The sequence below is a fragment of the Flavitalea antarctica genome, from assembly GCF_054461535.1.
In genome coordinates this window covers 1-57,671 of record NZ_JBTLQG010000017.1, presented here as the reverse complement: position 1 = coordinate 57,671, position 57,671 = coordinate 1, and the positions used below count along the sequence as shown (strand labels likewise).

Annotated in this window: 44 protein-coding genes and 1 tRNA gene (1 of these 45 running past the window's edge); 24 read left to right on the top strand and 21 right to left on the bottom strand. The window is 44.5% G+C overall.

All coding sequences use genetic code 11. From position 1 onward, the window contains the following. The 3 genes from ACX0G7_RS15830 to ACX0G7_RS15820 form a co-directional block, all read right to left on the bottom strand. A protein-coding gene (locus tag ACX0G7_RS15830) for an efflux RND transporter permease subunit (RefSeq protein ID WP_458924475.1) crosses the window boundary here: on the bottom strand, positions 1-1,789 show its 5' portion. Its footprint begins 1,301 nt before the window's first position; only the first 1,789 of its 3,090 coding nucleotides appear in the window; its start codon is at positions 1,787-1,789; its stop codon lies off the left edge, out of view. Between the two features lie 6 nt (positions 1,790-1,795). After that, entirely contained in the window at positions 1,796-2,854 is a 1,059-nt protein-coding gene (locus tag ACX0G7_RS15825; RefSeq protein ID WP_458924474.1) for an efflux RND transporter periplasmic adaptor subunit, read from the bottom strand. An 85-nt stretch (positions 2,855-2,939) separates the two neighbouring features. Further along, positions 2,940-4,061, bottom strand: a complete 1,122-nt coding sequence (locus tag ACX0G7_RS15820; protein WP_458924473.1) for a 5-(carboxyamino)imidazole ribonucleotide synthase — start codon at positions 4,059-4,061, stop codon at positions 2,940-2,942. Positions 4,062-4,280: 219 nt separating this feature from the next. On the opposite strand from ACX0G7_RS15820, the gene ACX0G7_RS15815 reads away from it, so the two are divergent. After that, on the top strand, positions 4,281-5,441 hold the full coding sequence (locus ACX0G7_RS15815; protein WP_458924472.1) for a L,D-transpeptidase family protein: 1,161 nt from the start codon (positions 4,281-4,283) through the stop codon (positions 5,439-5,441). A 73-nt stretch (positions 5,442-5,514) separates the two neighbouring features. Here ACX0G7_RS15815 and ACX0G7_RS15810 read toward each other — a convergent pair whose 3' ends face one another. Continuing rightward, positions 5,515-5,670, bottom strand: coding sequence for a hypothetical protein (locus ACX0G7_RS15810; RefSeq protein ID WP_458924471.1), 156 nt, complete (start codon positions 5,668-5,670; stop codon positions 5,515-5,517). Between the two features lie 217 nt (positions 5,671-5,887). Between ACX0G7_RS15810 and ACX0G7_RS15805 the strand changes: the two genes are divergently transcribed. From ACX0G7_RS15805 to ACX0G7_RS15795, 3 genes are read left to right on the top strand one after another with little or no spacing between them, the layout of a single operon-like run. After that, positions 5,888-8,578 carry a 4-alpha-glucanotransferase gene (locus ACX0G7_RS15805; RefSeq protein ID WP_458924470.1) on the top strand — a complete coding sequence of 897 codons (2,691 nt, stop codon included), beginning with the start codon at positions 5,888-5,890 and terminating at the stop codon, positions 8,576-8,578. 14 nt (positions 8,579-8,592) lie between these two features. Then, entirely contained in the window at positions 8,593-9,609 is a 1,017-nt protein-coding gene (locus tag ACX0G7_RS15800) for a dipeptide epimerase (protein ID WP_458924469.1), read from the top strand. 38 nt (positions 9,610-9,647) lie between these two features. After that, positions 9,648-10,982, top strand: a complete 1,335-nt coding sequence (locus ACX0G7_RS15795; protein ID WP_458924468.1) for an MATE family efflux transporter — start codon at positions 9,648-9,650, stop codon at positions 10,980-10,982. A gap of 196 nt (positions 10,983-11,178) precedes the next feature. Here the strand turns inward: ACX0G7_RS15795 and ACX0G7_RS15790 are convergent, their stop codons facing one another. The 4 genes from ACX0G7_RS15790 to ACX0G7_RS15775 all read right to left on the bottom strand — a co-directional run bounded on the left by ACX0G7_RS15790 (position 11,179) and on the right by ACX0G7_RS15775 (position 14,717). Further along, positions 11,179-11,871 carry a porin family protein gene (locus ACX0G7_RS15790; protein ID WP_458924467.1) on the bottom strand — a complete coding sequence of 231 codons (693 nt, stop codon included), beginning with the start codon at positions 11,869-11,871 and terminating at the stop codon, positions 11,179-11,181. Positions 11,872-12,096: 225 nt separating this feature from the next. Beyond that, positions 12,097-13,128 carry a 2Fe-2S iron-sulfur cluster-binding protein gene (locus ACX0G7_RS15785; protein WP_458924466.1) on the bottom strand — a complete coding sequence of 344 codons (1,032 nt, stop codon included), beginning with the start codon at positions 13,126-13,128 and terminating at the stop codon, positions 12,097-12,099. Between the two features lie 10 nt (positions 13,129-13,138). After that, positions 13,139-14,131: a YhdH/YhfP family quinone oxidoreductase gene (locus ACX0G7_RS15780; RefSeq protein ID WP_458924465.1), complete on the bottom strand. Its 993-nt coding sequence runs from the start codon at positions 14,129-14,131 to the stop codon at positions 13,139-13,141. 67 nt (positions 14,132-14,198) lie between these two features. Further along, on the bottom strand, positions 14,199-14,717 hold the full coding sequence (locus tag ACX0G7_RS15775; protein WP_458924464.1) for a methylated-DNA--[protein]-cysteine S-methyltransferase: 519 nt from the start codon (positions 14,715-14,717) through the stop codon (positions 14,199-14,201). Positions 14,718-14,927: 210 nt separating this feature from the next. Here ACX0G7_RS15775 and ACX0G7_RS15770 point away from each other — a divergent pair, with 210 nt between their 5' ends. The 3 genes from ACX0G7_RS15770 (at position 14,928) to ACX0G7_RS15760 (ending at position 18,392) form a co-directional block, all read left to right on the top strand. Further along, on the top strand, positions 14,928-15,338 hold the full coding sequence (locus tag ACX0G7_RS15770) for an OsmC family protein (RefSeq protein ID WP_458924463.1): 411 nt from the start codon (positions 14,928-14,930) through the stop codon (positions 15,336-15,338). Between the two features lie 33 nt (positions 15,339-15,371). After that, positions 15,372-16,796, top strand: coding sequence for a Gfo/Idh/MocA family protein (locus ACX0G7_RS15765; protein ID WP_458924462.1), 1,425 nt, complete (start codon positions 15,372-15,374; stop codon positions 16,794-16,796). 156 nt (positions 16,797-16,952) lie between these two features. Next, positions 16,953-18,392, top strand: a complete 1,440-nt coding sequence (locus ACX0G7_RS15760) for a Gfo/Idh/MocA family protein (RefSeq protein ID WP_458924461.1) — start codon at positions 16,953-16,955, stop codon at positions 18,390-18,392. A 92-nt stretch (positions 18,393-18,484) separates the two neighbouring features. On the opposite strand, the gene ACX0G7_RS15755 is transcribed toward ACX0G7_RS15760, so the two are convergent. From ACX0G7_RS15755 to topA, 3 genes are all read right to left on the bottom strand, one after another. Beyond that, a complete protein-coding gene (locus ACX0G7_RS15755) occupies positions 18,485-19,381 on the bottom strand; it encodes a transglutaminase family protein (RefSeq protein ID WP_458924460.1) in 897 nt (298 codons plus the stop codon). Positions 19,382-19,553: 172 nt separating this feature from the next. Continuing rightward, entirely contained in the window at positions 19,554-20,093 is a 540-nt protein-coding gene (locus tag ACX0G7_RS15750) for a YcxB family protein (protein WP_458924459.1), read from the bottom strand. A 74-nt stretch (positions 20,094-20,167) separates the two neighbouring features. Next, positions 20,168-22,513 (bottom strand): type I DNA topoisomerase, encoded by a 2,346-nt coding sequence (gene topA / locus ACX0G7_RS15745; protein ID WP_458924458.1) that lies wholly within the window; start codon positions 22,511-22,513, stop codon positions 20,168-20,170. 346 nt (positions 22,514-22,859) lie between these two features. Between topA and ACX0G7_RS15740 the strand changes: the two genes are divergently transcribed. Next, positions 22,860-24,119, top strand: a complete 1,260-nt coding sequence (locus ACX0G7_RS15740) for a DUF4407 domain-containing protein (RefSeq protein ID WP_458924457.1) — start codon at positions 22,860-22,862, stop codon at positions 24,117-24,119. A 42-nt stretch (positions 24,120-24,161) separates the two neighbouring features. Here the strand turns inward: ACX0G7_RS15740 and ACX0G7_RS15735 are convergent, their stop codons facing one another. The 4 genes from ACX0G7_RS15735 to ACX0G7_RS15720 form a co-directional block, all read right to left on the bottom strand. Further along, positions 24,162-24,719, bottom strand: a complete 558-nt coding sequence (locus ACX0G7_RS15735; protein WP_458924456.1) for a hypothetical protein — start codon at positions 24,717-24,719, stop codon at positions 24,162-24,164. Between the two features lie 181 nt (positions 24,720-24,900). Then, entirely contained in the window at positions 24,901-25,584 is a 684-nt protein-coding gene (locus ACX0G7_RS15730) for an SGNH/GDSL hydrolase family protein (RefSeq protein ID WP_458924455.1), read from the bottom strand. Positions 25,585-25,696: 112 nt separating this feature from the next. After that, positions 25,697-28,360, bottom strand: coding sequence for a TonB-dependent receptor (locus ACX0G7_RS15725; RefSeq protein WP_458924454.1), 2,664 nt, complete (start codon positions 28,358-28,360; stop codon positions 25,697-25,699). Positions 28,361-28,636: 276 nt separating this feature from the next. Next, complete coding sequence (locus ACX0G7_RS15720; protein ID WP_458924453.1) at positions 28,637-29,197, bottom strand: hypothetical protein; 561 nt, start codon at positions 29,195-29,197, stop codon at positions 28,637-28,639. A gap of 153 nt (positions 29,198-29,350) precedes the next feature. Here ACX0G7_RS15720 and ACX0G7_RS15715 point away from each other — a divergent pair. The 7 genes from ACX0G7_RS15715 (at position 29,351) to ACX0G7_RS15685 (ending at position 35,768) form a co-directional block, all read left to right on the top strand. Beyond that, positions 29,351-29,424, top strand: a tRNA-His gene (locus tag ACX0G7_RS15715). A gap of 281 nt (positions 29,425-29,705) precedes the next feature. Then, a complete protein-coding gene (locus tag ACX0G7_RS15710; protein WP_458924452.1) occupies positions 29,706-31,847 on the top strand; it encodes a carboxy terminal-processing peptidase in 2,142 nt (713 codons plus the stop codon). Positions 31,848-31,950: 103 nt separating this feature from the next. After that, entirely contained in the window at positions 31,951-32,274 is a 324-nt protein-coding gene (locus ACX0G7_RS15705) for a 2Fe-2S iron-sulfur cluster-binding protein (protein ID WP_458924451.1), read from the top strand. A gap of 11 nt (positions 32,275-32,285) precedes the next feature. Then, a complete protein-coding gene (locus ACX0G7_RS15700) occupies positions 32,286-32,807 on the top strand; it encodes a KdsC family phosphatase (protein ID WP_458924450.1) in 522 nt (173 codons plus the stop codon). 30 nt (positions 32,808-32,837) lie between these two features. Then, the gene (locus tag ACX0G7_RS15695; protein WP_458924449.1) at positions 32,838-33,785 is read left to right on the top strand and encodes a geranylgeranylglycerol-phosphate geranylgeranyltransferase; all 948 of its coding nucleotides are present in this window, start codon (positions 32,838-32,840) and stop codon (positions 33,783-33,785) included. Between the two features lie 3 nt (positions 33,786-33,788). Beyond that, complete coding sequence (locus ACX0G7_RS15690; RefSeq protein ID WP_458924448.1) at positions 33,789-34,415, top strand: Maf family nucleotide pyrophosphatase; 627 nt, start codon at positions 33,789-33,791, stop codon at positions 34,413-34,415. A 57-nt stretch (positions 34,416-34,472) separates the two neighbouring features. Continuing rightward, positions 34,473-35,768, top strand: a complete 1,296-nt coding sequence (locus ACX0G7_RS15685; protein ID WP_458924447.1) for a DUF2851 family protein — start codon at positions 34,473-34,475, stop codon at positions 35,766-35,768. Here the strand turns inward: ACX0G7_RS15685 and ACX0G7_RS15680 are convergent. Continuing rightward, positions 35,752-36,189, bottom strand: coding sequence for an OsmC family protein (locus ACX0G7_RS15680; RefSeq protein WP_458924446.1), 438 nt, complete (start codon positions 36,187-36,189; stop codon positions 35,752-35,754). The genes ACX0G7_RS15685 and ACX0G7_RS15680 overlap by 17 nt on opposite strands. 47 nt (positions 36,190-36,236) lie before the next feature. Here ACX0G7_RS15680 and ACX0G7_RS15675 point away from each other — a divergent pair, with 47 nt between their 5' ends. From ACX0G7_RS15675 to ACX0G7_RS15665, 3 genes are read left to right on the top strand one after another with little or no spacing between them, the layout of a single operon-like run. Beyond that, a complete protein-coding gene (locus ACX0G7_RS15675) occupies positions 36,237-37,040 on the top strand; it encodes a hypothetical protein (protein ID WP_458924445.1) in 804 nt (267 codons plus the stop codon). A 3-nt stretch (positions 37,041-37,043) separates the two neighbouring features. Next, entirely contained in the window at positions 37,044-38,066 is a 1,023-nt protein-coding gene (gene lipA / locus ACX0G7_RS15670; protein WP_458924533.1) for a lipoyl synthase, read from the top strand. 12 nt (positions 38,067-38,078) lie between these two features. After that, a complete protein-coding gene (locus ACX0G7_RS15665; protein ID WP_458924444.1) occupies positions 38,079-39,023 on the top strand; it encodes a phosphodiester glycosidase family protein in 945 nt (314 codons plus the stop codon). 279 nt (positions 39,024-39,302) lie between these two features. Here the strand turns inward: ACX0G7_RS15665 and ACX0G7_RS15660 are convergent, their stop codons facing one another. Together ACX0G7_RS15660 and ACX0G7_RS15655 are read right to left on the bottom strand one after the other, a co-directional pair. Further along, entirely contained in the window at positions 39,303-40,280 is a 978-nt protein-coding gene (locus tag ACX0G7_RS15660) for an ROK family protein (protein WP_458924443.1), read from the bottom strand. Between the two features lie 120 nt (positions 40,281-40,400). Continuing rightward, entirely contained in the window at positions 40,401-42,056 is a 1,656-nt protein-coding gene (locus tag ACX0G7_RS15655) for an MFS transporter (RefSeq protein WP_458924442.1), read from the bottom strand. A 143-nt stretch (positions 42,057-42,199) separates the two neighbouring features. On the opposite strand from ACX0G7_RS15655, the gene ACX0G7_RS15650 reads away from it, so the two are divergent. From ACX0G7_RS15650 to ACX0G7_RS15635, 4 genes are all read left to right on the top strand, one after another. Then, entirely contained in the window at positions 42,200-43,615 is a 1,416-nt protein-coding gene (locus ACX0G7_RS15650; RefSeq protein WP_458924441.1) for a glycogen synthase, read from the top strand. A 46-nt stretch (positions 43,616-43,661) separates the two neighbouring features. Beyond that, on the top strand, positions 43,662-44,936 hold the full coding sequence (locus ACX0G7_RS15645) for a glucose-1-phosphate adenylyltransferase (RefSeq protein WP_458924440.1): 1,275 nt from the start codon (positions 43,662-43,664) through the stop codon (positions 44,934-44,936). A gap of 155 nt (positions 44,937-45,091) precedes the next feature. Beyond that, positions 45,092-46,495, top strand: coding sequence for an MFS transporter (locus ACX0G7_RS15640; protein WP_458924439.1), 1,404 nt, complete (start codon positions 45,092-45,094; stop codon positions 46,493-46,495). Next, complete coding sequence (locus ACX0G7_RS15635) at positions 46,492-48,345, top strand: glycoside hydrolase family 13 protein (protein ID WP_458924438.1); 1,854 nt, start codon at positions 46,492-46,494, stop codon at positions 48,343-48,345. The genes ACX0G7_RS15640 and ACX0G7_RS15635 overlap by 4 nt, the downstream gene beginning before the upstream one ends. A 62-nt stretch (positions 48,346-48,407) precedes the next feature. On the opposite strand, the gene ACX0G7_RS15630 is transcribed toward ACX0G7_RS15635, so the two are convergent. Together ACX0G7_RS15630 and ACX0G7_RS15625 are read right to left on the bottom strand one after the other, a co-directional pair. Then, positions 48,408-49,142 (bottom strand): GLPGLI family protein, encoded by a 735-nt coding sequence (locus tag ACX0G7_RS15630; RefSeq protein ID WP_458924437.1) that lies wholly within the window; start codon positions 49,140-49,142, stop codon positions 48,408-48,410. An 11-nt stretch (positions 49,143-49,153) separates the two neighbouring features. After that, a complete protein-coding gene (locus tag ACX0G7_RS15625) occupies positions 49,154-51,937 on the bottom strand; it encodes an outer membrane beta-barrel protein (protein WP_458924436.1) in 2,784 nt (927 codons plus the stop codon). A gap of 599 nt (positions 51,938-52,536) precedes the next feature. Here ACX0G7_RS15625 and glgB point away from each other — a divergent pair. Both glgB and ACX0G7_RS15615 read left to right on the top strand, forming a co-directional pair. Further along, positions 52,537-54,699 (top strand): 1,4-alpha-glucan branching protein GlgB, encoded by a 2,163-nt coding sequence (gene glgB, locus ACX0G7_RS15620; protein WP_458924435.1) that lies wholly within the window; start codon positions 52,537-52,539, stop codon positions 54,697-54,699. Positions 54,700-54,837: 138 nt separating this feature from the next. Then, the gene (locus tag ACX0G7_RS15615) at positions 54,838-55,860 is read left to right on the top strand and encodes a tetratricopeptide repeat protein (protein WP_458924434.1); all 1,023 of its coding nucleotides are present in this window, start codon (positions 54,838-54,840) and stop codon (positions 55,858-55,860) included. Positions 55,861-55,865: 5 nt separating this feature from the next. Here ACX0G7_RS15615 and argS read toward each other — a convergent pair. Continuing rightward, positions 55,866-57,671: arginine--tRNA ligase (argS, locus tag ACX0G7_RS15610; protein ID WP_458924433.1), on the bottom strand; the 1,806-nt coding region annotated here is incomplete at its 5' end.

Here is a 57,671-nt window from a genome sequence, read left to right as displayed (position 1 = left end):
AGAGAACTGTGCGACGGCCTTCGATCGAATCGATCATCAATTGCGATAATTTATCGACATAGGCATCCATATAATCGAAAGAGGTGCCCTCCGGAGCAGTAACCTGCAGCCTGAACTGGCTCCGGTCTTCCATCGGGGCAAGTTCTGAAGGGATGTCTTTGCCGATAAAATAGATAATTCCAAAACAGCCGAGCACTATCACGATTGCCACCCATCTTCCTTTCATAAATACCTTCAATGAATTATGGTAGCCATTTTCCATCCCTTTAAAGAATGGTTCAGTAACGCGATAAAACCAGCCATGTTTGTGTGTTTTACCTGTAAGTTTAACGTTCAGGACAGGGGTGAGGGTTAATGAAACGAAGGCTGAGATCAATACAGCGCCCGCCACCACTATGCCAAATTCGCGGAACAGACGTCCCACGAAGCCTTCCAGGAAAATGATCGGGAGAAATATTACTGCCAGGGTAATCGAGGTTGCAATGACCGCAAAATAGATCTCTTTAGAGCCCTCCCGCGCCGCTTCCCATTTATTCATTCCCTCTTCCATCTTTTTGTAGATGTTTTCTGTCACAACGATACCATCATCCACCACCAGGCCGGTTGCCAGTACAATACCGAGCAGGGAAAGCACATTAATGGTGAATCCGCTTATATACATAATAAAGAAGGCCCCCACAAGTGCGACCGGGATATCGATCAAAGGCCTCACGGCAATGAGCCAGTCGCGAAAGAACAGGTAGATGATCAGTACCACCAATATGATCGAAATCAGGAGCGTTTCTTCAACTTCGGATATGGCGCGCTTGATAAATTTGGTCTGGTCAAGCGCAATGTTGAGCTTTATATCTTCCGGAATATCTTTTTTCAATTGCTCGAGACGGCGGTAAAACTCGTCCGAGATGGCAACGTAGTTTGAACCGGGTTGAGGTACCAGCGCCATACCTATCATAGGTATCTGGCTTTCCTTAAGCATCGTTTCTTCATTCTCAGGACCCAGGACCACGCTCGCAATATTCTTCAACCTGATGTCACTGCCATTCAGGGTTTTGATTATTATCTCTGCAAATTCCTCCTCAGTGCTCAGTCTTCCAAATGTGCGGACAGTGAGTTCAGTGGCGTTTCCGGCTATTTTACCGGAAGGAAGCTCTACGTTTTCGCGCTGCAATGCGTCTGCAACATCGTTCATCGTTAACTGGTATGCGCTGAGCCGGGATGGATCGAACCAGATACGCATTGCGTACCGTTTTTCCCCCCAGATCTGGATGCTACTTACACCGGGGATAGTTTGCAATCTTTCTACCAAAACATTATTAGCATATTCGGTGATCTGCAATTGGTTGCGGGTGTTGCTCTGTACAGTCATTGAAATAATGGCATCGGAGCTGGCATCCGCTTTAGAAATGACCGGCGGGGCATCCAGGTCATCAGGTAAGCTTCTTACAGCTTGAGATACTTTATCCCGCACATCATTTGCAGCTGCTTCAAGGTCGATGCTAAGATCAAATTCGACATTGATATTACTGTTGCCCTGGCTGCTGGATGACGTGATGTTCTTAATACCGGCAATACCATTGATTGCTTTTTCCAGGGGTTCCGTTATCTGTGATTCAATAATATCAGCGTTTGCGCCGGCATAAGATGTCCTCACATTCACATTCGGAGGATCAATAGCGGGGTAATCCCGCACCCCGAGGAATGTGAAACCGATGATACCGAACAACACAATGGCAATGTTCAACACGGTGGCGAGCACGGGCCGCCTCAAACTCAGTTCAGATATATTCATGATCGGTTATTGAACTTTGGTTAACGTGATTTTGCTATTTGGTCTGATGGCAAGTAAACCTGTGGTAATGACTGTATCTCCTGCCTGTAACCCTTCGACTATCTGCACATAACTAGAGTCGCGGATCCCGGTGACAACCGGTACGAATTTAGCGGTACCGCCGTTGAAGAGCACGGCGTTTTTATTTCTTGCCTGTGGAATAATGGCCTGTGTGGGTACAATCAGCGCGCGATCATTTTTACCCATCTGCAAAGATATTTTCGCAAAGTTACCAGGTACCAGTCCGGGATTGTTTCCTTTGACCAATGCTCTCACCCTCAAAGTCCGCGTCGTTGCTTCAATGCTGGTCTCAGTGGCAATTACCGTTGATGAGAATTTACCGCTTGCACCTGAAACAGTAAAATAAACCACCTGGCCTTTCTGCATATTGTCCGAATACTTTTCAGGAATAGTAAATTCAAGTTTCAATTCCTTTACCTGGCGTATGCTGGTGATAATGTCAGCAGGTGTGATATATGCTCCGAGGCTTATATTCTTCAGACCAATTCTTCCATCATAAGGTGCGCGGATTTCTGTTTTTGCGATATTTACACGGATCAGTTCGATATCCGCTTTAAGATTGCTGACCTCCAGTTCGCTCAGATCATATTCCTGTTGGCTGATACCATTTATGGTCAATAACTCCTTCTGGCGTTCGGCGGTCTTCGTTGTAATTTCCAGTTGCACCTGTAATTTTCTCAGCTGTGCCTGCAAATCGCCGTCGAAAAGTTTAGCAAGCAGGAATCCTTTCTTAACAGCATTTCCTTCCGGAATGTTTAGTTGTACGAGTCTTCCGGATATCTCTGACCGGATCTGAGTTTCTTCAAAAGGTAACAGGTTACCCGGAACCTCTATATTTTCACTTAAAGACCTTTCTTTAACAATAAATCCCTGGGCCTGGATCACTGGATTTCCCCTGGGTCCCCCCGGTCCTGCGGCAGGTTTCTCGGATTTTTCTTCTTTACATGATATCAGGGCTACGGACAAAACAAAAACATAAAAACATCGAAACGACTTATATAACATTGGAGCTATTTGAACGGGCGGTAAATGTAATATATTATGACGCTTACTATTGCAAAAGCTCGCGGGCATGATCAGTATAAATGTTTCAGGATTTGATTTTTAATGCCGTTTTAATTCTGTTCGCTTTGTGAATAAGTTCCTGTTTTTCACGACTCAGGATGGTAACATGGCCCATTTTTCTGCCTGGCCTGGTTTCGGGTTTCCCATAAATATGAACGAATACATTGTCCATTTGAAGTACTTCATCCAAACCTTCATACACGGCCGGACCGCTGTGTGATTCTTCACCAAGGAGGTTCACTATCGCCGCCGGCAGGATGTGTGCGGTATTGCCGAGTGGATAACCGAGGATAACCCGCCATAACATGTCGAACTGCGAGCTGTAATTTGCTTCAATCGTATGATGCCCGCTATTATGTACCCTTGGTGCAGTTTCATTGACAAACACATCGCCAGACTTATCAATAAATAATTCCACGGCAAAGATGCCGGGACTATTCAGGCCCTTAACCACCGCCAGGGCGATTGCCTCGATTCTCCATAGAGTTTGTTTTGGAATATCTGCGGGACTTATCTGGTAATCCAGGAGGTTTAGTCTTTGATTGAAAACCATATCAACGGCGGGATACAATGCAGTCTGGCCCTTCTCATTGATGGCAATTATCTGGGCGATCTCCTGCTGAATGTTCACCATCTTCTCGAGCACGCCGGGTTGATCAAATCCAAGGTCGGCTTCGCTGTTGGTGCGGATCACCTGTACGCCGCGGCCGTCATAACCACCTTGTCCAACTTTATGAACCGCGGGAAAAAGATGCTGGTGATGACGGATTTCGTCCTTGTTCTGGGTTACTGCAAAAGCCGCAGTGGGAATCTGGTTATCGCGATAGAATTCTTTCTGAACAATTTTGTTTGTGATGATCCTCAGTGCCGCGGGTTTCGGAAATATCCTGACCCCTTCTGCTTCCAACTTTTCGAGGGCGTCGATGTTGACTGATTCTATTTCAATGGTAAGGGCATCAACCTTCTTACCAAAAGCATAAACGTCTTCAAAATTTTTGATATCCCCCTGTACGAAATGGTGACAAAGATGTGCAGCCGGCGCTCCCGGGTCATTCTCCATGAGATAGGTCTCTACGGGATAATTTGCCGCTGCCTGCAATAACATTCGTCCGAGCTGACCTCCACCTAAAATTCCGACTTTTTGCATGGCGCAAATATATATTGCCGATTTTTGATTTTCAACGTTAATTGCGTTGCAACAATGGTTGGAAATTAACATTTCTACAGGGATGTTAATAAATCCATGACCTTTGCCATTGAATCTTTGCCTTAATTTTGAAGCGGTTACGATTTTCTTCTCCCACAGGGGGAAAAATCAACAATTATCAACAAACTATAACGTTCTATTCCGGTGCATAACAGACCAATGCGAATTCTTGTTTTCATACTAATCATTGCCGGTTCCGTGGCAACCGTTAAGGGCCAGACATCTGTGGCCAGTTTTGCATTTATTGATTACCAGAAATCATTTCCGAGAATCAGCGACGCGTTAAAGCGGAAACAGGACACCCTGATGAAGCAGTTCCGCGAGAAAGGTTTGGAATGGCCCGCAAAGTATCTTTATATCAGGTCCTTTAAGTATGATTCTAATCTTGAAGTCTGGGTGAAGTCAGAGAAAAACGAGCAGTACAAATTATTTAAGAACTACCGCGTTTGTGCATTGGCGGGAACACTTGGTCCCAAGCGCCTGAAGGGTGATTACCAGGTGCCTGAAGGGTTTTATTATATCAACGAGTTTAAACCAAACAGTAACTATCATCTGGCCCTTGGCTTAAACTATCCTAACTTTTCCGACCGATTGCTTAGTGATTCAATTGAACCCGGTGGTGATATCTATATACATGGCAGTTGTGTAACCACTGGTTGTATCCCGGTTACCAATCCACAGATAGAGGAGTTGTACATACTTGCTGCCTGGGCCAAAAGCCAGGGGCAGGATTTCATTCCTGTTCATGTATTCCCGATAAACTTCACTAATCAGCGCAGTAGCACCTACCTCGCCAAATACCTGAAAGATTTTCCTGAATATGCGCCGATGGTGGAGGAACTGCGCCATGCACATGCCTATTTCGATGCCACAAAAAAGTTGCCTTTGATCATGGTTGATGGTAAAGGTGGTTATGTTGTGGAGGGAGAGATACCCAAGGTTGAAAAACCCGAGATCAAGAAAAAGATCATCAAGGAGAGAAAGATGTTCAACGAGGAACTTTTGCCAAAGTTGGTGGATCGGTTACCGATCTATCCCGGCGGAAATGAGAAGTTTCAGTCTTTCATTGAAAATGTCAGCAAAGAATTATCATCTTACCTGTTAAATGATCAGCAGCGTGCTTATATTATGCTTGAGTTTGTAATAGATGAGAACGGAAAACCCGGTTACTCGAGGGTGATAAAGGGCGGCAATGATGACCTGAATGAAAAGCTGGAAGAGTTATTCGATAAAATGTCTGATTGGGATCCCGCCATACGCCTTGACAAGAGGGTGCCGGTCAAGCTCAAACAATCGATAGTAGTCGAGAAGAAACCATGAGTCCATATCTTATGATTCCTGTACCAAAAACTCATAACTTACTCATCACCCATCACTCATCAATCATAACTCCTTAAACGATATCCATCGCTTTCACGAAGAAGGTAAGCTGGAAAGGTAAAATCATGGTAAGCCATTCCCAACCTGTTGCAATGGCGAAAATGAGAGCTACAGTCGAAACAATAAATCCTATCCAGTAAATCCCCTTAGATTTTTTAGCAGTAGTCATCTTAATAAATAAGTTTCGGCAAAAATAGCCGGAAAGATGAATAATTCACAAAATTCAGCCGACTTTCTCTGGTAACCCGGATATTTATTCGGTGTTAAACCTAATCCAGGTAACGGCGACCTGCATTCGGGCTCATCTGATTTGTCACTTCCTGCCGCAGGATAGGTTCATTAAGGAGAATTGTGATATTTTCGCGGCAATCAAAGAATATGACGGCATGAAGATTCATTTTTTTCTACGGTTTCATACGAGACCGGGACAACGACTTTCTATTTCGGGCAATATTGAAGAGCTGGGCGCTGATGTAGCGGAAAATGCCGTTCAGATGGAATATCTCAACAGCGAATACTGGCATCTGATTCTTGAAGCGGATATACTTATTTCTTCGAAGCTCCAATACAGGTATATATTAACCAACGAGGATGGATTCCGGATCATGGAAGCCAACGATCAGAAAGGGGTAGAGATCACGCGGGCAGATGTAGAAGAAATTGAACTTCATGACACATGGAATCATGCCGGTGAATTCGAAAATGTCTTCCTGCTGGACCCTTATCAAAAAGTGTTGCTTAAACGGGGAGACAATAACGGGAAATTCAAACCCGTAAAGAACTTCACACATATCTTCAGGGTAAAAGCTCCCTTACTCGCAAAAAATGAGGTGGTCTGCATACTGGGCAGTGATGTGTCCATGGCAAACTGGAACACGTCTGCACCGGTTCTGCTTAATCGCGGTGACTGCTGGTGGAGCGTACAGTTGAACCTTCCACGCGAGGCCTTTTATATCACTTATAAATATGCTGTTTACAATACAAAGGATAAAACCTTCGTAAGGTTCGAAGAAGGAACAGGCAGAACATTGCTTGGAGACGGCAATCCAAACAAGCTTACTGTTTGTCATGACGGCTTCATACGCCTGCCGAATACTACCTGGAAAGGAGCAGGTGTTTCAATTCCGGTGTTTGGTCTCCGTAGTAAAGATTCATTCGGGATAGGGGAGTTCAATGATCTGAAGTTGCTGGCAGACTGGGCCAGGAAAACAAATCTTAAAGTGATCCAGATCCTTCCCATCAATGATACCACGGCCACGCACAGCTGGCTGGATACTTATCCTTACGCAGCCATATCGGCCTTCGCTTTACATCCCATTTACATCAATCTTGCTGATGTTGCCGGAAAGGAGCATGCAGCGCTCCTGGATACGTTGAAGAAAAAACAAAAGCACCTGAATGAACTGGTTGAACTTGATTATGATGAAGTAATAAAAATAAAAACAGCCATGTTGAACGTGCTTTACGAAGCAAGGAAACATGAGCTTGCCCATGACGCCGCATATAATAAGTTTTTTGAGACCAATAAACATTGGCTGGTTCCCTATGCTGCATTTTGTTATCTCCGCGACCGCAATGGTACTTCGGATTTTAACAAGTGGAAGCTCTATAGTAAGTATGACAAGGACGCAATTGAAAAGTACGTCTCCCGGAAAGCCAGGCACTATGATCAGATAGCTGTACATTATTTTATCCAGTATCATCTGCATCTGCAATTAAAAGCCGCTGCTGAATATGCGCATCGCCAGGGTGTAATACTTAAGGGTGATATAGCTATCGGTGTGTACAGGTATGGATGCGATGCATGGATGGAACCCGGTCAATATCATATCGACATGCAGGCCGGTGCGCCGCCGGATGGATTTGCTGTGAAAGGTCAGAACTGGGGTTTCCCAACCTATAACTGGGAAGTGATGGCCGCAAACAATTTTGAATGGTGGCACAAAAGATTTGTGCAGATGAGTGAATATTTCGATGCGTTCAGGATCGATCATATTCTTGGGTTCTTCAGGATCTGGAGCATTCCCATGCATTCTGTTGAAGGGATCATGGGCAGGTTTGTAGAAGCTATACCAGTTTACAAAATTGAGTTCAGTGAAAAAAACATCTGGTTTGATTTTGACCGGTACACAAGGCCATATATCACCGATGCCGTGCTTTGGGATATGTTTGGGCCCAATCGCGAGAAATTTAAACCCTTTGTTAATCCGCGACATGACGGCACTTATGACCTCCGTGATGGATTCAAAACGCAGCGAGACGTTGAAACACATTTCGCCGGCATAGAAGCTACAAATGACAACCTACACATCAGGCAGGGCTTATTCGATCTGATCTCCAATGTGATCTTTTTCGAGCAACCAGGATCAGGTGGCGAACAATTCCATTTCCGGTTCGGGATGGAAAACACCCATTCATTCAGACATCTTGAGTGGAACACACAACAACAACTGAAGGCACTTTATATCAATTATTTCTTTGAAAGGCAGGATGACTTCTGGATGAAGGAAGCAATGAAGAAACTGCCGGCATTGAAACGTGCCACCAACATGCTCATTTGTGGCGAGGACCTCGGCCTGGTTCCACATTCCGTAGCAACCGTTATGAGTCAGCTCGGCATCCTTAGCCTGGAGATCCAAAGAATGCCCAAGGATATCAACAGGGAATTTTTTCATCCTTCAGACGCTCCATATCTCTCGGTGGTCACCCCTTCCACTCATGATATGAGTACCGTTCGCGGCTGGTGGGAAGAGGACCGTGCAAAAACGCAACGATTCTATAACAACGAACTGGGGCAGTGGGGTGATGCGCCTTACTTTTGCGAACCATGGATAAACAAGGCAATATTGTTGCAGCACCTTTATTCGCCCGCAATGTGGTCGATATTCCAGTTGCAGGATATACTTGGGATCAGTCCTTCCATTCGCCGTGATGATCCACATGCAGAACGAATCAACATTCCCGCGGTACCAAGGCACTACTGGAATTACCGTATGCACATTTCTCTTGAACAATTATTGAAAGAAAAAGACTTCAACGAAGAACTTGCCGGTTATGTACAGGCCAGTGGTCGCTGATCCCTTTAACCATTATGAAATCAACTTATCATCCGTTCAATCTGCCATTCGAGTATCCGTTCACCATATCCAGCGGTACCAAAACACATCAGCCGACCCTGATTGTTTCATTGGAACACATGGGCAAGGTGGGTTATGGTGAAGCGCCCGCCATCGCTTATTATAATATACCGGTGGAAAAAATGATCGGGGATTTTGAACGTAAAAGGCAGATGATCGAGAAGTTTGCGTACACTTCTCCTGAGCGATACTGGCATTATCTTCATCATTTGTTCCCGATGAATAATTTCCTGGTATGTGCCCTGGACATCGCTTCATGGGATCTTTATGGTAAGATCTCCGGTAAACCGTTATACCAGCTATGGGACCTTGATCCGGAGAAGTCTCCATTAACAGATTATACGATTGGTATTGATACCATTGAAAAGATGGTGGAAAAAATGAAAGCCAGGCCCTGGCCGATCTACAAGATAAAACTCGGCAGGCCCGAAGATATTGAGATTGTGAAGGCCTTACGCAAACATACAGATGCTTTGTTGCGTGTAGATGCGAACTCCGGTTGGACGCTTGAGGAAGCATTAATAAAAATACCACAGTTGAAGGACCTCGGGGTTGAACTAATTGAGCAACCGTTGCATAAAGACAATTGGGAAGGAATGAAGGTGTTATTCCGCCAGTCGCCATTACCACTTATTGCTGATGAATCATGCGTAGTCGAATCGGACGTTGAGAAGTGCCGTAATCATTTTCATGGTATCAATATAAAACTAACCAAATGCAGCGGCATTACCCCCGCAATGCGGATGATCGAAGACGCGAGGTCATTCGGCATGAAGGTGATGATAGGTTGCATGAATGAAAGCACAGTAGGTTCGGCTGCAATCGCTCACCTGGCACCTCTTGCTGACCTGATTGATATGGATGGCCCCTTATTACTTGCTGAGGATGTTGCGGATGGCCTTAATATAATAAATGGAAAGATTGAATTGTCAGGCTATCCGGGCCTCGGAATCAATTTAAGAGATATGTGATCGCGAATTTGATGGGACAAGCATTATGAACTGGAACTATGCGTGACGAAGCTTTCAAGACCTTAAAACTTGCTTTTCCCATAATTATTGGTGAGCTGGCACAAATGGCCCTGCACATCATTGATACGGCGATGGTAGGTGCAATCAGTTACAAACAACTCGCGGCAGCCGCCCTGGTGGTAAATGCGATGAATATCCCATTTGTTCTGGGAATAGGAATGACTATCTCTGTTTCTCAAATGGTTTCTCTTGCCCATGGAAGACAGGACAATAAACAGGTTTCGCACTATTTCTTTAATGGCTTCTGGCTATGTGCATTTACTGCGCTGATGATCTCCATGACCCTGGTGTTCGGTAAAAACATCTTATATCACCTTGGGCAGGATCCCGAAGTGGTTGAACTGGCTATACCTTTTTTGCAATTGATGGGCGTATCTATCATACCGATGTTATTGTTCATGACATTGAAGCAATTTACAGACGGGTTACAATTCACCCGGACCGCTATGATCTTGTCACTGGCAGGCATGCCCGTGAATATATTCCTGAACTGGTTACTGATATACGGTAACCTTGGTTTTCCCAGGCTGGAACTGGTAGGAGCGGGATGGGCAACATTAATTACAAGATCCCTTATGTTTTTGGTATTGGGATTCGTTGTTTTGAAACACAATACATTCACACCTTACATAACTGACCGGAAAACACAGTGGAAATTCAGGGGCAAAACGATGCGCGAATTACTCTATATCGGTGTGCCCAGCAGTCTGCAGATCGGGATGGAAGCGGGGGCATTTGCGGTTTCAGGGATCATCATCGGAACCATAGGTGCTGTTGCCCAGGCGTCACACCAGATAGCCCTTAGTTGTGCATCATTCACCTTTATGGTTTCTATGGGCCTGGCCCAGGCTTCATCGATAAGAGTAAGCAATGCATTCGGGTCCCTGAACTGGCCCAAAATAGGCCTGATTGGGAAAAGCACACTGTGGACGGCCCTGATTTACGGCGTACTATGTGCAGTTGGTTTTTCGCTGTTCCGGCACCAGTTGCCCAGGCTGTTTAATAATAACGAAATGGTGCTTGAAATGGCAGCATTACTTCTTCTGTTTGCGGCCATATTCCAGATCTCTGACAGTACACAGGCGATAGGTGCCGGGTTACTTCGTGGAATCAAAGACGTTAGGGTGCCGACGATACTTATCGGTATAGCTTATTGGGTGGTTGGGTTGCCAATAGGCTATATCCTGGCTTTTAATTTTGACCTCGGTGCCAGTGGCATCTGGCTTGGATTGATAACGGGCCTTACTTTGACTTCTTTATTCCTGCTTTGGCGTTTTCTGAAAATCACAAAACGAAACTCCCGGGTTTCTTAGTTGAATAACGGAAGTTTCTTAGTTGAACAACAGAGATTCCTGGGTTGAATAAGAAATTTCTGGGTTGAACAACAGAATGTCAAAGTTCAGTTTTTCAAAAAGGAATGAAAATGAATTTAATTTTTACATAACGATGCCGTGCATCCCAATGAAAGACTCATGGAATGCACGGCATGATAGTATTTTTTGAGAACAATTATTTCTGCCTGTTCCTGTGTTTTTCCATATGCGCTTTCATCTTTTCGTAATCAGGGCTCATCAACAGCCCGAGAGTGAATCCAAGACCACGGTGTTGCATTTTTTGAGAAGTAAGGTCATTGGCATTTGTGAGGCCATGATAGTAAGCACCTTCCGCATTTAACCAGACACTTTCTTTAAGACGTACATTCACCCCGGCGGCTCCTGTCAGTCCAAAATCCCAGGTCTTAAAAATGTTTTTGGATTTAACATCCGGCATACTTTCAGTACCACCATCTTTCAGCATTGATTTACCACCAGCAAAGAGTCCGACAGATGGACCAAGGCTTATTTTTGGCCTTACCCTGTTACCCCTCTCTCCAAAAAAGTAAACGCCCTGCAGTGAGTGCCTCAGAAAATTCACGCGGAAAACGCGCCTTGCGTCTGAGTCATCCCTGCCAAAGGCTCCACCTTCGGAAGAAAATTTAAGGTCTGACATAATACCCCAGTTCGGGTGAAAACTTGCAACCATTCTCATACCCAGTCCGTAGGATACATGCATTTCTTTGTTATCATAGCCCGGAGCAAAATTCTCACCATTGCTTAACCAGCTGTTGCCGATCGACGCCGTATGGCCAAACGTAACAGTTTTCTGAGCATTCCCTGCAAAGGTCATCGCCAATGGCAGCAGAAGCATTCCTAATTTTTTCATCTTCGTCAGTTTTTTATCTTTCGCTTTTAAAAAATCATGCCACCCGCATGATGACGTGTTGCTTGCACGGGCGGGATCCACAATGGTGACCGCTTCCGGTAATTCATCAATATTGCCGGTTTGCATGAAGCAGGTGGATGTATACTACATTGACCTAACGCATTGCCATCAGGAATGTTCAAAAAAGTTTAGTTATTGATTGCTTTAAGCATGCCGGATGATCGGTCAGAGATCGATAGTTATGTCAGAAACTGCATAACCGACACAGGAGAGAATAAGTCCGCCGGCGACTTCCTGGTCGGTGAGAACATCATTGTGTTTCATCTTAACTTCTCCCGCAGTGCAGAGGATGGCGCAACTGCCGCAAATGCCCGCTTTACAGCTATATGGGATGTTTATGTTCTGAGCCAGGACAGCTTCGAGAATGGTCTGCGGATACCGTACGGGGATCATCCTGTTTGGCTTCTGCCTGGCTAAAACTATCGAACGGGGAGCAGGATCTATATTAAATGGCGGGGGTGGCAAACGGGGAGCATCGAATATCTCTTTTTTTATTTGTTCAGGAGAAAATCCCATTTGGCGGATGGTGAACTCTGCCATTCTCATAAAAGGCAGCGGGCCACAGATATAAAAAAGCGCATAATCACGGTTGAAATGTAATTCATCCGCGATAAGCTCTTCGAGTATCTCGTTGTTCAATCTTCGTGAGGGCTTATGAGTGTCTATTGGCTGGCTCAGGTAATTAATGAACCGGAAATTGTCTTCATATTCCAGCTCAAGCCGGTGAAGTGAGTCATGAAAGATGACTGCCTGTTCATTCCTGTTCTGAAGGATCAGCCTGATCGAATTTTCCGAAGTGGTTTTGAGTATCTGCTTAAGCAGGGAATAGACGGGTGTCACACCGCTGCCGGCAGCGATCATAAATATGTCACGCGGTATAGATGGCTCTTTTTTAAACGTAAACCGCCCGGCAGGTTCCATCGCAATCAAAGTTGATCCCGGCGCAAGTGTGCGGAACAGGTGTCTCGAGACTTCTCCATTAGGAACCTGTTTAACGGTAAAGGCATAATATTCGTCGTATGCCGGAGAAGTGCATAGTGAATAGGACCGGCGCAATTCCCGGGAATTGCGGTTGATGGTGATCGTTATAAACTGACCTGCCTTGTAGGAAAACGTAGTTTCCCCGGATGGTTCAAAAATATATGTTCTTGTATCCGGCGTTTCTTCAATAACCTGTTTGATAGTCAATACAATCATAGACCATCTATCATATTTTCACGAGGATTCTTCCCATATTTTTTCCATCAAGCATTGTTTCGATATGATTGACGGCGAGATCTTCGAGTTTGATTTCCTTAACTATTGCCGGGAATTTATCTCTTACATTCCAGTCTTCTTCAAGATATTTCCAGATTTTTAACCTGGTCACCATATCCATTCCTGCAGACCCAACACCCACAAGATTTACCCCGTTCAGGATAAATGGATAAAGTGTTGTAGTGAGAGCATGCGATTGAACCATGCCAGTACTGACGACGGTTCCTTCTGCCTTGCAGGCTTTAAGCAACATTGCCAGGGTGTTACCGCCAACAGTGTCTATAGCTCCCGCCCATCTTGGTTTAAGTAATGCCTTACCACTATGATCTTCCAAAAACTCCCGGTTTTGAACCTGGGCCGCGCCAAGGTGTTTCAAATATTCTTCCGCATTGGTTTTGCCTGTTACCGCGATTACTTCATAACCCACTTTTGCAAGTATTGACACGGCCAAACTGCCGACACCACCTGTAGCCCCGGTAACAACAATAGGGCCCATCGCCGGAATCTGCTGAAGTGCCAGCATTTTGTAAAGCGCCACACCGGCAGTGAAACCAGCAGTTCCCAGGCTCATGCATTCCTTCAATGTCAGGGTCCTTGGCCTTGGGACTACCCAGTCGGCCGGTACTCTTATATATTCAGCAAAACCACCGTCGGTATTCATTCCCAGGTCGTAGCCGGTTATAATCACCTCGTCATCTGCTGCGAAAGCGGAGTTTTTACTCATTTCTACTATGCCACCGGCATCTATTCCCGGAGTGTGTGGATATTGTTTTGTGATGCCCTTATGACCATTGGCGGACATTGCATCCTTATAGTTCAAAGAAGAATATTCCACTTTAACCAGCACTTCGCCGGCAGGCAGGTCGTCCAATTCCCGTTGAACAATCGACCTTTCGATTTTACCATCTTTATTTTCGGTGATCCGAAGCGCTTTGAACGGCATATTCAGTTGAATGATTAGGTGAGTTGTTAAGTTGTTAAGGATTTATATACTTCAATAACGGGTATTTTCAGAATAAGGTACGAACACCGTGTGCGAATTTTTTTTCATGTTCGATCAACCAGTGTTTTCTCCAGAGCCCACCTGCATATCCTACCAGGTCGCCGGAACTGCCAATCACCCGGTGACATGGGACGATAATAGCGATACAGTTCCTTCCATTAGCTGCAGCAGCAGCCCTTATTACTTTCTGATCACCCAACTGCTTCGCAAGTGAGAGATAGTTTATAGTCTCACCGTAATGTATAACCGCTAGTTGTTTCCAGACTCTTTTTTGAAATGCTGTTCCGCCCTGATCAAGTTTAAGATCGAACTGTTGTAAATTTCCCTTGAAGTATTCAACCAATTGTCTCCTGCATTCAACAATCAAATCGGATGCCGCGTTGGCGGCATCTGGCAATGGCTCCGGGTCGGGGTTATTAAGAAAATGCACTTCAGTTATAGCCTGCCCGGTTCCACTGATACGTATCTGGCCCAGGGGAGAATCAAGGTATACAGAGGAAACTGGCAGAACAGATCCGGGGGGCATAAAAAATTTATTTTTCACGAATGCGCAAAGGCTGGAGCTTTCCCTGCTAAGATATTACTCTACCCGAACAACCGCGTCATGCAGATTTTTTTACTTGGAGATTTTGCGTAACTTCAACATCCTCCGAGCCTTAATATCAGATATCATTCATTGATATGAACATTTTTGTATTATCATTCACTCAAATCAATTTTTAAAAATAAGCGTTTTATGAAAAGAACAGCAACAGCCGTTTGGAATGGTTCCGGAAAAGAAGGAAAAGGACATCTTACAACACAAAGCACTACTTTGAATCAAACCCAGTATTCGTTCAAGTCAAGGTTTGAAGAAGGGGTGGGAACAAATCCTGAGGAATTGATCGGAGCGGCGCATGCCGGATGTTTTACCATGAAGCTAAGTTTCGTTTTGGGCGAGGCAGGATTTACGCCAGACTCCATAGAAACAACATCAACCATCACCCTTGATAATGGCGTCATCACTGCATCGGACCTGGTCGTGAAGGCTAAGGTGCCAGGGATCTCTGCTGAACAATTTCAGACAGCTGCGGATGACGCAAAAGCAAACTGCCCGGTCAGCAAAGTACTTAACGCAGCTATTTCCATGAAAGCTGACCTGATCTGATCATTCCGCTTTCTCATTTAATAATCATATCCGATGTATTCTCCCAGAAGAAAATTCATCCGGAATGCCGCGATTGCCGCTGCCGGTTTTTATATTGTTCCCCGCCATGTACTTGGAAGGGGACATATCGCTCCGAGCGATAAACTGAATATTGCAGGTATAGGTGCCGGAGGAAAAGCAGAAGTAAATCTCCCGTTTGCCTTTAACAATGGCAGCGATAATATCGTGGCACTTTGCGATGTGGATGACCGGCAATCGGTTAAGGCCAGGCAAAGATGGCCCAAGGCTCCCTATTACAAGGATTTCAGGGAAATGCTGGACAAGGAGCAAAAAAATATTGATGCGGTGATCATCACCACACCGGATCATATGCATTTTGTGCAGGCTATGGCCGCGATGCAGCTCCGGAAACATGTTTACCTGGAGAAGCCGCTTACTCATGATATTTACGAAGCGCGCCAGCTCACGAAAGCGGCCGCCCAGTACAAACTGGTTACTCAAATGGGCAACCAGGGGAGTAGCGGCGATGACACCCGGAACATCGAGACATGGATTCAGGCCGGAGTAATCGGAGAGGTTAAAAAAGTGCATGTATGGACCAACCGCCCAACCTGGCCGCAGGGCGTTAATGTGCCCGCGGGTAAGTTCGCGCCACCGCCGGAACTGGACTGGAACCTGTGGCTCGGCACTGCGCCCGAAAGGGAATATAACCCGGCTTTTTTACCGGCAATATGGAGAGGCTGGACCGACTATGGCACCGGTTCACTCGGCGATATGGGTTGTCATTTTATTGATGTTCCATATCGTGCATTGAAACTTGGTTACCCTGTTTCAGTTGAGTGTAACGTTGGTAGCGTGTATACCGGGTACTTTCAGCCATTTATCTCCCTGGACAGCTATCCTCCGTCATCAGTTACCTATATTGACTTTCCGGCCCGGGGTGAGATGCCACCGGTTCAGATGGTCTGGTACGATGGAGGAATGAAGCCTCCAAGGCCGGTTGAACTTGGCCCGGAAGAAAAGATGGGCGAGGAGGATGGTGGGATCATTTTCGAGGGATCAAAAGGCAAGCTCATGGCCGGACTTTTTGGACGCAAACCTACGTTGCTACCTCTATCGAAAATGGCAGAGACTACATTACCCAAATCTGCTTTCGAATTTGTGGAAAAAGGTGTGGACGGCCACCAGCAACAATGGGTCAAAGCATGCAAAAAAGGCTATGGCGCCTATACCAGTTCTTCGTTCGACAAAAGTGGCCCGCTCACTGAAACGGTTCTTATGGGCAATCTTGCGGTAAGAAGCTATCATTACGCTGAAAACGGTACTAATGGGAACAAGTTTTATCCCGGCAGGAAAAAGTTGTTATGGGATGGAGAAAAAATGAGAATTACCAACTTCGACCCCGCCAACCAGTTTGTACAGAGAAATTACCGGGGTGACTGGAAAGCGGGATTCTGATTAAAATTTCATTTTACACGCAACCAAAACATTGATTTCTGCACCTGTACATTAATTTTCAAAATAAATTTTCTTATCGTAAATTGGCGCGTGCTAAAACGATTTTTCACGTTTAAATGACCTTCAGGGTTCTCATCAAAAAATTAGATTGTTAATATGAAAAAGAAGCAGACGACCGGAGCCAGCCGCAGAAAGTTCATCCAAAGTTCTTCTCTTGCAGCCGCCGGTTTTTTTATTGTGCCAAGACATGTACTGGGCCGCGGCCATGTGGCACCTAGTGATAAATTGAATATCGCGGGTATCGGCGTCGGTGGTAAAGGATGGAGCGATCTTTCCGAGTTTGCAAAGAGTCCGAGTGTAAATATTGTTGCCCTGGCAGACGTGGATGATCGCCAGGCAGAAAAAGCCAGGAAGAAATGGCCCAATGCAAAATACTACAAGGACTACCGTGAAATGCTGGCAAAAGAGAACAAAAACTTTGATGCCTGTTCGATTTCAACTCCCGATAACGTGCATGCGGTGGCAACTACAGCCGCCATGTCACTTGGTAAACACGTTTACACCCAGAAGCCATTAACGCATGATATATATGAAGCGAGAATGGTTACAGAAGCCGCAAAAAAATACAAGGTTGTAACCCAGATGGGCAACCAGGGTGGTAGTGGTGATGGTGTACGTCTCACAAAAGAAATGATTGATGCCGGACTTATCGGTGATGTATTTAAAGTGGAAACCTGGACCAACAGGCCGGTTTGGCCGCAGGGCAACCCTACACCAACAGGCGAGTTTGCTGTGCCGAATGAATTGAACTGGGATCTCTGGCAGGGACCTGCAAAAGCAATTCCTTTCAATCCAAATTATCTGCCGTTCAACTGGCGCGGATGGTGGGCATATGGTACAGGTGCACTGGGAGATATGGCTTGTCATATCATGGACCCCGTGTTCCGTTGTTTGCCTATTGACTATCCCACTTCCGTGGAAGCCAGTGTCGCAACCATCTGGAGAGAAATGTGGAATGATTCCGTGAACCAGGATAGCTGTCCCGCTTCTTCTATGATCCACCTTACTTACCCAAGAAAAGATGGTAAGGGCGATGTAAAGGTCACCTGGATGGATGGTGGATTACTTCCACAACGTCCTGATGAAATGTTGCCAGACGAAAAGATGGGCAACTGGGATGGAGGTGTAATCTTCCATGGTACCAAAGGAAAGCTGATGGCCGATTGTTATGGTGCAAATCCAAGGCTTCTGCCAACTGCAAAGATGAAAGAGATCACCATGCCGAAACAAACCATCAAACGAGTTCCTGAAGGCCATTATCTCCAGTGGGTAAACGCTTGTATCGCAGGTTACGGAAAGGGTGAAACAAGTTCTCCTTTCGAATATGCGGGACCTTTTACGGAATCTATCCTGATTGGTAACCTGGCTATACGGAGCTTCTTCCTCAAGAATCCAAATGGTAAAGGTTGGGACGATAAGTATCTTGGAAGAAAGAAATTACTCTGGGATGCAAAAAATATGAAGATCACCAACTTTGATGAAGCAAATGCTTTTGTAAAGAGAGATTACCGAGAAGGCTGGAAAATGACGCTTTGATGAATCTATAAATAGCTAAAAAAACAGGCTGTCTCAACTACATCTGAGGCAGCCTGTTTTTTTGCCCGGCCGGTTTGCAGTGAGAAACTGGTCTAATCAGGTTCGATGTCTTCTTCTGTTTCGATAATAAGGTTTGCAAGCGCTATAAGTTCCTGTTTTTTATAGGCGTTTTTCTCATCGTCAAAACATTTGCTGAATTCTTCCAGCAAAGTCTGTATTATTCTTTTGTTCGACAGGGGCTTGAAATAACTGGCCACCTGCGGTACGTTTATCTTTTTGAAATAACTGTCCACATCTGCATGGGTAAACACCTGCCCGCTGGTGGGATCGATAAAAAATTCAGTCGTGTACAGCGGATTCTCGGTGTGCCTGGTGAAGTCGTAATCAGGCTTAAAATAGCCGAGCACAAAATGTCTCGGAATATTTACCGCCCTAATGGGAACGTCCAGCAGTTCACTGAGTATCAGGTATAGGATGCCGTTTGCGATGGTATTTCCTCTCTTCGCTTCAAGCTGTTTGTTAATCAGGAAATCTTCGCTCTGTTGATATCCAACTTCAGATCCCTTGAGGTTATAATAATTGTAAAGTATGCTGGTAAGCACATGAACCTGCTCAAGTGGGGTGAGATAACTATTCAGTTCAAGCCAGGTATTTCGTCTCAGTTTTTCGACCTCCTGGTAAATAGCTGCGGTGGTAAGCTCAGGATACTGGAACCTGGCTACAAGGATGGCACCAGTTAAGAGGTCCTGGTGGCTATTTTTGTTCCATTGAGTCAGCTCCTCTGTGAGGTCCTGGTAATGGAGGCGATGAATTAAAAGTTCTATCCTTTCCTGCACTTCTCCACTGATCGTATTCTCCCACAAATTTTCCAGGTTTGGAATGATTCCCTTTCCGTAATCTATGATCCGGGTAGATACCACGCTGAATACCTCCTCGTCCGGATCATCTATCAGGTGAAATAATGCAGATATTTCTTTATTCTCTTCCATTGGATTGTAGAAATTGGAATTTTATCAAGCGCTAATTATATCAATTTCGTCGAATGAATAATCATTATATAAAAATGTTTTCCACAAATATGCCTGAAATGTTCATTTCATCTAAGGCCTGCGAAAATGATACCATCAATTTATGCTGTTGTTAAAACAAAAAATGACACACCTAGGCAAAATCTGAACTCAGCGACAGATGCGTGTCAAAGAAATCATGCAACAACTGCCGATCGTTTGGTTTTACCACCCTCTTAGGTATAACGATCGCATGATAAGAACTGGTATAAAGATAATAGCACAGATTTGTCTCTGCCTTTCGCACAATGGCTTCCCAGCCATACCGGTTTTCGCTTACGGTGTCCCGGTCCTGAATACCACTCTCGCTGATAGTTACTTCCGATTCGTTAAGAACATGCTGGTTTTCCGGCTTTGCCAGGATTTTCTTTACGCGCATCCGGATTGATCTTTTGACCAGGAATGGCACCATGATAAAATAAATGGTACCAATCGTTACGAATACACTGGAATCGAGGAGAAGGGTATGGGACCTGTTCGCCAGGATATAAAGACCGGCGACGGCCACATAAAGTATCATTACCTGCAGATAGTATTTCAACCGGTAATTCTTTTTGTCCGGTGAGGTCCATGCGGTGAAATAATTATAATCCAGGTATTCCTCTTCAGTAAGATGATATTTTAATACAAGCATGTTTACTGGTTATAGATTCGCCGGTTGCTTTTTCTATAACGCTACGGGTAGCCGTTTAATATACCGACAGCCAACTAGCTCGTTTTCTTTTTCCGATAAGATTTTTTCGGTGGATTAGCTTTTCCTTCCTCAATGAGTTTCTGAACATCTTCGATGGTCAGGTCCGCAGCGGTTTCCTGTTTATCCTTGGGTATTTTAAAGTTACGCAGGCCCTGTTTTATATAAGGACCATAAGGACCTCTTAGTAACTGGATCTTTTCTTTTTCAAATATCTTGATCGTGCTTTTTTCCTTGGCGTCTCTTTTTTCGACGATTATCGGTTGGGCTTCCTCGAAACTGATAGTGTAAGGGTCAAAGTCTTTTCCAAGTGAATAGAACTTTTTGTCGTGGGCGATATAAGGTCCGAATCTGCCGATATTGATCACCACATCCTGATCTTCAAACTGCCCGATGGTTCTTGGCAGCTTAAACAGCTCCATAGCCTCTTCGTAAGAGATCGTTTCGATACTCTGGGTATTCTTCAGTTTGGCAAATTTTGGTTTCTCTTCATCGGCCACATCCCCGATTTGAACCATAGGCCCATATCTTCCCATCCTTGCCAATACTTTTTTGCCGGAAACAGGGTCGATCCCGAGTTCTCTCTCTCCTTTGATCCTTTCAGCATTTTCAATAGTGTTTTCTACATCCTTTTTGAATGGGAGGTAAAAATCATCGATCATCTTGTTCCACTTCAGCTTTCCGTTCGCCACTTCATCAAACTCCTGTTCGATCCGGGCGGTGAAACTGTAATCCATGATATCATCGAAATATTGCTTCAGAAAGTCAGTCACCACTAATCCAAGATCGGTTGGAAAAAGCTTCGATTTTTCAGCGCCGGTATTTTCCTGCTCCGTGACTTTAGTGATTTTATCTGCTGCCAGCTTAAGTACCCTAAAGTCTCTTTTAACTCCCTCTTTATCCCTTTTTTCAACATACCCTCTTTTCAGGATCGTTGAAATGGTTGGTGCATATGTTGAAGGACGGCCGATACCCAGTTCTTCCAATTTCTTAACCAGGGAAGCTTCCGTATAACGCGGCAGCGGTCTGCTGAATCGTTCTGTAGCCTTCAATTCACGCAAAGGAAGATCCTGTTTAACCTGCAATGGGGGAAGAATGCCTTCCTGGTCATCTTCTTCTGTCATCTCTTCCTCGTCCTTGTCTTCCATATATACTTTGAGGAAGCCATCAAACTTCAGAACCTCACCGGAAGCCGTAAGTTCTTCTTTGTTTGTGGAGATACTAATCCGTGCAGTTGTCTTTTCAAGCTCTGCATCTGCCATTTGAGAGGCCATCGTTCTTTTCCAGATCAGCTCATACAATTTGCGGGTATCAGCGTCCTCTGAAGAACTGTTCTCCATATAAGTCGGGCGGATAGCTTCGTGAGCCTCCTGGGCCGATTCATTTTTATTTTTAAATTTTCTCAGCTGAACATATTTATCGCCGTACTGGGAACTCACTTGTGTTTTTACGGCTTCGGTAGCTGTCTCACTCAGGCTTACGCTGTCGGTACGCATATAAGTGATCTTACCACTTTCATACAGCTTTTGCGCGAGTATCATCGTGCGGCTCACAGAATAACCCAGCTTGCGGCTTGCTTCCTGTTGCAGGGTAGAAGTAGTAAAGGGTGCAGGAGGTGTTTTTTTACCGGGTTTCACCTGGATGTCTGTTACGGTATATTTCGCACCAATACATGATTCCAGGAATTTTTCAGCGCCTTCAGCATCAGCCTGTTTTTTTCCTTCTGCTTTAAAACTGACTTGCTTATTATTCAGATCGTTGGCAGCGAAGATCGCCTCGATGCGGAAATTGCTTACCGGTGTAAATGCATTGATCTCTCTTTCCCGTTCAGCTATGATCCGTACAGCCACACTCTGAACACGGCCCGCACTCAGGTTATTTTTCATGCTCATCTTGCGCCAGAGTACCGGGCTCAGCTCAAACCCGACAATCCTGTCCAGTATTCTGCGTGCCTGCTGGGCATTGACCAGGTTCATATCCACGGTACGTGGTTTCTGAACCGCCGATTGGATAGCGGGCTTGGTTATTTCATGAAACACGATCCTTTTGGTTGTGGCAGGGTCAAGACCAAGTACCTCGCAAAGGTGCCAGCTAATAGCTTCTCCTTCGCGGTCCTCATCCGTTGCCAGCCATACTTCGCCGGATTTTTTTGCAAATCCCTTTAGCTCTTTTACTACCTTTTCTTTTTCTTCCGGAACTATATATCGGGGTAGATACTGATTGTTGACGTCGATGCCCATATCGCCTTTTTCAAGGTCGCGGATATGCCCATAACAACTCTTAACCTCAAAGTCCTCACCCAGGATTTTTTCGATTGTTTTGGCTTTCGCAGGAGATTCGACTATTAATAAATTCTTCGCCATACTTCAAATATCAGGTTTAAATCACGCCTCTTGGCGTGCAAGTTTAATCTATAACCGCCAGACTAAAAAATACAGCAACTCCCGCACCGCCGTATTTTTCTATCTGGCGGTTCAATTATTTACCCTGATAATCATTAAGTTCGCTTTGAAACTCAGACCTTGAAAACTCTTGAATTGTACCAATTGGTGGATATTTCCATGACTATCATTTCGGCACGATCGGGGGAAAATGAGTTAACAATTATTTCTGTTTTGTTATGCAATCCAGACAGTTGTTACCCGTTTTAATCTCGCTCCGCTTCAACCAATAAGCAACAACCAATTTACTTACCGTAATTCATTTACTATGTCTGCTAATCAATCTGGTCAGGACGATGGTTTATATTCTTATGATTCCTTTGGAGGGAGCAGAAAACCGTCTGACTCCTCTTTTTTATGGTGGTGTGCCGGTGCCCATCAGAAGTTATTGAAACAATTTCCCTCAGAGCATAGTAAGTATAGCGGACTCGGCGGGGTAGTACTGGCCACATTCGTCCTTGCTACTCTTTCGTCAGGATATGCTGTGTACAGTATTTTCGGAAACATATGGTGGACCCTCTTCTTTGGTCTGATCTGGGGTCTGATCATCTTTAACCTCGATCGCTTCCTGGTTTCAACGATGCGCAAATACGGAGTTTCCAGGCGTAAACAGCTTTGGATGACCATTCCCAGGTTGATCCTCGCCTTTTTGATCGGTCTGACAATTGCCAGGCCGCTAGAGTTGAAGATCTTCGAAAAAGAAATTGATGTTAAGGTTGTCGAAAACATACATGCGAAAATGCAGCTAAACGATTCCCTGCTTCAACTCGAAAACGCAAAATCCATGGCCGCCGCACAAATGGAACGGGATAGGCTGGTGACCCGCAAAACTGCCCTGGAAGATACGCTGCACCAATTAAGGCAATCCTATGTCCAGGAGGCAGATGGTACCGGCGGATCTATGAGTCGTGGCATCGAAAACCTGACAAGGATGAAGATGAATGTATACGACAATGCTAAACTCCAGTTTGGTCCGGAGCTTGCCGATCTCGCTGCGGGCATAAAATCCCAGGATAGTTTGCTTACCAGTTCACGAGCTTCTCTTGAAGACAAAAGAAAAGAATATGAGAAATCGGCCCAGGCAAACGTCGGGTTCCTCGAAAGAAACAAGGCCTTGTCCGATCTTTCGGATGAAGAAAGCAGTGTGTTTTGGGCAACACTGATGATTTCTTTACTGATTATCCTTATCGAGATCGGACCGATCCTGGCTAAACTGATCATGCCACTCGGACCATATGATATTGCCCTCGCGAAGGAAGAGCTGATGCAGATGTCTGCTTCCGAAACTGAAATGCGGCGGGACAAAGAACTTACCAATGAAAAAAAGAAAAACTTCTATCGACGTCAAAAAGAAATGTCAGATGAACTGACTGATAAGATGACTGCACTTCAGAAAAAAAACATTGACGAGGAATTGGAGAAATGGGAGCGGGGAGACTGGAACCCGAAAGATCACAGGTCATCTATGGATGAAGTTATGCGCAAGCTGAGGGAACGATATCAGCTTGACGATGACAACCTGATCTGATAGTTATTTTTGGGGCAATGTACCGCTGATACAAAATCTGCATTATTGCACGAAGAAGTAAAACATGGCCAGCACCAGGGATAGAATGCTGGCGGTTATGATATTTGCCTGATTGAGACGGAACTTCCGTCTGGTAGCTGGTAGAATGAGCAGGATAATTGATAATAAAATGATAAGCCAGCATGTTGCTGCTATCGCTATCAGCGCCGGTTCTTCCAACTTGAGAGACTGATAAACGGTACCACTGGAAATAACCAGCAGGAGGATCAGCACAACCATTCCCATGACCCATCCCACGGGTTTTCTCCGTAGTATGAGGAAGCCTCCTCCCAGGGCCAGACCAATCGTGATTAAAGTCCGGATATGACTCAGCAACTCAGACATCTTCATAGAGACTTTGTCGTCTGTAATGTAGATGGAGGGTGTAGTCTCCGAAAAAATAGAGATCAGCCACAGGGCCAGGTAAACAAACCCCGCAACCAATAACAGGATCGCACTGAATTTTTCGTACCTGGGAGAGGAGTGTTTCAGGTCGCTATCCCGCTCTTGAATATTTTTATTTAGGCTGTTTACCTGCGTGACTGTATTCTTGTCTGCCATTAATTGTTGCTGTTATGCCTGCGCCTTGGTCTCCCGACCGATCTTTCGCATCTTCTGTTAACTGGTTATGAAAGGCGTACCCTGATAAATTTTTGTTTGAAATGCTGACCCTTTCGCTTACCTGCAAGTAAAGCCCGCATCATTTTTTGTAGTTTGATTTGCTGTCCCCGGGCTCATTTGTTTATAAAAGCCTTGCATTATTGTTTTTCGTCCATCCGGAGCCGATAACAATCGGGGCGATGATAGGGACAAGTTTGTCGCACCACTTTCTATATTCCTTCCCCGATGGATGCAGCTGGTCCCCGGCTACCAGTGAAGGGTCATTTAAAGCATTCCTGGAGCTCCCGGTAATGTCTACATAATGAAAACCCTGTCGCAGTGAAATTTGCCTGTTCAATGAATTGAAGCGGTCAATTTCAAGGCTTATTTTCTCACGATCAAGCTCAGCTGCAAACGGTGTTGCTGACCAGTCAGGAATAGAAAGAACAATAACCCTTGACACATCATGGCTCGCGAAATCCAATGCTTTAGTAGCCAGTTGTTCAAATTCTTTTCCGTAATCATCTATTGAAAGGCCCCTGTATTGATTGTTTACGCCTATCAATAAGGTGACTACATCGAATTTTGTTTTGACGTCCGCCTTCCTGATGCCTTCAGATAACTCCGAGGTTGTCCACCCGGTTTGTGCAATTATAACGGGAGGGGCCATTAACCTTATGTCATTTTCCTGACCCTCCGTTGCCTCAGCGGCATACTGGTTTAATCTGCTCACGACCTGGAATGGGAAACTCTCAGGTTTTTGCACACCTTCCCCTGCGGTATAAGAGTCTCCCAAAGCAAGATATGTAAATGATAGTCTCTCCATTTCGGTATTCAATGTATAATAAATTTCCAGGTTGCTGTTGAAATAACAAAAGGTTGTTTTACCGCGGTAAAACAACCTTTATGCTCTTTATGGGAAGTTATAAGACTATTCTTTACTGTTGTGCTCCCTGCATTCCATTTTGCACACCTTCCGCTTCACCTCTCATATTCTTACGTTTGAACAAAGAAGTATCGAATTTTCCGAAGCGCCAGTTGAAGTTAAGTCTGAAGAACTGTGGATCACGACGACGGAATGAGTTCTGGATAAACAGATCTGACTCAGTGTACACATCATTGCGGCGGGTACGGAACACATCACTGAAGCTTAAAGTCAGGCTTGCTCTTTTTTCTTTCATGAACTCATATCTTACGGCAATATCAACTCCATAGGTCGGACGAACATATCCCTGTGAAGAGGATTGCGGACCACCGAAAAAGCCACCGCCTCCCATACCACGGCCACCACCGCCACCGCCGCCACCGCTTCCGCCCGGAGGTAAAACGGTCTTGGACTGATAGTCGCCACTTAATTGTATTGAAAAGTTTTTAGGAAGTTTGAAAGTATTATTGATTTTTCCGAACCAGCTATAAACATTTCCCTGGTTATCGAAACCTTCCTGCTCAACATCGATTTTCGAAGTAAAGAGATTTAAGCTCGACGTTACATCCCACCACTTTGTGAGGGGGTTCCTGCTTATTAATTCAACTCCACCAACATAGCTGCTGTTCGCGTTAATATAAGTATTGATAAATACTTCTTCTCCGGACACAGGATTTATTTCTTTACCCTGGAAGCGTGTGATCAGGTTGTCAGTGTATTTGAAGTATACAGAACTCATGAAACTGTGACCGCCATTAAACTGCTTGGAATAAGAAAGTTCCGAAGAATAAGTAAACTCAGGCGTCAGGTTTGGATTACCCCTGCTGAAGTTAAGCGAGTCGGAATAGTCAGTAAAGGGGAACAACTGGAAGAAGTTGGGCCTGTTGATCCGCCTGGTGATATTCAATTGCAATTCCTGGCCATTTTTCAGCTTCTGGCTTAGGAATATACTCGGAAACAGGCTGATCGGAAAACTGTTTCCGTAGCTGGAGGTAGTATCCTTGCCACCGGTTGTAACAGTCTCCACTTCTCCGTCATATTCAGAACTCTCAACTCTAAGACCGATCTGATAACCAAAATCCCTGATGGCGTTAGTGAATGTCACATAACCGGCATAAACCTTATCACTGTTAATGTACTTGGATGACAACTGCGGCACTTTAAAAAATATTCCTGTTGCCGTATCCTGGTAAATATCATTTTTGCTGTCAACATTCCTGATCTGCATCCGGGCGCCAAACTCCAGCTTTGCCTTTTCAGTGATAGGGTTTACGTAGTCAGTCTGGAACGTAACGAACTTATTTGTTCCGCCGCCAATCACCCGCTGATTAAAATAAGTCTGGGGGCTGCCACCATATTTATCGTAATAATTGGTGCTGGTAAGAGTATTGTTTTCGTTCCTGCTTCCATTATAGTTGATATCAGCGGTAAGCTCTTCTCCGGGTTTCACAAAAAGCTTTTTATAACTCAACTGTGCACCGGTGTTTCTGAAGTTACCTTCGGTATTAGCCAACCTTTGACTATAAGTAGAAAGTGTGCCACCTGTTGTATAATTATCGATGAAGATATCACTTGTGGTATATGGCTGAAAGTTTCCTCTTACAACAACGCCGGAAGCACTGATGGTGTTCCGGTTATTGATAAAGTAGTCGAATCCGGCACGGCCAAAAGCAAAATATCCTTCATTAACGTTTTTATCATTTTGCTTAAGGAATGATTGCTTCCCGGTGATAAAGGTCTCCCGCTCGGTAGTTCCGGTTGAGATGGATTTACGCTGGCTGAAGTTCCCATTCACAAATGCATTAAATTTTCCCTGCCGCACGTTGATATCGCCACCAAGGTTAACCTTCGCGCGCTGATCAATACCGGCTCTCAGGGTACCGTTATACCCGGTCTTCCTGTTTTTCTTCAAGACAATGTTCAGAATTCCCGCAGTACCACCGGATGCATCAAATTTCGCGGATGGGTTGGTAATTAATTCCACGCTGGCGATGGCGTCAGCAGGGATTTGCTCCAATGTGAGGTTAGTGGGTCGCCCGTCAATAAACAGCTGCGGCGCATTGTTTCTCATTGTCACATTACCATCAATGTCAACCGACAAGGACGGAATGCTTTTCATGATATCTGTTGCTGTACCACCGGTAGAGGTGATGTTTTTTTCGACATTGAAGATTTTCCGGTCAATTCCCATTGACATCAGCGGTTTCGATGCAGTCACGGTAACACTTTCAAGAACTTTAGAGTCCATAGCCAATTTGATGTTACCAAGATCTTTGTCTGCCGCTGCCAACGCTGCACTCATATCGCCTGGTTTTCCCATTTTCATGTCGAAGCCGACCTGTTGTTCAACTTCTTTATAACCTATGGCGGTAATTCTAAGCCGGTATTTGCCGAAAACCGGTAGACCTTCTATGCTGAAATCACCTGATTTCCGTGTCAGCATACCGCCGAGGACGGTATCCACTCTTTTGTTGTTTACACTATCAAATTTTGAGGATAACAGCTGAACAGATACTGCCTCAAGGCCTTTGTTTGTTTTTTCGTCAACAATTTTTCCATAGAAGTGGCCGATATTCATCGACTGTCCCCCTGGTCCGCGGCCGCCACCACCGGGTCTTTGAGCGGACACAAATAAAGATGCAAAGACAAAAAACGTCATCAGGAGCGCGTTTCTCATGTTGGTACAGTAGGTTTTGGTTAATTTAAATCGCAAGGTCAACATATTAATAATAAAAAATGATGTGTATGGGATGAAAGGTTAGACTCTGGTTACAGGCAAAACCTGTGGTTTTCCAGAATTAATTTTGTTAAAATGTGTTAACAAAAACACATGAAAAGTTGAGCGTCCAGGTAAGCCTGATGATGGCCAGGTTCGTTCAGAAACAAGGCTGACTGAGTTGATTCAGAAACACTATGACAAGATCGTTTCAGAGACACAGTTGGAAGCAATATTTCAGAAGCAGAGAAAATAAATCAGGATATTGGCCAGGCCGGTGATAAACCCACTCATCAACCCAACGACGGTAAAAAGTTTTCCCAGCGCGGGTTTTAGGATTACTTCAAGATCTGCCGCGGGGATCGCGGCTAGTCTTTGTGCTATTTCTGCCCGGTAATCCAGGCCGCCGGCCAGGTCCGTAGCGTACTTATTCAGCACCTCAGGAAAAATAACTTCCAGCTCCTGCATAAATACCGTTTTCAGCTGGGTTATTGTACGTTCGCCTATCAACATTCCTATCATCGGGATGGCGGTCTTCAACCTGTTGCGCAAAAAGTCATCTATGTGATGTTCTATTACTGGCATAAGCCTCATAAAATGGCCAGGGTTTGCAACCTGTTCGAGGATTATGTCCGAAGAGATCATTTTGGAGGATACATAGGTGGCAAGCTGTTCGGTGAGTCCCGCTCTTCTTTTGTTTAACGCAACATGAATCACTCTCCTGGAAAGAATCCACCCGGTTAGCCAGCCAATCAGCATCCCCGCCACAGGAAATAACAATAACCTTAGAACCATCATTCTGCTATACTCTTTTGTCTGTATTAAGTTCGATGTAGTGTTTATTTTCAGAGATACTTTGCTCTGAAAACGGCTGCAAAGAAAGCATAAACAAAATTCTTTCAACTGTTTTTTGAATGAAATCATAATTCTATTACTTTTGCAATTCAAATGGTGGTTGTAGCTCAGTTGGTTAGAGCATCAGATTGTGGTTCTGAGGGTCGTGGGTTCGAGCCCCATCAGTCACCCGAAAAAGGAAATTTATAAGCCGGCTTCACAGCCGGCTTTTTCTTTTTTATACCAGTTTTTACCGGCCATCAAGGATATTGGATAATCCGCGTTTTTCTTTGCATATTGAGTGGTTGCTGATCAGCGGCGATGAATTTCCGGGACGGAAAACCCGCTCTGAGAATGGTTTCGGACAGGCGAGAACATTTGGCCAAAGCTGTTGTTAATATTGATCCTGAACAGCAACAACAAATCTTTTTTATCGTTATTTTTGGAATCAATGAAAAATGCGTTAGCCATTATGTTTAAAAAGAAAAATTTACCCGTTGTAATCTTACTGGTAGGTGCAGGGATGATACTTGCATTCAGGAGTTTTGGAATCGGCAGCGGCGCTCCCCCCACTAAATATGAAAAGATTCTTCATAATGTCGGTGACATGATTTCAGAGATTCATTATAGTCCCAAAAAGATCAATGATGACTTTTCGAAAGAAATCTTCAATAAATATCTCAAAGAGAAAGTGGATGCTCAGAAAAACATCCTGATCCAGGCTGACATTAGTCAGCTGAAAAAGTTTGAGACAAAACTTGATGATGAAATCCTGGGCGGTGCGGTGCAGTTTGTTCCCGCTGTTTCGGAGATCTACAAAAAGAGGCTGGCAGAAACCGAGGCGATATATAAAGAATTACTCGCGAAGCCATTCGAGTTTAACTCGGATGAAACGTTCAATATGAATTCGGACAAAATTGATTTTCCGAAGAACGAGGCTGAAAGAAAAGATGCCTGGAGAAAAAGATTGAAATATTATGTGCTTGACAGGTATTCAGAGGCACAGGACGTACGCGAAAAAAACAAAGACAAAAAAGATTTTGTAGTAAAGTCTGATGCCGAACTTGAAAAAGATGCAAGAGCTAAGGTACTTGCAATCATGAACCGGACTTATGAGCGTTTGAAGTTAAAAGTATCTGACGATGACCGTTTCAATGATTTTGTAAATACCATCACAGAAACCATGGATCCCCACAGTACCTTTTTTCCGCCAGTGGAGAAAAGATACTTTGACGAGCAGATGAGTGGTAAGTTCTTCGGAATCGGCGCCTCACTGATCAGGGAAGAAGATGGTAATATCAAAATAGGCACATTACTTACCGGAAGCCCGGCCTGGAAGTCGGGAAAGATCGCAGTAGGTGATCTGATCATGAAGGTAGGACAGGGTAAAGAAGAGCCGCTTGATCTCACAGGTTTTGCTGTTGAAGATGCTATCAAAGTAATCAGGGGTAAGAAGGGTACCGAAGTGAAGTTGACTTTGAAGAAGGCTGATGGAGCCATAAAGGTTGTTTCACTGATCCGTGATGAGATTGTGCAGGATGAAACCTTCGCACGGAGTGCTATAGTTAACGGACCCAAAGGAAAGATCGGGTTCATTTATCTTCCTGAGTTTTATGCAGATTTTGATGATCCCAAGGGACCACGGTGTTCGGAAGATGTCAGAAAGGAAATCATAAAACTGAAAGAGCAGAAAGTTGATGGCATCATCCTCGATCTCCGCAGCAATGGTGGTGGATCATTATACGACGTTGTTCAGATGGTTGGCCTGTTCATTGAAGGTGGTCCCATCGTTCAGGTTAAAGACCGTGACGGTAAACCACAGATTTATTATGACCGGGACAAGAGTGTGCTGTATGATGGTCCTTTGGCAGTTATGGTAAATGAGTTCAGTGCTTCTGCTTCGGAAATATTTGCAGCAGCAATTCAGGATTATGACAGGGGCGTGATCATCGGCAGCACTTCTACCTATGGCAAAGGAACTGTTCAACGTAATATCGGGCTGGATAAAATGCTTGGTATGGTTAATTCCAACAGTGACCTGGGAACTGTCAAGCTGACCCTGCAAAAATTTTATCGGATAAATGGGGGCTCTACCCAGCTTCGCGGTGTTGCTTCCGATATTGTACTCCCCGATATCACAGAGTACTACAAAGCGCGTGAAAAGGACAATCCCGATGCATTGCCATGGGATGAGATAAAGAAGGCAGATTATAGCCGTTGGAAATACGGACTGGATCTTAAACCCATCAAGCAGGCAAGTCTTGAAAGAACCAAAAGCAATGATTTTTTCAATGTTGTATCAACCAAAGGAGAGTGGCTGGTTAAACAGAATGATAACCTGGTCACACTTAACCTGAAAAAACATAAAGCAGAGCAAAACCAGGTAAGAGCAGCAACAAAACAGATTGACAGTTTGAATAAACTGACCCAGGAACTGGACGTGCAGGCACTTGCCGAAGATTCCAAAAGGCTTGAATACGATGTTGCAAAATCAGACAGGTTTAAGAACTGGATCAAAAATCTTCGCACCAATGATGTTTATCTTAACGAAACGGTCAACATTGTAAGTGACATGATCGTTCAAAAAAACATCGTGTATAATTCCAAGAAATAATTATAATCAGATAATATAGAAGGCTGTCCGGGTTAACCGGGCAGCTTTTTTTGCATCAGGATATCCCCTCCACCTGATTTTCATTATGTTTGCCCGGTAAACAATGTATTCAATTACTTTTCAGCGACACAATTCAACCGACCTTCCGGTGATCTTGCATAAGGTAAAACCGGGTCAGAGCCTGCTGGAAGTAGCCATGGATCATGCAATTGGCATTGCGCATGAATGCGGTGGAATGTGCAGTTGCGGAACCTGCCATATTTTGCTTAGCCAGGGAGATGGATTTGTTGAATATAAATCGAAACGTGAACTTCATCAGCTCGCGAAGATCGGGGCATCCAATGTTCATTCACGGCTGGCCTGTCAATGTGTTTTATTGCCTGGCAGGGGTCATTTGGTCGTGTACTTTTCTATCTCTTCTGTTTAAACCGGTTTATCATGTTCCTCCTGGATCTTTTTAAAAATATCAGGCTTTTTGTTTTCGACGTTGACGGCGTGTTAACAGATGGTACCATAATGATTGCCGGGGACGGTGATTATGCGCGAAAGATGAATGTGAAGGATGGCTACGCATTGCAGCTCGCCAAAAAAAGAGGTTATGCTATCATGGTAATTTCCGGCAGTGACGCACCGGCAGTAGAGGTCAGGATGCGGAAGCTCGGGATCAATGATGTGCATATGAAGGTCACTGATAAACTGAAGTACCTGGTTGAATATATGAACGTTAATGGATATGATCGTTCACAGGTTCTTTTTATGGGAGATGATATGCCAGATATCGAAGCCATGCAATATGCAGGTATTGCCTGTTGTCCTTCTGATGCAGTGCCTGAAGCGAAGGCAGTGGCCGGCTATATTTCACCTTTCAAGGGAGGCGATACCTGCGTACGGGACGTAATCGAAAAGGTACTAAAACAGAACAGTCACTGGGAACATATAGAAGACATTGCAAGCAGGTAATGCGACTTTAATAATTATCTTCGGACGGCAATGAAGTTAATACTCGCTTTTTTCAGACTGGTGCGATCGCTGAACCTCGCGTTTATCGTTCTTACCCAGTTTCTTTTCCGTTACTGTATTGTTTTACCTGCCTATGCCAGCCAGGGCCTTAGTCCACGCCTGTCAGATTCCTTATTCCTGGTACTTGTATTTTCATCAGTTTGTATTGCAGCCGCCGGTTATGTGATCAACGATTATTTTGATCTTAATATAGATCGTGTCAATAAACCCGGTAAGCTGGTTGTTGATAAGATCATCGGACGAAGGTTTGCCATCCTCTGGCATCTTGGTCTGTCTTTCCTCGGCATTGTGTTAAGTTTTTATGTCGGATGGAAAGCAGGTAACCTGTTCATAGGGTTCGCAAACATCGCGTGTGTGATCCTGCTTTGGTTTTACTCAACAACATTTAAGAAAAACCTGCTGATCGGTAATGTTATTATCTCGCTTCTTACATCATGGGTGGTACTTGTATTGTATGTTGCTGAAATACCACAACTACCGTTTCTGCCGGTAGACAATGGTGTAATGCAGGTGGTGAAGCGTATTTTTAAACTTGCCATACTATATGGGGGATTTGCTTTTATTATATCTCTCATCCGCGAGGTTATAAAGGATATTGAGGACATGACAGGTGATGCAAAATATGGCTGCCGTACCATGCCCATTGTGTGGGGACTAAACGTTTCCAAAGTTTTTATTGCCACCTGGCTCATAGTACTCATCAGCATTTTGTTTATCATACAACTCTACGTGTTTCCTTTCCGTTGGTATGGTTTAATGATTTACTGCATTTTATTCATCATAATTCCGTTGTTAATTGTATTCAGACGACTGTTTGCCGCTAATTCTTCGGGCGATTTCCACCGGCTAAGCAGCCTTGTGAAAATAACGATGGCTACCGGGATTATTTCGATGGTATTTTTCAAGATTTATCTTTAATGGATGCTAACAAGTATGGATAGCCGCAACCTGCCTGGAATGCCAAACCGTGATTTGCAACAAAGGCGGCTGATACTAGCTTCACAATCGCCAAGACGTCGCCAGCTGCTTGAATGGGCGGAGTTGAATTTTGAGGTGATCATAGTTCCAACCAGCGAAGCTTTTCCCGATGATCTGAAAACCGATGAGATTCCAGTGCATATTGCCCGGAATAAAGCCATAGCGGTTCAGGCCGGGCTGCACGATCAGGCAGAAGCTATCATTATCGCGGCAGACACCGTTGTGGTATTAGACGGAGAAATTATTGGAAAACCCGCATCTGCGCAGGAGGCGTTTGAGATTCTCTCGCGGCTTTCAGGCCGTGTGCACCAGGTAATAACCGGTGTTTGTATCATGGGTAAAGAAGAAGTGATGTTTGCTGATACCACTTCCGTAGAATTTCACTCATTGACCCACGATGAGATCTGGTTCTATATCAATAAATATGCACCTTATGATAAGGCAGGTGCTTACGGCATCCAGGAATGGATAGGCGTAACTGGTATTAAAAGTATAAATGGCGACTTTTATAACGTGATGGGTCTGCCGGTGAGCCGGGTTTTACAAGCGTTAAAAGCTCCTGGTATTTAAGAAAATGCTCATGGTCCGCTGCTGTCATGCGCTTAATTTGATTGCGAAATTGAGGGTATGACGGAAAAGCTTCTGCAGTATATCTGGAAACACCAGTACTTTAATAAAAATGACCTGGTTACAGATGGAGAGATGCCTGAGCAACTGGTGATCCTGACACCGGGAATCTATAATACAGACCAGGGGCCGGACTTCAGGGAGGCCAGGATCAGGATAGGTGACCGGGTCTGGGCAGGCAATGTTGAGCTGCATGTGATGGCCTCCGACTGGCAAAAACACAAACACCAGGAGGACCCAAATTATGTAAGCGTCGTGTTGCATGTTGTCTGGGAAAACGATCTGTCGCTCACGAACTACGAACCGGCCATAGTTTCGCTTGCACCAAGAGTTTCCAAGTTTTTATTGCAACAGTACGAAGAATGGATGAAGAGTCCTTCTTTCATCCCCTGTAGCTCGCAGTTAGTATCAGTACCTGACCTTGTCTGGACCAAATGGAAGGAGAGGTTATTGATAGAACGGCTTGAAAAGAAAACCATATCGATCTATGACTATCTCGGTTCAAATAAAAATCATTGGGAAGAAGTTTTCTGGTGGTTGCTTGCGAGGAACTTCGGCATAACGGTCAACCGGGATGTCTTTGAAATGGTAGCTCAATCACTACCGGTTAATATCATTGGCAAACACAAAAATCAAATCCACCAGATCGAATCCCTTTTATTCGGGCAGGCAGGTTTGTTGAATGCACGGTTTACTGAAGCATATCCGGCCATGCTCAAAAAAGAGTATCAATTCCTGAAAAAGAAATATGCATTAAAGCCGGTTTTCGCACCCGTTCACTTTCTGAGAATGAGACCGGTTAATTTCCCGTCTATCCGGCTGGCGCAACTCGCCATGTTATTGTTTCAATCCGAACACCTGTTTTCAAGAGTATTGACAGTTGAGCATTTGTCCGAACTCCGGAAGATGTTCAGTATAACAGCAAACGACTATTGGCATTATCACTTCCGGTTTGAAGAGACAACCACTTATCAACCAAAAAAACTTGGTCAGCAAATGATTGATAACATTATCATCAACACAGTTGTGCCGATTGTTTTTGCATACGGTCATTACCACCAGGATCCTGCCATCAAGGACAAGGTATTACACTGGCTTGATATTATGAATGCAGAAAAAAACCGAATTACCACCAGGTTTTACTCATTCGGCATCAGGTGCCAGAATGCTTTTGACAGCCAGGCTTTATACGAGCTGAAAACAAAATACTGCGATGAAAAGCGGTGCCTTGAATGTGCTGTAGGCAATTCAATATTAAAAAGACCCGAAGGCGTTCTGATCAAAGGCCCGGGCTAACATCTACAGGACTGGCGGTCCAGTTGAAATCTGCTTTTATCTCTATATCAGGATTTATACTGTAAATAACAGGGCAGCTGTGTGCTGCTCTTTCCAGGATTGTTTTTTGTTTTTCATCGAGTTCCAGCGATGGCGGGAAATGAAATGTTAAATTTATTCCACCAATTCTCCGTGGATCAGCCTTCATGATTTTCTCTACATCTATTTTTACATCGCTGAGATCAACGTTCATATCCCTTGCCTTTATTCCCATTATAGTAAGCATGCAGCTTCCAAGCGCAGTGGCCACCAGATCAGAGGGTGAAAAACGTTCGCCTTTTCCCTGATTATCCGGTGGAGCATCCGTCTCTATCACTGATCCCGACTTTAAATGAGTACAAACTGTCCTAAGATTTCCTTCGTATACAACTGTAGAGGTCATATCAGTTTTTAGCCTAAATTTACGTTAGATAAATCAAATCATTACCGGTGAAGAAAATTGTTTCGTTATTTATCGCTTGTCTTATTGTAGCAACAACCCTGGCACAAACCGTTCCCGCACCACCAAAGCAATCAAAAAAGGCTCAGAAAAAGAATGCAAAAAAAGAACGGATCAATCAGCTGCTTCGACAGGAAGAAGAAGGTGAATTGATTTTTAATAAACACAGCATTTTTGGAATTAAACTTGCCACCGATGGGTATGGAGTGACCTATGAATCAGGCAGGTTCATCACCCCACGCAAAGCCTTCCTTCTTCAATTTGAGATCAGCGAAAAGAAACATCAAAAAGAAAAGAAACAGGCGGCTTCGGCAAATGCATTCCAGGTCAATTCTGTTGTATATGGAAAACTCGCAAATTTTTACCAGTTTAAATTTGGAGTAGCTCAGCAACGGATACTTGGTGGAAAAGGTAACAGGAATGGTGTTGCAGTGAGTGCGGTGTATGGTGGCGGCCTGATCCTGGGTGTTTCGAAGCCTTATTTTGTAGATGTCCAGAACCCATCCAATCAGACTTTACGACGCACTTACCCGCTCATCATTGATAGTAACTATTTTGAGATCAAGGCAGCTGGCTTTGGTGTTGGGTGGAATGAATCGCAGATCAAACTTGGCGCACAGGCTAAAGCAGGTATGCGGTTCGACTATGGTCGCTTAAATGATGGTGTTACTGCTATCGAAGTGGGACTTCAGACCGAATATTATGGAAGAAAGGTGCCGCAAATGGCGTACAATGAGCAAAAACAATTTTTCTTCAGTGCTTACGTAACCCTGTTACTTGGCAGGCGAAAGTGACGTATTTTTGCAGACGGATCGGTTCAAACATTTTTAAATAGCGGATGTTGTTATACAGCGCTCGCTTCGAACAGGTCTGAAAATAGAAAAAAGATGGATGAACTCCCTATAGTTAGCAATATTACCCAGGAAACACGTGTTAAAAAACCAGACTGGCTTCGGGTTAAACTTCCGATCGGCGAAAGTTATAAACATGTCCGTGGGCTGGTAGATACGCATAAACTTCATACAATCTGTGAAAGTGGTAATTGTCCCAATATGGGAGAGTGCTGGGGAGAAGGAACGGCCACTTTCATGATACTTGGTAATGTGTGCACCCGCAGTTGCGGATTTTGCGCGGTTGCCACAGGCCGGCCCGCGCCGGTAGACTGGGATGAACCACAGCGTGTCGCCGAGGCTATTAATCTCATGAAAGTAAAACATGCTGTTCTCACCTCTGTTGACAGGGATGAAATAAAAGATGGTGGCAGTATCATCTGGTATAATACCATCCGGGCAGTGAAGGCGCTTAACCCGGATACAACGCTTGAAACCCTGATACCGGATTTCAAAGGACAAACTGAAAATATTCAACGCATCATTGATGCTGCTCCTGAAGTGGTATCACATAATATAGAAACAGTTGAGCGATTGACCAGGCAGGTGAGGATCCAGGCTAAGTACCGGAGAAGCATGGAAGTGCTCAGGGTGCTTAAGCAAGGCGGCATGCGGACCAAAAGCGGGATAATGCTCGGTCTTGGCGAAACGAAAGAAGAAGTGATACAAACCTTGCGTGATCTGAGCGATACCGGTGTTGACGTAGTTACCATCGGCCAGTATCTTCAGCCTTCTAAAAAGCATCTGCATGTACATCGGTTTGTTCACCCTGATGAATTCAATGAATATAAGGAGATAGGGTACCAGTTCGGTCTTGATTATGTTGAAAGTGGTCCATTGGTACGTTCATCCTACCATAGCGAAAGGCATGTAATTCCAGGTTTTGGAAGAAAACAATGGGAGGAAAGCAAAATCTTAAGTTATCAATAAAACGTATTTCGTTTGAGGTCAATTAAAATACTGGGTGTCCTGCTGCTTGCAGCAGGATTTTCTGTTAATGGACAGGTTAAATGGAAAGATGTAAGTGCTGATTTCGGTTCCCTGCCTGAATCCATTCAGGTTTATAAAAGCACAGACTCATTTAACGGGCGACCGTTTATCGGTTATTATGTTGCTGCTGACCTGATGGATAAGGCCATCTCCTTTACCACCGAATCGGGTGAGGGTCAACGTTACACTCCCGCGCAATATTATCTCAGGGTCGATTCGCCTTTGGTGGTGGTTAATGGTACTTTTTTTTCCTTCACCACTAACCAGAATCTCAATGCACTGATCAAAGACGGACGACTGGTTGCTTATAATGTGCCCGCATTAAAAAGCAAAGTGACAGATTCCTTTTACTATCCTACAAGAGGTGCAATTGGCATTTCAAAAAAACGAAAAGCTGATGTTGCCTGGTTGTTTACGGACACTGCAGCTGTTTATCCTTATGCATTTGAGCGTGATCCGCTGATCGCGGCGGGCACAAATCCCGACCCCGCTTTTGCGGACCTGAAGACTTTTGATAAATGGAAAAAGTGGAAGATGGAAACGGCAATCGGCGGAGGACCGGTGCTTGTTCATAAAAAGAAAATCAGGATCACCAATAAAGAGGAACAGATGTTTGTTAACGGCGAAAAGGACAGGCATCCACGCACCGCAATGGGCTACACCAGGAACAATAAATTAATTATCCTCGTTATCCAGGGAAGGTTTCCAGGTGAAGCGGAGGGAGTAACGCTACAGGAAGAAGCAGAGATATTGCTTAGCCTTGGTTGTGTGGAAGCTTTGAACCTTGACGGAGGCGGAAGCAGTTCTATGCTGGTAAACGGTATGAAAACTATTAAGCCATCGGACAAGGGCAATGAGCGCCCGGTTCCAGGCGTGTTTTTAATTAAGAAAAGTTAATTGTCAGGTTCCAGGCGTGTTTTTAATTAAGAAAAGTTAATTGTCAGGTTCCCGGCGTGTTCTTAATTAAGAAAAGTTAATTGCCAGGTTCCGGGCGTGTTCTTAATTAATAAAAGTTAATTGCCAGGTTCGGGCTGGATAGGTCCGATTCCTGGCTTTATAGAGATCTTTAGGCCAGGCACAAGTGCTTGTTTCAGACTACTAATCCGGTTTCAGATTGAGGTCATACCCTGGATTGCAATCTCTACCCGAGGTGGATGATTTTTAAGTTGCAACTCCCTATTTGAGGTCCCAGGCCAGCGCGCTTGCACCCAGTATTGCAGCATCGGATTCCTTCAAATGGCTCACCAGTATCCGCACCTTATTTTGAAACACCTGGATCAGGTTGGCTTCCATTGCCTCACGGGTCGGCTTTAAGATATAATCACCCGCCTTTGTCAATCCCCCAAATAATATAATTGCCTGCGGGCTGGAGAACATAATGAAGTTGGCCAGGGCGAGACCAAGGATCTTGCCGGTATATTCAAATATATCTTTCGCAAGCTTATCTCCCTGGATTGCTGCATCATAAACCGCTTTGGAATCAAGCTGTGCTTTTGGAACCGAACGAAGGAGGCTCGGCTCTTTGCTGTTTTCAAGCATTTCGATCGCGGTAAGCATAACGCCTGTAGCAGACGCATAGCTTTCCAATGATCCGCGTTTGCCTGTTCCCTGGTGCAAACGACCGTCCGGGATAATAATAGTATGACCCAGTTCACCTGCGAATCCATCATGCCCATAAATCAGGTGACCGTTTGCAACGATGCCGCTACCAACACCGGTACCCAGGGTAATCATAATGAAATCCTTCATACCCTGTGCGGCGCCATACATCATTTCACCGATCGCTGCAGCATTGGCATCATTGGTCAGTGAAACCGGAAGCTGAAATTTGTCCTGGATCAGTTTTGCCAGTGGAATAATTCCTTTCCATGGCAGGTTGGGAGCATATTCTATTGTTCCGGTGTAAAAGTTTCCGTTGGGAGCTCCGACACCGATCCCTTTTATTCTTCCCTGGCCGCCCGCCTTCACGATCAGCGGGTAGAGGCTTTCATGCAAATCATCAATGAAACTGTCAACGTCGGCGTGCGCCCTGGTGGAAATTTCACTTGAAAAAAGCACATTTCCATTTCGGTCAACGATACCAAATTTAGTACCGGTACCTCCAATGTCTATACCTATAACCAAAGCATCCAGTGACGAAGTCGTTTTTTCCATATGAGCAAAAGTACAATTTACATTTTCTAATGTCAATCAATATGCGAAGCGCAGATCAGTATCCGGACCGGCAACAGATGGTATAAGTGGCCACAGCCGCTAAGACAGACTATCTGATACTTAATGTCCTCCCCCGATTTGTTGGTCAAAGTCCAGTCCCTGGCTCTTTAGAACAGATTTAAGCTTAAAGGCGATAAAAGCCAGCAGCGCAAAACAAACGGCTGCGACTATATACGAATTATGGAACCCGATTGATGGGATGTCGCCAAGTGAACCCTGGAATGGTGGTATAACCGCACCACCAAGTATCATCATGATCAGGAAAGCTGATCCCTGGCTGGTATACTTTCCAAGTCCCCCGACACCAAGTGAAAATATACATGGCCACATTACAGAACAACACAGACCACCGGCCATGAATGCATATACGGACATAATGCCCGTTGTAAAGATTCCTATCAGCATAGCAATCGTTGCCAGCACTGAGACCGTAACCAGTGTCTTTACAGGCTTTTCCTGTCCGTAGAAAAATGCTATGATGGCAATGACAACCCAGATTGCAAACCCATAGAGATCTGAAACGTCCTTGCCATTTAGCTGATTGGCAAAAAGGATCACCCCAAAAGCGATGAAAGGTACAACCACCATCGCTATCCTCTTATAAAACAGCGACAAATTAAACACAGAAATAGCCCCGGTCCACCTTCCGATCATTAAGCTACCCCAGTACAGCGAAATATATTTTGAAATCGTACTTTCCTGCAAACCGGCTTCAGTTAAGTAACCCGGGCTCAGCAACAGTGCCCCGAAATTGTTATCTATTGTTACTTCAACACCAACGTAGATGAATATTCCTATCATGCCATAGATCAACTGTTGATACCTCATGGCACCCCATCCTGCAGGACTTTTGGTAGCCTGTGCGTTGGAGACAAACAGAATCGCAATAACAGCCGCGATAGTAATTATCAACAGGGTCAGTTTCGGAACCTCGGTTAACTGCCCGATAAGGATCAGCACCACTATGCTGGCAGTCATGATCATCAGGGAACCTGCAGCTTTATTTGCCTTTTCAAACTTATCATCGTTTTTACCGGCGGGTAGTTTGGAGATAGCAAAAAATATTGCCACGGCGAGAAACACACCGGCCACAATGAGATAAAGCGTGTTGATATTGGTTATAGTCACTTCTTTTACTTCACTGCCCACTGAGCCAAACAAAAAGATGTTGATAATAATTGGTCCCAGCGTTGTACCAAATGAGTTTATGCCTCCGGCAAGGTTGAGTCTGTGAGATCCAGTTGCAGGATCTCCGAGCGCAATGGCAAAGGGCTGTGCTGCTGTTTGTTGTAATGAAAAGCCAAGTGCCACTACAAACAATGAAGCAAGTATCGCCGGAAATGAATTGGCATTTGCGGAAGGTATAATCAGCAGTGCGCCGACTATTGAGATAAGTAAGCCATAAATGATGCCTTTTTTATAACCCATCCGGTTTAATATATCATGCCCGGTGGTATTAGATGCGATGAACAATATCAATGAGCCAATGAAATACGCTCCATAAAAAGCTGAGCCGATCAGTTGCGATTCAAACTGTGTTAACTGGAAATGCGCTTTACAAAATGGAATCAGGATACTGTTTGATGCTGCTATAAAGCCCCAGAAGAAAAAGACTATTACTAACGTTGCCAGGGCACCGGTGTTTGTCGGTTGTTTGCCGGGGTTGGTACGTAAATCCGCAGTTCGTTCAATTGTTGGTTGTTTAACCTGATTCATAAGCAATACTCCTGGTTTGAAATTAAGTGCTGAAAGTAGCAAGTTTTTCCCGCCTGAAAAATTTTTTCATTGCTTGATGCTTCATTTACAAAACCTTCCTAAATTGAATTCCTTATTCACTTAAATTCACTAGTTTACTTAGCATGGAAATACTTCACGTTTCGGCAGAATGTTATCCGGTGGCCAAAGCAGGTGGATTGGGTGATGTAGTTGGTGCACTTCCAAAGTATCTTAACCAGATGGGCCACCTGGCTAAAGTAGTCATGCCGATGTATCGCACAAAGTTTCTCTATGCCAATGAATGGGATGTTGTACATAAAGGTGGTACCAACCTCGGCAACTGGTGGTTTGAGTATACTATAATAAAGGAGAGAACAAACAAACTCGGTTTCGATCTTTACCTGCTTGATATCAATGGTCTTCTTGACCGTGAAAAAGTGTATGGGTATGATGACGATACTGAACGCTTTACTGCCTTCCAGATCAGTGTGCTGGATTGGGTCAATGCATGGCAGCATGCGCCTGATGTAATTCACTGTCACGATCATCATACTGCCCTGATACCTTTTATGATGAAATACTGCTACCGCTTTTCAAAAATCAGATCCATATCTTCCATATTGACGATTCACAATGCGGAATACCAGGGATGGATGGGATGGGAGAGAAGTAACCTGATCCCGGAGTGGGATATGTGGCACTGGGGTATGCTGGACTGGAGAAATACCATCAACCCGCTGGCCAGCGGTATCAAGTGCGCAGATAAGGTAACTACTGTAAGTCCTAATTATCTCGAAGAACTGAAATACATGAGTAATGGCCTTGAAGCATTATTCGAATATGAGAAGGGTAAATGCAGCGGTATATTAAATGGGATCGATGCAGATGTATGGGATCCGTCAACCGATACATATATCAGTTACCAGTATGCGCAAAACCAGGTGGAAGCCGGTAAAGCAAAAAACAAAATGCAGCTTTGCGAACGATTCAACCTGGATTTTGATAAGCCATTAATCGTTTTTATCGGCAGGCTCGTTGGCGAAAAAGGTGCTGATCTTCTTCCACAGGTGATCAGTGATACTTTTTATTTTATCGGCAGGAAGATGAATTTCCTGATACTGGGGAGCGGAGAACCGCATGTTGAGAGAGGCTTGCAGGACCTGTTGCCGATCTCACAATATGATTTTAATATTTTTATCGGGTATAACGAAACACTCAGTCACATCATGTATGCAGGTGCTGATTTCCTGCTGATGCCTTCAAGAGTTGAACCCTGCGGTTTGAACCAGATGTACGCGATGCGGTACGGGACGGTCCCGATGGTAAGACGTACAGGGGGACTGAGGGATACCGTAATCGATTTCGGAGATCCCGGTGGTTATGGTATATGTTATGATTACGCAAGTGTTGGAGATATTTCACACGGCGTTTTTCGCGCCGTTGAGCTTTTCAGGGACCGGAAAAAAATGAGTAATATCAGGAGCCAGATCATGCAGCTGGATTTCAGCTGGGAAAGCAGCGTGAAACAATATATTAAAGTGTATACAAGTCTTAGTTAATACTTCAATATATTTACTACAGGGGGTTACTATAAAAACGAAAGTTATGACACAGAAAACGCTTGCTATTATTTTAGGAGGTGGGGCAGGTACAAGATTGTATCCGCTCACAGCCAGCCGTTCAAAACCAGCGGTTCCGATCGCCGGTAAATACCGCCTCGTAGACATCCCGATCTCAAATTGTATCAACTCAGGCATAACGCGGATGTTTGTGCTGACACAGTTCAATTCGGCATCGCTTAATAAACACATCAAAAATACTTATCATTTCAGCGTTTTCAGCAGTGCCTTTGTGGATATTCTCGCTGCAGAACAAACTCCTGACAATCCATCATGGTTCCAGGGTACGGCAGATGCCGTGCGCCAATCGCTCCGGCACCTGAATCAGCACGATTTTGAATACATCCTGATCCTTTCCGGTGATCAGCTTTACCAGATGGACTTCCATGAAATGTTGCAGAACCACCAGGATCTTGGCGCAGACATTACCGTTGCAACGATACCCGTCGGTGACAGGGACGCCCCTGAATTTGGTATCCTGAAATCAGACGACGACAATTTCATCACTTCATTTATAGAAAAACCAAAGCGGGAGCTCCTTCCTGACTGGGTTAGTGACACCGGCGATGAAATGAAGGCCCAGGGCAGAAACTATCTCGCGTCCATGGGTATTTACATCTTCAACCGCAAGTTGTTGTACGAATTGCTGACTGAAACACATAAGGATTCAGCAGATTTTGGAAAGGAGATCATTCCTTCGTCCATTGATAAATACAAAGTGGTTAGTTACCAGTACGGTGGCTACTGGACAGACATCGGAAATATTTATTCATTCTTCGAGGCTAACCTGGCGCTCACACAGGATGTTCCACCATTCAATCTTTTTGATAATTCAAATGCAGTATACACCCGGGCGAGGATGTTGCCTCCGGCAAAGATCAGCGGTACAACACTTGAAAAAACGATCATTGCAGAAGGTTGTATCATCCAGGCCAGCAGGGTAGAAAACAGCGTAATCGGAATCCGCAGCCGCATTGGTCTCGGTACCACTATAGTAAGCAGTTATATCATGGGTACGGATTATTACGAAACGATCGAAGATATGGCTTACTCACAGGAGAAAGGACTACCAAAACTCGGTATAGGTGAGCGTTGTTATATCCGCAATGCCATTATTGATAAAAATTGCCGGATAGGCAATGACGTTCGCATCAACGGCGGGCCGCATCTTGAAAGTGCTGATCACAGTCTTTATACAGTCAAGGATGGCGTAATCGTGGTAAAAAAAGGAGCAATTATTCCTAATGGTTTTGTGATCTGATCAACTAAGACGCAATTTTAGCCAGCAGATAATAATCAGCCAGCCTGTTTTTCAATAAGCGTAGAAGTAAAGCTTCAACTATTGGAAATCAGACTGGCTTTTTTTATATACTTTTATAAAACATGTATTTCATACACGTACATTAAACGATTGTTATGGCGTTGACCCCATCTGCCTCTCCGGCCGCCGTTTCCGCTGCACCGGCGCTTAAAGCTAAACCAAAACTGAATTTCTGGCAGATCTTCAATATGAGCTTTGGTTTCCTTGGAATCCAGTTCGGCTTTGCATTACAAACTTCAAATGCGAGTGGTATCTTAAGAAATTATGGGGCGGATGTGGAGCATTTGTCGTGGTTCTGGCTGGCTGCACCATTGGTTGGGCTTATCGTGCAGCCGATTGTTGGTCATTATAGCGACCGCACCTGGAACAGGCTCGGAAGAAGAAAACCATATTTTCTTGCTGGGGCGATCTTATCAGCCAGCGCCCTGGCACTGATGCCAAACGCAGGTATACTTGGTTCAATTGCACCGCTTGTGATTATCGGGGCCGGTTTCCTGATGATCATGGATGCCTGCTTCAATCTCGCCATGGAACCATTCAGGGCATTGGTCGCTGATAACCTGCCTGATTCACAAACCACCCTTGGGTTTTCTATTCAGACTTCTTTGATCGGGCTCGGTGCGGTTGCGGGTTCTTTTCTTCCCTGGATACTCACAAACTGGTTCGATATTTCCAATGAAGCTCCGGAAGGAGTAGTAGCAGACAATGTTAAGTTCTCTTTTTATATCGGGTCAGCCGTCTTTATCGCCAGCATTTTATGGACAGTAATCAAAACCAGGGAATATCCTCCTTCAGAGTATGAAAGCTATCATGGCAAAAATGAAGACCATCACAAAGGCTTATCGAACATCTTTACCGATTTCAGAAACATGCCCAGGACCATGAAGCAGCTTGGGCTGGTCCAGTTCTTTTCATGGTTTGCGCTGTTTGGTATGTGGGTGTTTACTACAGATTCAATAGCAACACATATTTTCGGACTGCCTATAGATGATAAGAGCTCCCCTGAGTACCGGGAAGCCCAGGTCTGGACCGGTGTGATCTTTGGCGTCTATAATATGGTCTCAACCGGGTATGCATTACTGCTCCCCTATATAGCAAAGAAGACTGGCCGGAAAAACACACATGCGATCTCCCTGGTGATTGGAGGACTCGGTCTGATATCATTTTATTTTGCCCCGAATAAAGAGTTCCTCATATTCTCGATGGCTTGTGTCGGGATAGCCTGGGCCAGTATCCTCGCGATGCCTTACGTAATTCTTGCCAGCTCCATACCTGCTGGTAAAATGGGAATTTACATGGGTATCTTCAATTTTTTTATTACGATTCCGCAGATACTTAATGGTATCATCGGCGGGCCGATGGTGAAATACATTTACGGAAATCAGCCTGTTTATGCTTTAACATTATCAGGCATTTTCCTCCTTTGTGCTGCCGCGAGTGTTATATATGTATACGATCCCGGGGCCATCCGGATTAAACAGGAAACAACAACGCTATGAGGTTTTTATTTGTATGCATTGCTGTCGTTTTTACCTGTGCCGCAATCGCCCAGGATACGGTTAAAACTTATCCTACCCATTGGTGGGTAGGAATGAAAAATACAAAACTCCAGCTTATTATCCACGCACGGAATGTCTCCGCCGGAACCCCAAAGGTTACCATCAGCTATCCGGGCATCAGTGTTGTTTCAACTAAAAAGTTCACTAACCCGGATTACCTTGCGCTGGACCTGAACATCGGAGCCGCCGCCCGGGCAGGAGTCTGCAAGATATCAATAGGAAATACGGTTGCTGGTTCCCGTTATACGATCAACTACCAGTTAAAAACAAAAAATCCGCAGAACGGCCGCACCAGGATACAGGGTATAACCTCGTCAGATTTCATGTATCTCATCATGCCTGACCGCTTTAGTAATGGTGACCCAACGAATGACAGGATTCCGGGGTACAGGGATCAGACTTTGAACCGTAGCGAAATCTTTCATCGGCATGGGGGTGATCTGAAAGGTGTCCAGAATCACCTGGATTACCTTCAGGAGCTTGGAGTAACGGCAGTATGGCTTAACCCGGTGCTTGAAAATGATATGCCCGAAAGGTCAGAGCACGGATATGCATTTACGGACCATTACCAGGTTGATAAAAGACTGGGCGGAAACAGCGCCTATCATGAACTGGTGAATGCTATTCACACAAAAGGAATGAAGATCATCCAGGATGCTGTGTACAATCATGTGGGTAGGGAACATCATCTCTTCCGCTCATTACCTGACAGCTCATGGTTTCACTGGTGGCCAGACTATACAAACACCACTTACAAGGACCAGGTGCTGATGGATCCTTATTCGTCAGATACTGACAGGAAAAAGATGAGTGACGGTTGGTTTGTTCCTTCCATGCCCGATCTCAATCAGAAAAACCCGTTTGTTGCCAATTTCCTTATCCAGCATGCGATCTGGTCAACAGAAGAATACGGGCTGGATGGCTGGAGAATCGACACCTATGCCTATAACGATCTTGACTTCATGAACCGATGCAACAAAGCATTGCTTGATGAATTTCCACGACTGCACCTGTTTGGTGAAACCTGGGTTCATGGAGTAGTGAACCAGGCATATTTTACCAGGAATAAATTTGATATTCCTTTCAAAAGCAATCTGCCCGGGGTCACCGATTTTCAGCTTAACCTATATGGCATCATTCCCTCAACAACCCAGGCTTTCGGATGGACGGAAGGAGTGAACCGGTTATACCAGACAATGGCTAACGATTTTGTATACACGAACCCGTTGAACAATGTGATCTTTCTTGACAATCATGATGTAAGCAGATTTTACTCAGTGGTAGGGGAGGATCTTGCAAAACTTAAAATGGGTATAGCGTGGCTGTTGACATTCCGTGGAATACCGCAGTTATATTATGGAACAGAGGTCCTGATGAAGAACTATGCCAATCCTGACGGGCTTGTGCGTCTTGATTTTCCGGGTGGCTGGCAGGGAGATCAGCAAAATAAATTTGTTGCGGAAGGCCGCACCGCGACAGAGAACGAAATATTCAACTACACGAAATCAATTGCGGTTTTCCGAAAATCTTCTTCCGCACTTAAGAGCGGGAAAACCATGCAGTATGTGCCCGAAGATGGGGTGTATGTTTATTTCAGGTATGATGCGGAGCAGACTGTGATGTGCATTATGAACACTAACGACCGGGAAATGCCCGTTAACGGAAAACGGTTCATTGAAAGAACAGGCAGTTTCACGAATGGAAAGGATGTAATCTCCGGTAACCTCCTTGATATAAAAAATATGATAATAGCTCCTCCGAAAACTGTGCAGGTATTGGTTTTACAATGATCGGGGGGCTACATAGCATGGACAAGATATAGATTCTATGATTAGAACCGGACCAAGACCTTCTATATCGTCAGGAACCAGATATTCTTGTTTGCTTGTTTACCCCAGTCTTTCATGCTTGACTGAAGGGTAGTTTTCAGATTTGCGACATTCGTTTTCTTTCCTTTCGCCGGTTGTTTAAGGTCGCTGTCCTTAACTTCCATCAATTCCAGTTTGGTCGCAAAAAGCGTTACGTGCATACGTGGGATCCCGACCCCCAGTATCATTCCAGGTAAACCATTGAATGACTCAGGTCCCCCGGTGGCAAGGATTTCTTCAGTATAAAATGCAACGATATAGACTGAATCCATAATGATTGTTTCCGCACGCCGGCAAAGGAAGCCTGCAATTTTTCTTGTTTCCTTCGTGATTTTCCAGTTCATTTTTGGAAGTGAGTCCTGGACCAGGAACAACTGTTCAAAAACCTGTTTTGAGCTTGTAAAAATTGCATTATTATAATCATTGTAGACTGTGTTTTCGGACCCTGGAAAATTCTTCCAGTTGTTGGCTTTCAGATCGGTTACTTCGCGCCCAGGCTTATAGACAGATTTGTCCTCCCGGAACACCAGGTCAAAATAGGAGGTAAGGAATTGAGGGGCATTTTTCTTCACATAGTCTCCATACGTTCCCTCATAATCATAAAGCTTATGAAGATTGACTTTACGTTCAAACTCAATTTTTCCGCTGGAAATAAATTTCTGGGCGTAGGTGTTAAGGCCGGCTGACAGTATAAGAAATATTACAACGATCTTTTTCATGAGTTCATTTTTTAATCCCATGGATTGGCAGGTGCTTTTCCATTTTTATTAAAGTTGTAAGTGAGAGAAAGTAACCAGAACCTTCTCAGAGTATCATAAGTTCTTTCAGTGATGTTGGTGCTCGAAATATTTCTCTGGAACCCGATATTCTGGTCAAGAATATCCCTTACTTCAAAACGCAGGATCAACGATTCCTCCTTGAAGAACTTTTTGGCTGCCCAGGCATTCCATTTTACCACATTCAGGTTCCTCGTAAATAAGTCGGTCCTTTCCCTGAGGTCAATACTGCCATCTGTACCAATCTCGAACTTTTTGGGCAGATAAACGGTTGCATTAGGGTTGATATTAGCGGCCCAGTATTTCGTTGCCACCTCGGGCCTGATACTGGATTCCGAGATATTGCGGTTAACAGAACTCCAAAGTCCAAGGTTGACTTTCTTTTGCTTGAAATAATACAGGTTCATGCCAATACCATACCTGCTGTTAGTGTTCACGTTTTTTTCGCCGTTTACAATAGTGTTGTTTTTGCCTGTACTTCCATCTAAATTAAAGTTGACATTAAGATCAAGCTTTTTGATCTTCCAGCCATAACCCATGTACCCGTTGAAATTATAATTACCGTCAACATTCACCGGCGCATAAATCCTTTTGCCAAGCGTGTAGTCAAATTGTTCGGCAGTACCAATGGCATTGTCAATTACATTCAAATTGAGGCTGGCATAAATGTTCCGGCTTGTCAATACTTTATAATCGCTGAAACTGAGCCTGACCTGGTTTCTGAATTCCTGTTTCAGATTCGGGTTACCGCGATAGACGTTAAGTGGATCACTATTGTCACGAAGTGGCTGTAACTGGTCGATGGTAGGTTGCCTGGTATTACCATTATAGTTAAACGTCAGCCGGCGCTGTGGCCCCATTATATACTGAAAGTTGGCCCTTGGAAAAAGATTTACATAATTATAGGTCAGGCTGGTGTCCTGTAAGAGATCTTTCTGATGAAAGTTAGAGTTTGAGATATCAGAACCCAAAGAAAAATTGTATTTCTTTTTATTTACCCGGAAGCTCAATCCTCCGCGGTTTGTCAGCACATCAAACTCATAATCGGTACTCAGTGAATCTACGTAGTCTTCATATTTGCCGTTGACGTTTCCAAGAGTGATCCGTTCCGTTCTGCTGTCGCTGGAAGCCAGGCTGTAATTCGCTTCTACAAAAAAGGTCTTGGTGATAGCCTCGGTAAAAACAACCTTACCGGCAAGGGTAAGGGCATTGTTGTTATTTTCTTTTTTCTGGTTGATTGAATCACGGGATCTTAATGAATTATCCTCATTGAAGTACCGGTTGTCCGACAGGAGAAATCCATCTGCTTCCCGGTTATTATAGGTCTGATTGAAGTTCAATGACATCGTACGACCGGGCTTCTTGAACCGTTTTCTCAGTAAGGCGGTGGTAGTTAAAGATTGATTATCGCTATTATTCAGGCTGATCCTTTCGCTCTGGTTTACTTTCTGAAAATTTTCGCTCTGCGATTCTGAAAGGCTATAATTGAACTGTTCGGTTTTGCCGATTGATCCATTAGCGGTAATCTTAATAGTGGTAAAGGAATCAAGCTGCGCCTCGTAAATCCCGTTGACCAGGTTTCTTAACCGGGATTGCCTGTTGTTGGTTAATTCCGCGCGGTAATACAGGGTATCGGGTAGGATGAATTGCGAGGTTGTCCGCCCGTTGCCAATAGTATTTAATTTATTGAAACGGTAACTTCCGTTCAGCGAGTTTTTGCCTTCATTATACTTGTTAGAATAATGCAGACCTGCACTCCATCCAGTAGGTAAGCCTTCACCATAATAAGAGCCGCCGCCCCCAAAATCATCACTGTTCGACATGTAAAATCCCATCCCGTCATCCATCTCGATCATTTCCGCGCCACTGCTGTAATTATTATTATCCTGCCAGTTAAGACCCGTTTTACCTGTATTGGCCATCGTGCCAAATGCGGCTATTTTTCTTTTGCCCTTAAAGGCGTTTATCATCGCTTCATTCTGAAACCTGTTAGGTAAGCCTCCGCCAACGCTGGCCTTACCGAAATAGCCATTCTTTTTGTTCTCCTTAAGCTTTAGATTCACCGTTTTGGTGCGTTCACCATCATCAATACCCGAAAAAGCGGCCTGGTCGCTTTTTTTATCATAAAGCTGAACGCGCTCCACATTATCTGCCCGGATATTCTGAATCGCAACAGTAGGATCATTACCGAAAAACTCTTCCCCGTCAACCAGTACTTTGGGCACTGACTCTCCCTGGGCGGTGATTTTACCATCTTTGTCAACCTGGAATCCCGGAAGTCTTCGAAGCAGGTCCTCCACAGTAGCATTTGGAGCAAGTTTAAAACTGTCAGCAATAAATTCCGTAGTATCCTTTTTCATCCGGATCGCCCCGAGCGACTGTTTCACTATGACCTCTTCAAGCAACTGGGCCTTGGTGATCATGGGGACTGTTATTTTCGTTATCTCCGACTTCCCGTCCACATCCGCATTGTCAAAGTAATCCGCGTAGTTCGGATGCGTCACCAGCATGAAAAACTTACCCTCGGGTAAGCGGAGCAGACTGAAGTTCCCATCCTTGTCAGTACGGGTGAACTTTACTAAAACAGAATCTGATTTCCTGAGAAGGGCCACAACGGCATTGGAGAGGTTTTTCTTTTCACTGGTATCGGTTACGGTACCCTTGATTGAGGCCGACTGGGCAATACAAAATTGTAAGGACGCAAGGAGGAACAGGATCCCCGCAGCTAGTTTTTTCATTAATAAGGTTTAGCAATTTAAAAGCGGCAATTCCTGTCCAAATAATTCTGCGCTCACGATTGCCTCCCAATATCTTTTATTTTTTAATACTAATCGTTGTAAAAACTTTAAATTAAAGTTAAACGGCATGAAAATTTACACTTTTACACAAATGGCTTGCTATGACTCATATTTTTATAAAATCCATAAAACAACTTTGGTATTTTCTTCTTGTCATGAAGTGCCCGGCTCGCAGGAATGAAGTGTTTCCGCAGACAGCGTAATTAAGGCCCTGAATTCTCAAATTCGGATATCCATAATCCAAATGATAACGATAACTTTATAAGCGGCAAGGCGAGAGAAGTTTTTACCAGAGACCACCCGAAAATAGCCAGGCGCGACACCTTCATTCAAGTAGTATTAAACGCATTCAGGTAGTATTAAACGCACTCAAGTAGTATTAAACGGATTCAAGTATTAAATGGATTCAAGTATTAAACGCATTTAAGTAGTAAACCCATTTAAATAGTTCTCGAAACCATTAAATCCGCAGCCCGGCTACACAAAGTGTCAGCCTTTACAGGTAATTAAACTTCTTACAATTAAACGAAAGCTATTCAGTGAATAAATCATCTAAAAAAGAAGAAAGGAAATCTGAAAAAGGCCAGGATAAAGATTTGGCGAAAAAAACCGATAAAAAAAAACAGAAAGGCGAAATGAAATCCGACAAGTCTTCCCGGGACGATCACGAGCAAGGGAAAGCAAAGCCGGAACAAAAATCAGAAAAGCGCCAAAACGATAAAAAATCTTCATCAAAAAAATCTAAACCCGCTGACGTGACGATGATAAAATATGAAGACATACATTTTGTAGACAGTACAAAACCGGTCTGGAACTATTCGATGCTTTCTGAGGAGGATATTACCAATTTTCAGAACGGAACCCACTATCGGTTATATGAGATACTCGGATCGCATCAGCAGACCGTTTTGAACAGGGAAGGATATTATTTTGCGGTCTGGGCCCCGAACGCAACGTATATCTCGGTAATCGGGAACTTCAACGACTGGGACACAACTTCACATCCATTATTTGTAAGGCTCGATAAATCGGGAATCTGGGAAGGGTTTATTCCGGATGTTCCCAAAGGCGAGTCATATAAATATCATATTCATGGCTTTGAAGGCCGCAAGATGGATAAAGGTGATCCTTATGCGAATTTCTGGGAGAAGCGGCCACTGACTGCCTCCATCACCTGGAACCTGGATTATGACTGGCAGGACGAGGAATGGATGGAGAAAAGGGGAAAACACAATGCCCTGGCTGCTCCGTGGAGTGTGTATGAAATTCACCTTGCAAGCTGGATGCGGCCAAACAAGTTTGATGAAGAATCGTACAATACATATGATGTAATCCGCGAACACCTGGTTCCATATCTTTCAGAGATGGGTTTTACCCATGTTGAATTTATGCCCGTTATGGAACATCCATATGATGGCAGCTGGGGTTACCAGGGAGCAGGTTATTTTGCGCCTACCTCGAGGTTTGGATCACCGCAGGATTTTATGCGCCTGGTTGATGAACTTCACCAGGCGGGTATCGGAATTATTCTCGATTGGGTTCCTTCGCACTTTCCATACGACTCCCATGGACTGTTCATGTTCGATGGCAATCACACCTATGAATATGCTGACATGCGGAAAGGATTCCATCCGGACTGGAACAGCTACATATTTAATTACAGAAGGGGAGAAGTCAAGTCATTCCTGATCAGCAACGCCCGTTTCTGGATGGAGAAATTTCACGCAGACGGGTTAAGGGTTGATGCGGTGAGCTCGATGCTGAAATTGAATTATTCAAGAACGCACGGACAGTGGGAGCCCAATGAACAGGGCGGTGACGGCAACCTGGAAGCTATTGCCTTTATCAAGGACCTGAATGAAACCCTGTACAGGGACTTCCCCGATATCCAGACGATAGCCGAAGAAGCAACTGACTGGCCCGGCGTTTCCAAACCTACATTTGCCGGCGGCCTTGGATTCGGGATGAAGTGGATGATGGGCTGGATGCATGACACGCTGAATTATTTTAAGATGGATCCGTATCACCGGGAACATTACCAGGATAAGTTTGCTTTCAGCATGATGTATTATTATGATGAAAATTTTATGTTGCCCCTAAGCCACGATGAGGTAGTTCATGGAAAGTCACCCATGTTGTATAAAATGCCCGGCGACGACTGGCAAAAGTTTGCAAACCTGCGTGCGATGTATAGTTACATGATCACGCATCCCGGAGGTAAGCTGATATTTATGGGTGATGAATTTGGAGCCACCAGTGAATGGAACCATAAGTCTGAATTGCAATGGGAGCTGCTGCAGTATGACAGTCACCGTTTACTGAAGGATTGCGTTCGTGACCTGAACCTGTTGCTTCGCAGCCAGCCGGCATTATATGAGAACCAGTTTAATATTTATGGGTTTGAGTGGATCGATCTGAACCATAGGGCGGAGTGTGTGATTGCGTATAGAAGAAAGGGCAAAAAGCCCAAAGATGATCTGCTGGTTGTTCTTAATCTTAAGCCCGAACCCAGGCATAACTGGAAACTTTATGCGAATGATAAACCCGCCTGGGAGGAAATTTTCAACAGTGATTCTAAAAAGTATTGGGGAACAGGTGATGTGTTCAATCCGGCTATAACGTGCAGGTTGGTAGATGAAAAAGAAAAGAAATATGAATTAAATCTTCATTTACCACCGTTAGGCGTAATTGTATTGAAATAAATGATTATTAATGGCCAGCAAATGGCAGTGTTTTTGTACAAGGGCAGGTGTGAATAAAGTGTCGGATTGGAGCACAATGTGAAGATTGATTTTGCGTTTTACAATGTATCTGTTCACCATTTTTTACCTGTCCATCCTATGTATAAAAATCTTTTACTAATCATTGCGATTTCATCCGCAGGCATTACGGCAACAAGTCAGTCTTCCGACAGTTCCGCATACTATTTCCAGAAAGGCACCGAACTCCAGGCCGAGCGTAAATTTCGCGAGGCTGAAAAGTGTTTCTTAAAGGCAGACCAGTTTAAGTCGAACCAGGCGAACATCCTGACCGCACTTGCATCTTCATATCTTTCTCAAAACCGTTATGGTGAAGCGAAGGCTCAATTAATAAAAGCCGACCTTGCTGCCCCGGATAACCAGGATGTGATTTCTCAGCTGGCTGAATTATCCCTTAGCCTGAGACAGTGGCCGGACGCCGTCAAATACGCCCAGAAATTACAACAGCTGAAATCTGAAAAGCCGGTAAGTTTCATTATTGCCAAAAGCCTATACGAGCAGGAGAATTATGGTGAGGCATTAAAATACTGCGAGAAAGCATTTAAGGAAGATCCAAAACGTGCCGAAGTTCCCTACATCGCTGGCAGATGTTTTATTGAAATGAGCAATTATAAAAGAGCCGCAGGTTGTTTCGAACAGGCATTGGCTATTGATTCAAGTCGTGCCGGCTGGATGTATGAAGCCGGTCTCACATATTATGCGGTTCCTGATGATAAAAAAGCAATTTTCTGGTTTGAAAAGGCTGGCGAAAAAGGTCACCCGCGTTCAAATGATTACCTCGAGAATCTCGGTAATGCTCATATGAATGCCGGCAACTTTGAAAAAGGCCTCTCTTACTATAAAGAGGTACTTGTTAAAAAGCCATCCGACCAGGAACTGATCTATAATATTGCCGATGCCTATTACCGGAACGGTAAATACAAAGAGGCGATTGACTACTGGGACCAGGTGCTCACCATTGATAAAACAAACGCACGCCCCCTTTATATGATAGGAATGGCTTACCAGAAGGCCGGTGAAACCGCCAAGGGCACCCAACTTTGTGACAGGGCGATCGCTATGGATCCTTCACTGAAATCACTGAAGACTGAGAAAAAAATGTAATTGTATTACATTCTCTCTGGTGCTCGGATCCCAAGGATGGCCAATGCGGATTGAATGATATTCGCGGTCATCTGGGCAAGTTGTAGCCTGAGCTCCTTTTTCTCCGGTGTTTCTGCTGTCAGCACTTTATGAACGGTTACAAAACTGTTCAGGGTCTGCGACAGCCGGAAAACATATGTGGCCAATGCCGAAGGATTCATTTCTATCCGGGCTTCCTGCAGGACGGAAGGGTATTTCTCAAATTCAACGATCAGTGATTTCTCAAGAGGCAGCAACTCCTTCGAAGCAAAATTTCCGGTTGGCATTTCTTTGCGCAGAATAGATTTTGTCCGGGCATAACTAAACTGAATAAAAGGTCCGGTAAAACCATGGAACTCGATTGACTCTTCGGGGTTGAAGACCATTTTCTTTTTGGGATCCACCCTGAGCAGAAAGAATTTCAAAGCCCCAATGCCGATGGTGTCATAAAGTGCCTCAAGCTCTGTCTCGTCGAAATCAGCGGTCTTTCCCAGCTCTTCTGTTTTTTCCTTCGCGATCCTGATCATCTCATCCAGCAGGTCATCAGCGTCAACCACTGTTCCTTCACGGCTTTTCATTTTGCCGGTGGGTAACTCAACCATGCCGTAGCTCAGGTGATATATTCCGTCAGCCGAAGGCAATCCAAGCTTCTGACAAATGAGTTTAAGCACCTTGAAATGATAATTCTGTTCATCGCCAACCACATAGATACTTTGATCGGCTTTGTATTCCTTGTATTTGTGTACCGCGAGACCAATATCCTGCGTGATATAAACAGAAGTTCCGTCACGCCGGCGGACAATCTTTTGATCAAGACCATCTGCGGTCAGGTCTATCCACACGCTTCCATCTTCTTTTTGATAAAATACTCCGTTTTGAAGCCCCTGGTCAACCAGGTCCTTTCCGAGGAGATAAGTGTTGCTTTCATAATAAATCTTGTCGAAATCACTCCCGATTCTTTTATAGGTGACCGAAAACCCATCGTACACCCATTTGTTCATAATATTCCAGAGTGCCAGGGTTTCAGGGTCCCCCTCTTCCCATCGCACCAGCATATCCCGGACTTCTTTCATGATCGGGGTATTGTTGCGGGCAATTTCCCGGATCTCGTCATGGATATCTGCCTTTTTAGCCTCATCGGTCCGGGGATCATCGAGCCTTGTAACAAGTGTTTTTAACTTCGCCACATCTTCCTCAGGAAATCCGGCAAAATTCTGCTGCATAATGTTGGCGAGTACCGGGGCTGTCTGTTGTTTCAACTCGTTTTCGAACATCACGTAATAATCGCCTACAAGATGATCACCCTTGATGCCGGTTCCCTCCGGGCTCGCGCCATTCCCAAACTTCTGCCAGGCCAGCATAGATTTACAGATATGTATGCCCCGGTCATTGACGATTGCCGTTTTGATGACCTCAAATCCATTAGCCTTAAAGATCTCGGCAATACTCCAGCCCAGGAAATTGTTCCGAAGGTGCCCGAGATGTAGCGGTTTGTTTGTGTTGGGAGAGGAATATTCAACCATCACTTTTTGACCATTCGCGGGCATACGGCCATATGAAGGATCATTATATGAGCTGGTAAGAAAATCAACCCAGTAATTATCGGAAATGGAAAGATTGAGAAATCCTTTTATCAGGTTGAACCGCGAAAACAGCTGTGGATAGGCGGACAAAAGCCTGTTGCCTAATTCGTTTCCAAGGGCTTCGGGAGACTTTTTCAGGGGTTTTAACAGAGAAAAAAGTACCACCGTAAACTCTCCTTCAAACTCAGGTTTAGTTTCATTGACCTGGAT

Coding starts and splice junctions, on each gene's coding strand:
- ACX0G7_RS15825 (WP_458924474.1), bottom strand. CDS start 2,854: ATGTTATATAAGTCGTTTCGATGTTTTTATGTTTTTGTTTTGTCCGTA.
- ACX0G7_RS15820 (WP_458924473.1), bottom strand. CDS start 4,061: ATGCAAAAAGTCGGAATTTTAGGTGGAGGTCAGCTCGGACGAATGTTA.
- ACX0G7_RS15815 (WP_458924472.1), top strand. CDS start 4,281: ATGCGAATTCTTGTTTTCATACTAATCATTGCCGGTTCCGTGGCAACC.
- ACX0G7_RS15810 (WP_458924471.1), bottom strand. CDS start 5,670: ATGACTACTGCTAAAAAATCTAAGGGGATTTACTGGATAGGATTTATT.
- ACX0G7_RS15805 (WP_458924470.1), top strand. CDS start 5,888: ATGAAGATTCATTTTTTTCTACGGTTTCATACGAGACCGGGACAACGA.
- ACX0G7_RS15800 (WP_458924469.1), top strand. CDS start 8,593: ATGAAATCAACTTATCATCCGTTCAATCTGCCATTCGAGTATCCGTTC.
- ACX0G7_RS15795 (WP_458924468.1), top strand. CDS start 9,648: ATGCGTGACGAAGCTTTCAAGACCTTAAAACTTGCTTTTCCCATAATT.
- ACX0G7_RS15790 (WP_458924467.1), bottom strand. CDS start 11,871: ATGAAAAAATTAGGAATGCTTCTGCTGCCATTGGCGATGACCTTTGCA.
- ACX0G7_RS15785 (WP_458924466.1), bottom strand. CDS start 13,128: ATGATTGTATTGACTATCAAACAGGTTATTGAAGAAACGCCGGATACA.
- ACX0G7_RS15780 (WP_458924465.1), bottom strand. CDS start 14,131: ATGCCGTTCAAAGCGCTTCGGATCACCGAAAATAAAGATGGTAAAATC.
- ACX0G7_RS15775 (WP_458924464.1), bottom strand. CDS start 14,717: ATGCCCCCCGGATCTGTTCTGCCAGTTTCCTCTGTATACCTTGATTCT.
- ACX0G7_RS15770 (WP_458924463.1), top strand. CDS start 14,928: ATGAAAAGAACAGCAACAGCCGTTTGGAATGGTTCCGGAAAAGAAGGA.
- ACX0G7_RS15765 (WP_458924462.1), top strand. CDS start 15,372: ATGTATTCTCCCAGAAGAAAATTCATCCGGAATGCCGCGATTGCCGCT.
- ACX0G7_RS15760 (WP_458924461.1), top strand. CDS start 16,953: ATGAAAAAGAAGCAGACGACCGGAGCCAGCCGCAGAAAGTTCATCCAA.
- ACX0G7_RS15755 (WP_458924460.1), bottom strand. CDS start 19,381: ATGGAAGAGAATAAAGAAATATCTGCATTATTTCACCTGATAGATGAT.
- ACX0G7_RS15750 (WP_458924459.1), bottom strand. CDS start 20,093: ATGCTTGTATTAAAATATCATCTTACTGAAGAGGAATACCTGGATTAT.
- topA (WP_458924458.1), bottom strand. CDS start 22,513: ATGGCGAAGAATTTATTAATAGTCGAATCTCCTGCGAAAGCCAAAACA.
- ACX0G7_RS15740 (WP_458924457.1), top strand. CDS start 22,860: ATGTCTGCTAATCAATCTGGTCAGGACGATGGTTTATATTCTTATGAT.
- ACX0G7_RS15735 (WP_458924456.1), bottom strand. CDS start 24,719: ATGGCAGACAAGAATACAGTCACGCAGGTAAACAGCCTAAATAAAAAT.
- ACX0G7_RS15730 (WP_458924455.1), bottom strand. CDS start 25,584: ATGGAGAGACTATCATTTACATATCTTGCTTTGGGAGACTCTTATACC.
- ACX0G7_RS15725 (WP_458924454.1), bottom strand. CDS start 28,360: ATGAGAAACGCGCTCCTGATGACGTTTTTTGTCTTTGCATCTTTATTT.
- ACX0G7_RS15720 (WP_458924453.1), bottom strand. CDS start 29,197: ATGATGGTTCTAAGGTTATTGTTATTTCCTGTGGCGGGGATGCTGATT.
- ACX0G7_RS15710 (WP_458924452.1), top strand. CDS start 29,706: ATGTTTAAAAAGAAAAATTTACCCGTTGTAATCTTACTGGTAGGTGCA.
- ACX0G7_RS15705 (WP_458924451.1), top strand. CDS start 31,951: ATGTATTCAATTACTTTTCAGCGACACAATTCAACCGACCTTCCGGTG.
- ACX0G7_RS15700 (WP_458924450.1), top strand. CDS start 32,286: ATGTTCCTCCTGGATCTTTTTAAAAATATCAGGCTTTTTGTTTTCGAC.
- ACX0G7_RS15695 (WP_458924449.1), top strand. CDS start 32,838: ATGAAGTTAATACTCGCTTTTTTCAGACTGGTGCGATCGCTGAACCTC.
- ACX0G7_RS15690 (WP_458924448.1), top strand. CDS start 33,789: ATGCTAACAAGTATGGATAGCCGCAACCTGCCTGGAATGCCAAACCGT.
- ACX0G7_RS15685 (WP_458924447.1), top strand. CDS start 34,473: ATGACGGAAAAGCTTCTGCAGTATATCTGGAAACACCAGTACTTTAAT.
- ACX0G7_RS15680 (WP_458924446.1), bottom strand. CDS start 36,189: ATGACCTCTACAGTTGTATACGAAGGAAATCTTAGGACAGTTTGTACT.
- ACX0G7_RS15660 (WP_458924443.1), bottom strand. CDS start 40,280: ATGGAAAAAACGACTTCGTCACTGGATGCTTTGGTTATAGGTATAGAC.
- ACX0G7_RS15655 (WP_458924442.1), bottom strand. CDS start 42,056: ATGAATCAGGTTAAACAACCAACAATTGAACGAACTGCGGATTTACGT.
- ACX0G7_RS15650 (WP_458924441.1), top strand. CDS start 42,200: ATGGAAATACTTCACGTTTCGGCAGAATGTTATCCGGTGGCCAAAGCA.
- ACX0G7_RS15645 (WP_458924440.1), top strand. CDS start 43,662: ATGACACAGAAAACGCTTGCTATTATTTTAGGAGGTGGGGCAGGTACA.
- ACX0G7_RS15640 (WP_458924439.1), top strand. CDS start 45,092: ATGGCGTTGACCCCATCTGCCTCTCCGGCCGCCGTTTCCGCTGCACCG.
- ACX0G7_RS15635 (WP_458924438.1), top strand. CDS start 46,492: ATGAGGTTTTTATTTGTATGCATTGCTGTCGTTTTTACCTGTGCCGCA.
- ACX0G7_RS15630 (WP_458924437.1), bottom strand. CDS start 49,142: ATGAAAAAGATCGTTGTAATATTTCTTATACTGTCAGCCGGCCTTAAC.
- ACX0G7_RS15625 (WP_458924436.1), bottom strand. CDS start 51,937: ATGAAAAAACTAGCTGCGGGGATCCTGTTCCTCCTTGCGTCCTTACAA.
- ACX0G7_RS15615 (WP_458924434.1), top strand. CDS start 54,838: ATGTATAAAAATCTTTTACTAATCATTGCGATTTCATCCGCAGGCATT.